Genomic DNA, 57,671 nt, shown 5'->3' with positions numbered 1-57,671 from the left:
CAATTATTGCGCTAGGTGGGACTAATCCTGATTCTGCGATGTGGTATATGCTTGCATATTATTTAGGCTTTGCAATCCCATTCTTTACGTTATCATTCTTCATCTCTCGTATGAACTGGATTCGTGAGCATAGTCAAAAAATCGTGAAAATTGGTGGCTATATTATGATTGCTGTCGGAATTTTATTATTCTTTGATGGACTTACATACATCATCACGATTTTTACTTCAATTTTAGGAGGCTTTACAGGGTTCTAATAGTTTCGTGTGCAATTTCTACGTGTTATACTAAGGAAAGTGGTGTGATTGCTAAATGCCAACAGTTTTAGTTGTCGATGATTCGCTGTTTATGCGTGTCACTATAGGAAATATGTTTAAAGAATGGGGCTTTGAGGTCATAGGTGAGGCTGCAAACGGAAAAGAAGCGGTCGCATTATATGACCAATTAAAACCAGATCTTGTCACGATGGATATCACGATGCCAGTTATGACAGGGATTGAAGCAGTGAAAATTATTGTTGAAAAGGATGTCGAGGCGAAGGTAATTATGGTCACGGCTCTTGGTCAGCAAAAAAAAGTGAAGGCTGCAATTGAAAGTGGCGCGAAGGATTTTATTACGAAACCTTTCCAAGAAGAGCAATTAAAAATGGTTGCATTTAACGTCCTCAACTTAACATATTCCAGTCAACATTAGAGGGGGAATAGGATGTTTGACAACATACCTGCTTACTATTTATTAATAGGTACGACGATAATGGCTGCAGCAATGGGAACATTCGCGTTATTTATTCGCATACGAGCACAAAAAAAGCCAGTAAACGCAAAAAAAATACTCATTCCACCTATTGCCATGTCAACGGGTGCATCGATGTTTTTATTCGAGGAATTTCGTGTTGCACCTCCACAAATTTTAGAAGCAGTAGCGGTAGGCTTAGTATTCTCTACGATATTAATTGCCACGTCAAAATTTGAAGTACGTGAAGGCGCAATTTATATGAAGCAATCAAAAGCGTTTCCTTTTATATTAATTGGATTATTAATTTTCCGTATTATTATGAAAATAATATTTGCTGATAATTTTGATGTAGGCGAATTGGGTGGAATGTTCTTCATATTAGCATTCGCGATGCTGTTACCTTGGCGAATTGGCATGCTCATAAAATACAAAAAGCTTGAGAAATCACAAATTGTTTCATAAAAAGGAGCTGTCCAAAAAGTAATTACTTTTTGGACAGTGCTTCGTTCTTGTATTATTTATCCGCTTTAGGGCGGAGAAAAGGTCTTGTCCAGAAATTACTTTCCGGACAAGACCTTTTTTATGCTTCAAATAAATGATTGTAAGGGGTTGTATCGATTTTCATTTCGTTTAATTTTTTGCGTAAAAACTTATGATCGCGTTTTGGTGAAGCGATAATATAGCCCCGAATGATTAAATCCATATTGATTTTCGTTGCATGTTCAGTTAATGCAATTTCGCCAATTTTGCCCGCAATTTTTTCCTTTGCTACCTGACGAAACAGCTCTGGTACAGGGCTCACTAACTCCCGAAGTAACTCTTTTTCCTCTTCACCCCATAGATGAATCGTTTTATCTAAATAAATATTTTGCCAGTCTAAATCGGATTTGCCATCTTGTTTTGGAAGCGATTTTAAAAACTTGCGGAACATGAAGAAGCCTCCGATGCCCATAAGTCCCACTAACGCAAATACCCAAAATACGATAAACCATAAAAACCAACCTTCTAAGCCCACAATTACTCACCTCTTTTTCTCACTAAAATCTATTATATAATTTTTCGGTGATAGAAAGTATAAATTTTTCAATAATACCCACAAATTCACATCATTAAAGCCACCAATTCGTACGATTTCATGCAAAATGTGCATCACGATCAGTTTGACATGCAATTTAATTCATAAACGCTTGTACAGGTATGTTTACATTGAGATAAAATGAAAAATGTGGTGATTCGAGCATATATTTTGAAAAGCGAGCATATCCACTTTTATTTCGCGCATAAATCCAAAAATCCGAGCATATCTCGTTTGATATCGCGCAAAAACCTCTAAAAGCGCGCGTATTTCACCCAAAGTGGACATGCGTTAGCTCACCTCCTAATGCCAATGTAGAAAATCCCCCCTGTTTCGGTGATGCGTCTACAAAACGAAAAAAAGTCAAAAAAACTTTCACCGACCTTTCCCTTTTTTCAAAATCTAATGACATATATAAGGTAAGGAGGTGATCAACATGAACGATTTCGGATTCTTAAGTTCGACAATCACGGTGTACTACGAAACAGGTCTAGACGCAAATGATGAGCCAATCATCAATGGCTCTACGTACCGCAACGTTTCCAATAATGTCACTGCCGCTCAAATTCAAGCAGTAGCACAGGCGTTAGTCGGTTTAACGGACTACACGTATATTGAAACGGTAAAAACAACAAAAGATCTAGTAGCACAATAAGCTTTGCGACTAGTGGGAGGAGGTGAAGGACATGGCACAAGTATTACAAATGACGCTTGCCAATTCGGCGGGGAAAACGATGACACTTAATGTCGCCAACCCAAAAGCAAGCCTGACGGAAGCTGAGGTAAATGCAGCGATGCAAACGATTGTCGACCAAGGCATTTTTTCACGTGAAGGGTTGTTGTTCAATGTGAAGAAATCAGCGAAAATCGTCGAGCGAAATGTGACAGATTTTGAACTAAATGCATAACCAACGAAGCCGGTAAAGTACAGACTTTGCCGGTTTTTTCATGATAACTTGCATCATCCAGTGTTTGAACCCTGAATGATGCAAGTTCATGGCCCCGGCGGATGTCACAGATTTTTTAGAGGGATTTTTCAAGCATACTTGAAAAAATCTGGACGCATTTACGCCAAGGCGAAAATGATAAGGGAGGGGAATTTCATGGAACAATGGATTGCGCTTGTTCAAGACGTAACGTTTCCAATCTTTATTTCATTTTATTTGTTATATCGAATTGAAACGAAGCTTGAGGCGATTCATACCGCGCTCGTTTCGTTGAATGCACCACGAAAAAACAGTGAATTGTGAAATCCATTTCACAAAATTGCAATGAAAATTTCGAGTATTTGCTATTGTACAACTTGGAAACTTACTTTAAGATGAAGGTAATGATTGGAAGAGTGGAGAGAGAGACATGACAAAACGATTTGCACTAATAGCAACAGTAAGTATGCTGGTGCTTATACTAAGTGCTTGTAGCAACTACCAATTTAAAGCAACAACCAATTTTGAACTAGATAATTTTAATGTACAAGATCATCGTGGTAATCCCGTTTCATTGGATGATTTAAAAGGTGAGCCATGGCTAGCAATGTTCATTTATACGAACTGCCCAGATATTTGCCCTCCGATGACGTACAACATGAAAATGATTCAAGATGAGCTAATTGAAAAAGGGATTGAAGACTATAAAATTGTCGCCTTTACAGTAGATCCGAATACAGACTCAGCGGATGTATTAACAAAATACATCGGAAATTATGGCGTCGCAGATGAATCCAAATGGTATTTATTAAACGGCTATGACCCAAAATTTATCGAGCAATATGCAAAAGGCTCGTTTAAAACAGCGGTTGTTGCACAGACTGAAAACCCTATTCATGCGAATACCTTTTTCCTAGTTGACCAAAACGGTGTCGCAGTGAAAAACTACAACGGCGTTCAATCAGGGAATACCGAGGTGCCATACGACACAATTGTGTCGGACCTTGAGGCATTGATAAAGCAAGGTAAATAAGCAACCATCAACTGTACTCCAATAGGGTACAGTTTTTTTATGCACAAATAGGCATTTTTACTAATCTTTTATAAGATATTTCCGATAATAAATGTAGATTATGAATTAAAACTATTGCATATATCTTTTGTTATCCCAGGTTTTTAGTAAATTCCTTATAATTAACCAAAATGTAGAAGATGTTATGTATACTGAAATGGAAAAGTTAGGAGAGATGTCTTATGAATTACAAGAAAATATTAGCAGCTACAGCCGTAACCTCAGCAGCATTTGTTGTACCGGTGATGGTCGGTGCAGAGGATATTCTACCTATTGAAAAGGATGATTTAATTGCAGCTGGTACATATTCAGTAGGAGATACGGTTAAAGCAGCACTCACAGAAATTAAAACGCCTGCTACAGCTGAAGACGGAACACCTACTGAAACAGTGGATAAAATTGTTTCCTATGAATGGTTTATTGGCGACGCAACAATAGCTAGTTCACAAGCAGCTGAATTCAAGTTGCCTATGCATGCAGAAGGAAAAAAGGTGAAGCTTGTTGTCACAACAGAGGGGCAGAAGAAATATTTTAAAGAAATTTCGGTAGAAGCACTTGGTACTTTAACAGCTGATGTTGGATATGAAGAAGGTATTAATTCACCTCGAGTTAATTCAACAATCACGATGAAAAGTTTAAATATTCCAGATGAAAATGAAGTGATTTCGGGTTATGAATGGTATTTAGTAGATGGAAGTCAATACAAATTATTAGTCGGAGAAAACGCTATTGACTTAGAAATTCCAATTGAATTTTCAGGAAAAGAAGTTCTATTTGTTGTAAAAACAGAATCAGGAAAAGCTTATAAGAAAACTGTAAAAATTGATGAGCTTAAATTTGGCTTAAATCCGGTTACCTATTCAGTAAAAGTAAATGGTAAGCAAACAGAACTCCCACTGACGACTGAACTTTTACCAGGCGATAAGATTCAGATAGACCATTCGGAAATTATTGGGGATGGTGGCGAGATCTTAAGTGCTGAAGATTATGAGGTGCAATATAAATGGGTAGCCTTTAATGGAAATGACAACCAGTTTACTTTGCCAAATGCAACAGGGAAGACCTTTACAATTCCGGTAGATAGCGAAAAGCAAGGGTATAAAAGATTTGAAGTAACGGTAACGATTTCAGTTCCAAACATCGCGACTGTAGATAGTACGACGATTGGAATTGGTACTAGTAACGAACCTATCAAAGATTTAATTGATAACATTAACAAATTAATTGAGTTTAAAAAATATACAGATTTACAAGCTAAAGTAAATGGATTATTAGATTCCTATAATCAGCTAAATGACAGTGCCAAAGCAGCGATTACGAATTATTCAAAGCTAGAGGAATACGCGCAAGCCTTTAAAGTAGTAGAACCTTTAACAAAGGACTTTAGCAAACTTAATTCTGATTATACAAACCTCGTAACGGGTATAGATACGACTATTAAGCAAGCGGAATTATTAAAATCGGTTAATTCATTGCGCCAATCTTTCAATAAATTAACAGCAAAACAAAAGGAAATTTATCATTTATTTGAAGTAGATAATGCTGCCCCATCAATCGCTCAATTGCATGAATGGATTGTAAAAATTGGTGATAATGATATTGATTATGTAACGAACAAAGCAGTCAAGGCATTTAATGATAAAGTTACAGCAGAAATTTTTGATGGCGAGTATAAAATTGTTTTCGATAACGATTCAAATGACTTTGTGGAACTAAAAGCTTTCGAGGAAAAAATTAAGCAATATTTAGACGAGGCAAAAACATTTGATAACGCGTACCAGGCACTACTCAAAACAGATATGTTAAAAATAGCACAAGCGGATGTGAAAAAAGCACGCGAGGTTATTGAAAAAATAAATAAAATTAGCACATTAACTGATAAGAAGAAGGCAAGTGCAATTATTGCCGCAGAAAAGGCCTACAATAAATTAAACTTAGCTCAAGCATCATTAATATCAGTAGATACAATGGAGAAGTTACTAAATCCATTTACGTACGATGAAGAACAGAATCAAGAAGATGCTAAAGAAGCAGTACAAAATCTTATTGATCGAATTAATGATATTTTACCAGTAGCTGGCACAGGTAAAGAGTACCCACTTGATATTGAAATGTTAGAGAGTGAGTTAGATGGAATTGCCATTGATTATAAGCTACTAACTTCTGAACAGAAAAAGCTATTGACAAACTATAAATCCGTAAGCCAAGTGAAAAAAGATGTATCTGCGGCGAAACGTGTAGCGATGTCCGTTGTAAAGGCTGAGGAAGCAGAAGCAGAGGCGACAAACTATGAAGGGGATGAAAACCGTTCAAAGTATATTAGTAAAATGAAATCAGCGCATAGTAAATACAATTCTGCCTATAAAGCCTATACAAAGCTAACAATCGAACAAAAAAGCTTAGTAGATGGTGATGCGTTAAAGAGTGCCATCGCCAGTATTACTGCGATTATTGATGATGAGGAATTTGCTGGTAAAGGTGAGTATGATAGCAGTAAAAGTAGTGAAGTAGTGTCACAGATTGAAAAAATCGCTGAGTTATTAAAGACGGCAGAAAGTACGGCGCTAGCGAATAGTGGTGGCATGAATACGGATGCGGATTTACAGCTGGCGATTAATACAGCAAAATCAATGTATAAATCTTTAAACTCATTCGAGAAAAAATTGGTGCATAATTATGCCCTTATTTCAACAGCATCTAGTCATTTATCGAAGGCGGATTCTGTAAAAAAACGCTTATTAGCTGTGAGCGACGAGAAAAAATTCGCCAGTGCTAAACAATCATTTGATAAGCTACAACCTGTGCAAAAAGGCTTGATTTTTGGAACATATACAGAAGTAAGCGATAAATATTCATCATCAGGTTCGTCAACTTTACAAGAACTTAATGATTTGTTGACAGACTTTTTCGAGGTTGGAAATTATAATATCGTAGAATTTAAAGAGCTTCAAAAGCAATTGCAATATTTATCAACTACACAGCTCAAAACATTAACATATTATAAACAATATCAAGCAATGGAAAAGGATGTAAAAACGGTTGATTCCTTTGTTGCCAAAATGGTGAAGCTTGGTGAGAATCCAACTTATTCACAAAAGGATTCGATTTATAAGAGCTATTTAAAATTAACGCAAGTACAGCAGCAATTATTAAGCACTTACCCTAATACAGATGGAAAAGGTATGTACTCTGAAATACTATTCAGTTGGATGGACGGAGCAACGGGGGCAGCATCTGATTTAAATACTCGAATTGGTGCAATCATTGTCAGTGGTATTTATAATGTTGTCTTAGCTGGTGACTCACCGCTAGCAAAAATAGCCAATTTTGAACAACAATTAAATCAGTTTACGAAAGAATACAAGGCACTGGATTCAAAAGAGCGCAAATTAGTGGTGAACTATTCGTATATTATGAGCGCTGAAAAGGATCTAAAGGCGGTGCGTACGGTAATTCAGTTAGAAAAAGAGCTTGAAAATGCTGAAGATCAAAGTAAACTAAAGCAAGCTATTGATAAGCTGACGGTTGAGCAGAAATCATTATATGACCTAGTAAAACAACCATAGTAATTTTCACCCTAAATGTATTCATGCATTTGGGGTTTTTTTATCTCGTCAAACCCCATCACACTTGTTATAATTCAAATAGTCAGAAAACTTAAAAAGGAAAGTGATGTGAATTATGACGAGTGTGACTTTGTTCATCATCGCCTGTGTGTTACTCATTATTTTACCAGGACCAGATACAGCAATTGTAACGAAAAATACGGTAATCGGAGGACGTAAGGGCGGTATGCAGACGATGATTGGCTCTTGCGTTGGGCTATCCATTCATACGATTGCGGCAGTCGCAGGTTTATCTGCTATAATCGTAAAATCCGCTGTTGCCTTTACAATTATTAAATATATTGGTGCCGCCTATTTATGTTATTTAGGGATAAGAACGCTTATCAGTATGCGTGCAAAGAAAAATCAAGTTGAAGAGGAAGTACTTGTCGAGGCAAAGGGCAATACGTTCTTTAAGCAAGGCTTTATCACGAATATTACTAATCCCAAGGTTGCTGTCTTTTTTTTAACGTTTTTACCACAATTTTTAGCACCTAGCGCGGATGCTTTTTGGTCATTTTTAGTGATGGGCATAATTTATACGGTACTGACATTTGCATGGTTTTTCTTCTATGTGGTGTTACTCGACAAAATCCGCACATTTATGAAGCGCCCATCTACACAGGCCGCAATCGAAATGGTTACGGGGATTGTACTCATTGGCTTTGGAATTAAGTTAGCGTTTGAAAAGGCGTAATTACCTAGCCCCCTAGCAGCGTTCAGCAAAGAGTTCTATAAACGGGGAGAAACACTAAATAACAACCTTATCGGGGACACATTCTCATTTGAATACGTGTCTCCTTTTGTTTACATAATAAGTCGCCCTTCTTAAAGGGAAATAAAAAATGGGGAAATTATCCAAATGTTGTGTTATATTTCTATAAACACTAAAAGGGGGGATTCCTATGAAGGACTGTTTTATTTGCAATAAACATACAGGGAATATCGAAACGTCTGGGGTTATGATTTATGAAGATGAACATGTGTATGTGGGACACATTGATAGAAATGGTCAACCCAACTATTTAGGTCATATTATGATTGACTTAAAAAGACACGTACCTACACTTGCAGAAATGACAGTAGAAGAAGCAACAGCATTCGGTGTCATTATGGCAAGAGTTAGTAAAGCACTAAAAGATTCAGAAAACGCTGAACATATCTATGCACTTGTTTCGGGGAATTCTGTTCCGCATCTGCATATGCACCTAGTTGCTCGTTATCCTAACACACCAAAAGAGCATTGGGGACCGATGGAAGTTTACGATTGGGAGAATGCTCCTATGGGTAGTAACAATGAAGTTATTGACCTTTGTAATCGTTTAAAAACATACTTAGAGAATAACCAATATGTATAATAACATCAAAGATTTTAGTTGGGTTGGAAGTCAAGAAAACTTTGTGGATAGAGAAAATACCCAGTATGTAAACCATATCATTGTGGGGCGATATGGCGGAAATTCAAATGCAGGGCAATATAAGAATGAAGATGGATGCCTTGTATGGTTGAACGAAAACGAGGATTGGGAGTTCGTTATTATTTTAGATGCACATAACACAGCCGAGAGTGCAGAAAAAATAGTAGAATTATTCGAAGAAGAAAAGTTTCAAATAAAGAAGATATTGTCCATGAAAATATCTCAAAATACATTTAAGACGCTAGAAGAAAAAATATTAAGCATGTTTCAATCTAGAGAATTCTTAAATACCTGCCGAAATGTCCAAGGCGAGACTGCTTGCTTAATTGTAGTTAGAAAAGATAAATATATGTGGTGGTTTTCTGTTGGCGACTGCGTTCTTTATTTATTCCATCCAGAATTATCTGCGTTAGGTCAATACCAAATAAATCAAAGACAATTCTATGAATGGATAGGACAAGTCAATACGTTTGAACAAGCAGTACCTTGTTACAGTGTGGGAATAAGAGAGTTAAGACAAGGAGAAAATCGCATTTTACTAACCACAGATGGTCTAATTGAATGTCCAAATGAACCCTATTCAAACCCTAAAAGCATCTATGATTCTTTCGTTATCTCTAAGGAAGAAGAAAGCATAAAAACACTATTTCAAACTATCCAAGAAAACAATGTCCGAGATAGTACTACCATTATTTCTTGGAAAGTAACTATTCTAAAGGAAGTTACTTTGCCGAGTAATCTGTAGTTTAATAAAAAAGATTTAAATGTTAGTTATAATTCTTGTATTTCTTATAATTGGGGAAACAGCAAAATATCGTTATAAATAATATAAGAAGATGAGGCTGTAGTTAAATCACTTCAAGAGCAATTTGCACCCTATGATTTGGTCAGATCAAGCATCAGGTATGAACAAATAGTAGTGTGGGCAGGATTGGAAGCAGAGGGATTAGGAGCGTCTTTACAACATTATAATCCACTAATTGATGATGAAGTAAAAAAAGAATGGTCTATAACTGAAAATTGGAAACTTATTGTCAAATGCCCTTTGGTAATCCAACGGTCACACCAGGTAAAAAAGAATTCCGACCACTTGAAGAGCGAATTAAATTTTTTAAGTAATGAATAGAAATATTTCTAACCAGTACCGTTGCGGAACTGGTTTTTTTATGTATGTAGATACCTTAGAGGGAGGGTTTTCATATGAGAGTCAATTGCTCAATATCGTAACGCAAAAATGTTGTTTTGAATACGAACTCTTTGATTTGGTTCCCATTTAGCTTTTAGTCCGTTTTATATCAATGGTATAAAAGTTTTTATTACGTTTCATATTACTATTGTGTTTCTCTCCTTTAAATGAGAAGAATTAATATTCGTAATAAACATGCAAAGAGCTGTAATACAGCAAGCGAAACATTTACAGTACTGGGCTGAATAGCTAATCAATAAAAAATTTATTATAGATAGGTGAGCAAAAGATGGATATCTTCCTAGCAATTTTACCAGCTCTGTTTTGGGGAAGTATTGTGCTATTTAATGTCAAGCTTGGTGGTGGCCCTTATAGTCAAGTGCTAGGAACCACAATTGGTGCACTTCTCTACTCCATAGGGGTTTATTTTGTAGTTAAACCTGAACTGACACCTTTAGTGTTGGGAGTCGGCATTGTATCAGGCCTTTTTTGGGCATTAGGACAATCTAATCAATTGAAAAGTATTGATTTAATGGGCGTTTCTAAAACAATGCCGATTTCAACAGGTTTACAGTTAGTAGCCACAACTTTATTTGGCGTAATTGTGTTTCATGAATGGTCAACGACAATGTCGGTTATATTAGGTATTCTAGCGCTTATTAGTATTATTGTTGGGATTGTTCTTACATCTCTTCCGAATCCAGAAGAGAAAAAAGAAAACAATCGTGGCAAATTGAAAAAGGGGATTTTAATTCTACTTGTTTCAACATTCGGATATTTAGTCTATGTGGTGATCATACGCTTGTTTAATGTAAGTGGATGGTCTGCTTTATTGCCACAAGCAATCGGGATGGTTATAGGTGGTGTTTTATTAACCTTTAAGCATAAACCATTTAACAAATATGCAATCCGTAATATTATCCCGGGTTTAATTTGGGCTGCGGGGAATATGTTTTTATTTATTTCTCAGCCACGTGTAGGAGTAGCCACAAGTTTTTCTCTTTCCCAAATGGGAATCGTGATTTCAACTTTAGGTGGAATATTTATCATTGGTGAGAAAAAAACAAAACGACAACTTATAGCCATTTTCATTGGGATTATTTTTATTGTCGCTGCTGGAATTATGCTAGGGTTGGCGAAAGGATAAGAAGGAGGATTTTGCATGTATTCAGATTTAGAAGGAAAAGTTATTGTTATTACAGGTGCATCAACGGGATTAGGAAAAGCAATGGCCTTACGCTTTGGCGAGGAGAAAGCAAAAGTTATCATTAATTTCCTCTTAAATGAAAATGAGGCAAATGCAGTTGTTGAAGGAGTGAAAAAAGCAGGTGGGGATGCTATAGCTGTAAAAGGAGATGTGACAGTTGAAGAGGATGTCATCAAACTGGTACAGACTGCTGTGAATAAGTTTGGAACCCTCGATGTGATGATTAATAATGCGGGTATTGAAAATCCAGTAGCTTCCCATGAAATGCCGTTAAGCGACTGGAATAGAGTGATCAATACCAATTTAACAGGTGCGTTTTTAGGAAGTCGAGAAGCAATTAAATACTTCGTGGAGAACGACATTAAAGGTTCTGTTATCAATATGTCCAGTGTCCATGAGAAAATTCCTTGGCCTTTATTTGTGCATTATGCCGCTAGTAAAGGGGGCATTAAATTAATGACTCAAACATTAGCTTTAGAATATGCTCCTAAGGGAATTCGTGTTAATAACATTGGACCTGGAGCGATTAATACGCCTATTAATGCGGAAAAATTTGCTGATCCAGCAAAACGTGCAGATGTAGAAAGCATGGTGCCGATGGGATATATCGGAAAACCTGAAGAAATTGCTGCTGTAGCAGCATGGCTTGCTTCATCCCAAGCTAGTTATGTAACAGGGATTACTTTATTTGCAGATGGTGGAATGACTTTATATCCTGAATTCCAAGCTGGTCGTGGGTAAGTAACAGTAACGAAAATATAATTATATCTCACATTAAGAGCAGTTAATTTTTATAATAATCATTGCTGCGTTCATTTGTTTGGTAAAAAATAGTAAAAGAATAGTGTAAATAAAAAATGCATTGGAAGGCACAACTTCCAATGCATTTTTTATTATCTGTGAAAAAGTAATTCCTGCTTTGCATGACACACATATCACCTAATAAGTGTTGTGACATATCATTCATCAATAGGTTCTCAGCATACTTTTTAGTGTGAATTGTTCTTAAGAAATAGTGGAATCAATTAAGGTTAATCGTATTCTTAAACATTATATATAGTTGCTGTAATAATGGTTGATCTAATTCCTGAACTTAAAGGTAAAAGAGGACTTCTACCATTAAGGACATTAACAGAGTAGATATAAAAACCAGCTCCTGGACTATCTACATATAAAATCGAAATCGGCGTACTAAAGTTTTGATTAGACAATGGATTAACTTTCACTACTTGCCTAATTAGTTGAAAAGGACTTCAATACATAGCTAACAAAATGCTTCAGTTATTGTTATATTGTAAATAAAATAAACTGTAATTAGGTGATAAAAATGTTTGCGAAAATGAAGGCTTGGGCAAGGAATTTAAAAAGACAGATATTTATTCTTTACTATGCTTGTAAAGATGTAAGAGTACCTTGGTATGTTAAAGCATTTACTGCTTGTGTTGTCGCTTATGCCTTCAGTCCGATTGACCTAATACCAGATTTCATACCCATTCTTGGCTATTTAGATGATGTAATTCTTCTACCATTAGGGATAATGCTTGCTTTGAAGATGATACCGAAAGATGTATTAGCTGATTGTGAAGTTAAGGCGGAAGAAATGATGAAAAACGGTAAGCCGAAAAATTGGATAGTCGGCTCAATAATAGTATTGATTTGGGGCGTAATTGCGGTATGGGCTGTTATGAAAATTTATCAGTTCCTAAACTAAAGGGGGGCTTTAGCAGAACAAGGCTGCCTTTAGGGTAGCTCTTTCTATACATATATGAAAAATAGCCCCTTTTTGAACAATCTTGTTCAAAAAAGGGCTATGATTTTCTATAACAATTATCATTTATTGCTATATTTTTAACAATCTTTATTCCAAGTCAACAACTTCTATTATTCGTTATTTAAAAAATACAATCGACATAAAGCCCATGTAAAAGCATAACGCGATCGCAAAGACAAGCGATGCTGCTACAATGGTTGGGAATTTTTTTAGATAACTCACTATGGTCAATACAATAAAGACTGCTGTTAACAGGAAGAACATTAAGCCGATTCCAGTCATTTGTAAATAGGCTCGCATTCCAGCTGCAACGCTATCTTGATAAAATAATTCGAAAAACGGTGAAATGGCTTCGACCGTAAAGTTTGGCGGCTGTTGCTCAGTAAAAATGGCCGTTACTACTAAGATAGCCGCAAGTAATGTCAACTCGATTTTCACCCAAGTGCGTGGCTCAAATAGCGGCTGATTGATTTTTAATTTTATCAGAACTCCATTGGCTAAAATAATGATGGCTAATGGTACGAGTAACACATGCTTAATAAATAAAAATTGTCCATATGTACTTGCCCAGCTTGTCACATATTTAGGGACGATTGCCTCCATCATTAAAACACCGCTTATCGCAATCGATGTAAAGGCAGCAAGTGCAGTAGGGGAGAACCATTGCAAAAAGGCGCTCCAATTTTTCGTGTCCGTTGAAAAATAGCCAACGATTACTAAAATACCAAGCCACACACTGACTGCTAATAAATGTATGAAGTCGAGAAATGAGCCAGCCATACCAGACATCGAACCAGCATGACTAGCATAGCCGATTGCTGCCATGATGGCCATTAGTACGAAAATGGAACATACATAAAGCCAAGTTGCTGCTTTTTTAGTTGCTGAGCGCACAATTACAATGAGCAATAATGCAAATACAAAAATTGCAAGCCAAGCATGCCCCACTTTATATTTCGAAACAATCATCCACAACGAATCTATTAGGCCAAATTGTGGACCTAAAATCGAAAGCAGTTGAAGATTAGGAAGAAAAGCTGCAATTGGAATAATAACGACGCTTAATATGAGCCATTTTGGTGCAATTTGAAAGCCTGGGCGGTATTTTTCCGGGATACAATGCATAATAGATGTACCCATTAATACACTTAAACTTGCATATAAAAGAAACTGACTTACTACAATAAGTGTCATCATTATGCTTTTTTACGCTTTGCTAATGCAACTATACTTATGATTATTATGATGACTAAAAGACCAACTACAAGCATTAACGGAGAATTCGATTTTTCGGCATCCTCATCGTTTACTTGCTCTGTCGTTTCTACAGGTGCAACCGTCTCCTGTTCATCGCTTTCATCTTCTACTTTTTCAGTTGGTTGTTCTACTATTGGAGCATCCACTGTAAAGCCAAATTCACCAGACAGAGGGTGACCGTCTTGACTAATGGTGTTCCATTTTACTGTATAAGTTTCATTCGGAAGTGCAGGATCAAAAGTACCCGTTAAAACACCATCTACAAGTGAAATCGATTGCGGTGTGTATTCTGTACCGTCTGCTGCTACCGCTTTAAACGTACTACCTTCCTCAATTTTCCCTTCAAAAGTAAGCACGATCTGCTGCACGTTTTCTGTTACAGTTGAGCCGTCCTGTGGGATTGTTTCACTGATATACGTGTGTGCCGCTGCGTTTGGCACGAATAATAACAATGCAGCTAAAATCGAAAATAAGAATGTTTTCATATTTAACGATTCTCCTTTCTAGTCAATAATTCCACAATTTACATTGTAGCGAATTATGCGTGAGTTTTCACTGTTTTCGTGTTGAAAACCTATTGCTTATGACAAAATTATGACATTCAAGCACTAACGATTTTCATTGCTAGAAAAAAAGATAAACCAGCAAACTAAGCCCAATACCGTTTACTGGTTCTATTTAATCAATAATTATCACGAAGTTAGTCTAAACTTACTCATTTACCGTTAATGATTTCGCAACCTCAATAAAGCGCTGTACATCAACATTTTGTCTAGATATGATTGGGTTGCGAACGGTGATGAGATAATTTTGTGAAGGTGCTTGCATAATAAAGCGTAACGTACGATCTTCTTCACTATAGTACATTTCAATCCCTAGTTCGTTATTTAAAGGCACATAATTTGATAAATTTTCTGTTGTTTCTACACGCGTATTAATCGTATCAATGCTTATTTCAAATGCTTGCCAATTAGGGAAATCCTTTGTTTCATAGTGGAGCGTTATGGCATCGATTTCATTGATAAGCTGGCCCTGTAAAATGCCATAGTGTTGGTTTTGTTGCTTTGCTTGTGCTTGCAGTTGTTCAATAATTTCCATCATTTGGTCAAGGTCATACTCAGGAAACTTATATAACAGTGTCCCATTTTTTAAATGATAGTTTTCTAAAAGTGTATCCTCTAAATGAATATGCTGAGTAATATCGTTTGGGATTTCATCAATTTTAGTAATTGTCGGGGGATTTGTCAGTTTAAATAAATCTATAATCCCAGTTTGTTCGTAAACCTCAATATCCTTGAAATATAGGAAATGCCCGTCTGGAATTGTTTTTTTCAAATCGGCTATGATCGCATCATTCTTACGGGAAATTTCATCCGCATTAATATGGGCTTTCATGTGCTCTTCTTTAATGTTTGTAATTTCGATCATTGTCCCCTCGTTGCTTTTAAAAAATGTCAGACCCGTATATTCCATTGCGCCAACCGTTGCGACTGCTAGTAGTAAGCACATGCATATGACAAAACTGATTGATAATTTTTTTGCTTTTCGCTTTGTAGGAGAGCAGATGTTTTGAATGAGGTGCTGTTTATTATCAGATTGAATGCGCTCATATTCGCTTTTGAATCGCTCTTCAAAATCGTTAAAATCTTTCATGTTTTTCATGTGATCCCTCCGTTTCTAGAACATTTTTCTGATTTTTTCTTTTAAACGTTCATAACGCTTGCGAATCGTTGGCGCGGGCTTGTCCATGATAGCGGCAATTTCCTCGAAACTATAATTTTCAATAATGCGTAACACCACTAATGCGCGTTCGTCCGGCTTTAGCTGATTTAATATGTTGTGAAGCTGTTCATCCTGCTCATTTTCCACGACATTTACTGTATTTTCAAACTCAATGAAGGGGACAAATGAGAGAATTTTTTTGCGCTTGAGCTTATTCATGCAGTGAAAATAAGCAACTTTATAAAGCCAAGCATTCGGATTATTAATCGATGAAAGATTATTACTTTTCATGGCTTTTAAGAATACCTCTTGCACCGCATCTTCCGCGTCTTCCACATTTCTTAAAATGCTATAGCAATATTTATATATTTTGTCATAGTGGCTCGAAATAATTGTTTCAATATTTTCTAGGATCGTGTTTGATTGGCTTAATGCCATTATTTTTTGCTGCATTTTTTGCACCCCCTTTAACTATATTAGACAATTGGGGAAGATGGAATGTGACATTTTTTTGAAATGAATGGCAAAGGGGATGTAAAGGGGCTTTCATTTGATTAGCATGTCATTTTAGTCAATAAGAAAACGAAAACGGATAGTGTTATTCACTTAACGGTATGATGTGTCCTTCTTATGGGAAAACTGCATATGTGTGTAATTGCAGTTCTTTCGTTCCTTCTATAGTAATAATCTTATTAATAATAAAGGAAGTTCAGTTAAGAAGAACGATGCTTAAAACGGGGAAAATTTATTTAAGAAAGGAAGAAATATGATCGAAATTAAAAGATTATTAGCTACTGGGATTGCATTAAGCGCCATTTTGTTAGGTGCATGTAATGGAGAGTCGAGATTTGAGAAGGTACAAGCAGAAGTGATTAATGAACAAGAGAAAACAAATCTCCCAGTTGCGGAATATACAAACTTTTTAGTTACAGAAGAACAGGCATTAGAAAAAATGATTGCAAATGAGTCAGGTCTTGAGAAAGAATCTATAAGTGTCAATTTAACCCCTATTTCACCGGGTGAAATCGTCAAAATAGTATGTGTAATTTTTTTACCGATTGAGCACAAGCTTGATATGACAATGGAACAACAAATAAAGAATAATATAATGACCGCTGTTTCTGACATTAAAAATGTGGAGCTTAGTGAGAAATATATAATTTTTACAAATTTAAAAAAGTGAATAACTTAATTAATATGTGGCTCATCACCGAAAACTTGGGGTTGAATTTTCCTAAACGGCTTTAGATGAGCTATTGCATGACTGACTTGTGTGAAATATGCTCGGGTTTTCGGGTCTTATGCTCGGTTTTTTTTGTTTTTGTGCTCGGAATTGCGGTGTTTATGCTCGCTTTTTGAGATTTATGCTCGAATCACTATATTTTACCTCTTACCTCAGTGTAAATGTACACGGTCAAGCAAATATGGCTTAAATTGATTTCACAGATAAATGAAATAGCCTTCAATTAATGAGAGCATTGAAAAAGTCCCATAGCCGCAAGGGAGGGTGTATTGGAATGAAATTTCGTTCCGATGTGCTCTCTTTTATTGTATTTTTAAAATAATAGAAGAAATAAATTTCGTGCAGATACTATATTACGATAAGTTTATTTCGTGCTAATATATAGGAAACATACAATAAAGGGGGCTTAACAACATGATTGAAACGATTATACTTCTCGCCATTTGTGCGGCGGTTGTTATTTGGAAAAAGCGTCCGGTAGAAGGGATTCATACGATTTCGACAGATGAGCTACAAACGATGCTACGTGACGACGATAAAATTTTTATTGATGTGCGCAGTGCGCGTGATTTCAATAAAATGCATGTCGCACCGTTTATCAATGATCCAAACGGGCTGGGCATTGAGGCATTACCAATGGATAAAGAAATTGTCGTGATGTGCCGTTCAGGTATGCGCTCACTAGAAACGTGCAAAAAGCTGAAAAAGCTAGGTGTTAAAAAAGTAACAAATGTACGCGGTGGCATTAGTGCGTACAATGAGCGCGGGCTGGACGATAAATAAGGAGTTTTTACATGCAACAGGTTGAAGATATTTATGAACATAACGGTGAGCAGGCCGTGTTATTACTGCATAGTTTTACGAGTAACGCGAAAGAAATGAAACATTTAGCGCATATTCTTTTTGAAGCGGGCTACACGGTCTACGCACCAAATTTAGCAGGTCATGGTGCCGCGCCAGAGCGATTATTCGCTTCGTCAATGGATCAAATCTGGCAGGGGGCTAAGCAAGCATTTGAACATCTAGTAGATGATGGATACAAACAGATTGCCGTCATTGGGCAATCGCTTGGTGGCGTGCTAGGAATGCGCCTTGCGAACCGATACATGACGTGTAATGCATTGGCACTCCTATCATCACCTGTTTTGGAGCGTCCGATTGCCGGTCTAGAAAAGCGTGTAGAATTCTACTCACAGCGTTACCTCCAAAATAATGGGGCAACGGAAGAGGAACTTGAAAATTTTCTAAATGAGCATTTCCCTCGCCCAGCAGAAAAAATGATTGCCCTGCAGCAGTTTATCGTCGGCTCACAGCGCGAAATGAGTGAACTTAAGCAGCCATTGTTTTTAGCAAAAGGGATGCTGGATGAAGTCGTATTTCATGAAAGCATTGACCTGATTGCCAGTGCCGCGCAAAGTGACCGAATCGTAAAGATAAGCTACGAAAAAAGTGGTCATTTAATAACACTTGGTAAGGAACGCGAAAAGATTGCGCAGGATTTAATTGATTTTTTAGCGAATAGGAAAAGATAAATATTTTCAAGGAAATCTACATATGAAAAGACATCATTTCGCGCTATATGGCGCGAAATGTGTTTTTTTATTAAGCGAAGCAGTTGGGGGAGTTAAACATATAGAAAAAGCAATCTTCTTTATCGTTTTCACTAAAATACCAAAATAAAGGCTCATCACCGAAACAGGGGCTTGATTTTCTATGTCGGCTTGGATTCATTCTTTGGCGGACGATCATATAATCGGAGTGCGTGGATACGTGCGATTTTTCAGGATTTATGTGCGAATTCACGCAAGATAAGTGCGAATTTTAGAGGTTTATGTGCGAATTCAGGGCATTTGCGTGCGATTTCCCAAAAATAAGGAGCACTGCACTTACTTTTCGGTAGCAAATTTACTCATTGTTAGTGTCAAAACAAAATAAGTGTAACCTTTTTAATGCTTCATACGAATAATAAGTGAATACAGAATAAGGGGGGACAGCGTGATTGATTTAAAGAACTTAGAGTCGAGTATTGTTGCTATTTACAATGAGCATTATTTAGACGTGTATCGGTTTCTCGTTTGTTTTTCAGGAAATCAAAACGATGCAGAGGACATGACCCAAGAAGTGTTTATTCGAGTATTAAAAAGCTTACACAATTTTCATAACGGAAATAATATAAAAACATGGATTTTCTCTATCGCAAAACATGTAGCAGTGGATCATTATCGAAAAAAGAAGTTTGCTTCCGTTTTTAAAGACGGATTTTTTAAATTATTGGAATCGAATGACAACACGCCTGATGAAGAGTTTGAAATTTCGGAAACTAAACAGATTGTACATGGAGCGATTTCTAAGTTAAAGCCGAATTATCGAGCAGTCGTAATTCTTCGTGGAATAAATGAATTTTCCGTAAAAGAGACTTCCGAAATTCTACAATGTACGGAATCAAAAGTAAAAGTTGATTATCATCGCGCATTAAAAGAACTCAAAAGAAAACTCAATCTTGATGCCGAGGAGGTTTTGATCAATGCAAAATGAAAAGGATTTGTTTGAAACGATTAAAGATACCTACCCTCAAAATCCGAGTAAAGATTTCATCGTATCAACTGAAATGAAACTAAGACAAAAGGCGCGAAGCATGAACCGAAAAGGAATGATTAAAAGGATAACGGCCATTTCAAGTGGCGCTTTACTTTTTGTCGCTACATTATCATGGTTGTTCTTTTTCAGTGGACAAGAGGTAATGACAGAAGTTCAAAGTAACATAGGAAATCAACCATTCGCTTCGGCTGTTGAAGAACAGGATCCAGAAGTGTTCATTTATCATTCGCATAATACTGAGTCGTTTATTCCAGAGCTTAACGAAACCGATCCTAGAAAAGCATTTAGCGATTCAAAAAATGTAACATTAGTAGGGAAGGAATTCAGTGAAAAGTTAAAAGAGCATCATATTAACACGATCTTAGATGATAGCGATATATCAAAAATCTTAGAGGAACGGGGATTATCATTTAAAGATTCCTATGTCGTATCAAGAGAGAAATTACAAGAAGCATTAACTGAGTATGAAAGTATAAAAATGGTATTCGACATACACAGAGATTCACAAAAAAGATCGGATACAACGATCAATATTGATGGAAAAGATTATGCAAAAATTGCATTTGTTGTATCAACAACATCCAATAATTATGACCAAAATAGGGAATTCGCGACTCGCCTTCATGATAAATTAGAAGAATTATATCCTGGACTATCTAGAGGGGTATTTAAAAAAGGTGAAAATCCACAAAACACATATAATCAGCATCTTCAAAACAATTCTGTGTTATTAGAAATTGGCGGCGTTGAAAATACGTTGGAAGAAACGTTTAGAACTACGGATGTTTTTGCTAAAATCGTTAAAGAAGTTATTGAGAAGGAAAAATAAACTAAACAGGTTAGTATAGTCATGCTGAAATGTTTCGCGCAGCTTACATTGGAAGAAGGGTTAGGAATGAAATTTAAATAAGCGCGGTTTTGTATTTTGTACAAAACCGCGCTTTTCATCAAGTTAAAATGTAGAAAGCCCTGTCGTTTCTTGAATGAAATACGGGATTTTTTTCCATAGTGCAGGATCTTCATACACTTCAAAATCAACTGTATATTGTCCGTTTTCATTTAGCCATAAACGCTCAAAATAAGTATCTACCGATGTCGCCAGTTCGCTTGATGCGGGCATTTTCATATACAAGTTGGATTCTAGGTTATAGTCAGCAATATTTCGTCGTGTGAAGTTGGCTGAACCACCTAGCAGCTCGGCTTGTTCACCCGATTTTACATAAAGAAATTTACTATGGTATTGCTCACCTTGTGTGTTATAAAAACGAATCTCGACGCCACTTTTTTCAAGCTCTGAAGCGACTTGACGATTTGGAATCCCATTTTTTTCTAAGCCAAATGCGTCCTTGTTAGGGTCTACAATTACCTGGACAGTAGCACCTTCTTTTGCTGCTTTTTTAATCGCCTTTACGACATCACGGTCTGCTAAATAAAACACACCAATTTTAACGTCACTGTTTGCATCTGCATCATTTAGCATCGCAAGCATCGTTTTCTTAATTTTACCCTCTGTTACAATTTTCGTCTGAACATCAGATACCTCGCTTTGATAGTTCCAATCAACTTCTTTAAGTGTAATGTTTGATAGCTTTGCAACTGCTTGCTCAGAGGCGTACAAATCTTCTAAAATCGCACCTGTTACAACAAATCCAATATTCGAGTGATAGCTACTACCATCATGGGTTAAGTTTGCAGAAGTCACAAGTGCCTGCTGCTCATTTAACACAATTTTTCGGTGATTCGCTTTAAAGTTAAGCATGTCGAAATAGGATCCAAAGGAAGCCTTTGCGCCGTCTGGGTTAAAGGCATTTGGTAAAAAGCCGTTTTGTGACGTCGGCCACCATTGTAAATACGAGCGCCAAATACTTGAGTACAATGGGTTTGAATCTGGAAGTGGCTCCATATCGGTGAAAATCACTTCTGCGCCAGCCTCTTGTAATTTAGAAAAGTTTTCAGGTAATGTCGAGCCGTACACTGTATTAATAGCGTCGGTGATGATTGTGACATTTAATGTAGGATTTTCATCGATGGCAGCTAGAACCGCGTTCGTAATATCATGGGCGCGTGTTGGATAGTTACCTTTAGAACGGTCGTAATCATCGTTGTATAAAAACATATCGATGACAAGTGTTTGCTCCGCTTCATCAATAATTCGCAGCATTTCATCATATAAATGCTGTTCCATAACGCGACCGTTGTTGTCATACGTTAAATCATATACAAAACGCACATCGCTATCCGCATGTAGCTCGCCATCGACCGAAACGCCATTTGGCATTGGTTTTTGCGCATAAATAATACCAACAATAAGTGGGATGATAAGAAGAAGTATAATGATTGCAAATAATTTTTTTAGTAATCTTTTCAAAAAGATCCCTCATTTCAAAATAAGTAATAGCTATTAATAATTGGAATTAACACCTACTACTAAAATACGCTTGAAGACGGAAAAAGTTTCATAGTTTGCTAAAATTATTATTTTCAAATAAAAAGGGGACCGAAGAATAAATTCTGGGACGCCTATTAAAGCCATCAAGTTAGGAGGTAAAGCACGTTTGTTGCTTAAAAAAGTTTTACAAATAAAATGTACTTCACATGTATGGTTCAAAACCAAATTTTACGAGGGGGATCTTTAGGCTTGTGATACGTTGAATTCACGTTGCTCTAAAACTCTATATATGAATTGATAGTAATTTGTTATAAAATATAATTAGTTATTATTGGGTTTACGCCATTTTAGGGGGAATATAATTGTTAAAGATTTCATTAGTACCACATAATAATATCTATGCAAAATCAATGTCATCATTATCGACAGCACCCCAGGTAAAAGATGCATTGGGACTTACCAATGACCAAGCTTCACTTGAAGGGACTATTGATTTTATCGGGTTTATTCTGGAACAAGAAAGACTAGGAAAGCAATATTCAAGGGTCATCCTTGATGAAACTGAAAATTTAATTGGGGTAATAACACTAAAAGACATTGATGACGTCAATAAAACTTGTCATATTGGTACTTGGATAGGGCATCAATATTGGGGGAAAGGTTATAACGAATTAGCTAAATCGGAAATTCTACATATTGCCTTTACAAAATTGAATTTAGAATACGTATTTGCAGGAGCAAAATTAATAAATATTCGTTCTCAAAAGGCTCAGGAAAAACTACCTTACATTAGGATTGGTGTAGAGTCAAAGTTTCCTGAGAAACATAGTAAATTAGAGTCACAAGTAGATTCACCGTGCGTTTTGAATGTAATAGAGAGAGAAATGTTTTTGAAGTGGTATTCAGACAACAAATAATTATTCTTACACAATCGGGCGCAATTCCAGAATACAAATTGCGATCTTTCTTGAATTAAGGGACCATAGTGTGAAAAATAAAGAGCTGGGGGAGGTTGTTTTTTATGAATATCGATCAAGATAGATATTTTTTAGAGTTGGCTCTTGATGAAGCAGAAAAGGCACTGAATGAAAATACCTATCCAGTCGGGGCTATTATAGTTGATGAAAATGGAAACATAATTGCAAAGGGACGCAATAAGGTACATCCCCAACAAGACGCAACTGCCCACGCTGAAATTGATGCTATCCGTAATGCTGGAGAATCAATATTTAATGCTAAAATTAATGGTGAAAAGTTTACAATATATACTTCTTTGGAACCCTGTCCAATGTGTACTGGTGGAATTCTTTTTGCCAAAATAAAGAAGGTTGTTTGGTTACTAAATGACGATCTAGGTTTTGGTGGTTATAAAAAAATCAAAGATGCAAAAGTCTTTGATAGGAAGTTTCGTGAAATTGAAGCTATTGAAGAACCTTATGACGATTTAAAGAAGAGACAAATGGAATTAATGAGTAAATGGTCAGCAAATCCTAATAATGTTACTAACTTACGGAAGACTGTTAATTAAGAATCTGGCGCGATTGTGGAGGAGCACAGTTAGAAAATGATCAAACTTATTTTTAAACCGATAATTAAATCTGCTGTATAAGAATCCATTTTGAACTATCTTTTTTCAAAATGGATTCCTTTTTATTTCTGATCACCGCTTAAACATATACTTATTGGAACATCTGTCAAATGTATGTTTACACGCGGAATTGTTGAATTTGTATTTGTAATTGCTGTGAGCTTTCAGTTACTGAAATTGCAACATGATTTACTTGCTCCATGCTTGCCGATTGCTCTTCCATTGCTGCGGCAATCATTTCGACGCTTTCAGATGCTTTGTTTGCACCAATCGCAATTTCATTAACCGATGCGGTAACTTCCTCAGCACTTGCTGATAATTGCTCGGAAGTTGCCGAAACATCCTGAATCGAATTTTTCATATCCTCTACGTCTAATTCAATTTGGTTGAATGATTTGCCAGCTTTCTCGATAATCAAGACGCCTTCTTTAACAGAGGCTAATGAGTTTCGAACGGCTTCTTCTACTTCTGCTGTGTCACGCTTAATTTCTTGAGTTAGCGCAACGATGGATGTTGCTGAATTTTTCGACTCCTCAGCAAGCTTACGAACTTCATCTGCTACGACTGCGAAGCCTTTACCGTGTTCACCTGCACGCGCCGCCTCGATTGCAGCGTTTAAAGCTAGTAGGTTTGTTTGATCGGTAATCGCAGTAATTACTTGTGAAATACTGCTGATTTCTTCTGTTTGTTTAGCGAGTTTCGTCACTAACTCATTGACAGTGACAGTCGAACCATCAATTGTTGTCATTTGATCTTTGGCTTCGGTAATAATTTTACGACCACTAGCTGCCGCTTCACTTGCCGTTAACGCTTTACTGTGTAATGTTTGTGTTGTTTCGGCAATACGTTGTACGCCAATCGCTGTTTCTTCCATCGCTATTGCACTATCTGCGGCAATTTGGCTAGAATTTTGTGCGGCTTCTGCTGTTTCTAATACGCGATGTGTTACATCATTAGTTGTTGCTGTTATTTCCTGTGTACTTGCAGATAATTCTTCTGAAGCGGCACTTAAATGCTCAGTATTTTGCTGTACATTAAAGACTAAATTACGTAAGTTTGAGCGCATTGTATTGAAGGTATTTGCTAAGTTGCCGATTTCATCCTTGGAGAATACTTGGATGTCCTTACCAGTTAAATCTCCGTCTGAAATTTTTGTCGCCTCATCTGAAACTTGAACAAGTGGTTTTATAATGCGTTTGCGAATGTATAAAACAGCGGCTGCGCTAATGATCAAACTTATGATTAATACAACAACCGATGTAATTTTTGAAAGACGGATGTCGTTAGCAGTTTCCACTTTAATGTCTTCTAAACGTTGCTTTTCAATTTTCTCCATTTCTAAAGCTGTTGATAAAATATCGACATTCGCTGATTGTAGATTATTCTTTACGATATTTTTAGCCTCAGTAATATTCGTTTTATAGTTTGCAATTACTTGACCAGCTTGCACATTAAAGTCGTCATTGAATTTGCTCACTTGCTGCACAAGTTGCAACATTTCATCTGTGTCTGCGTGTTCTTGCAAATAAGCAATATTGTCATCTAATTTTTTTGCATATGTACGTAAATTTTCTTCGTTTTTTTGACTAGGGTCAATAATGATAGCACGTGCGTATAAGCCCTGCATCGCTATATTATAGCGAATATCATCAATCATAGCCACCTGTGTCATACGATTATCCATCGCTTCTTTTGTGCTTTCTTGAATGTTGTTATAACTGTTAAAACTAATAACTGTTGAAAGTGCAATGATTGCAATTAAAATGAAAAGAATTGTATTTAATTTTTTTCCAATACTCATAAATTCACCCTATCTTTTTAAAATATCACTTAGAATTATGACAGATTTGTGTAGTTTTTTGTCGGAAAATATAGAAAAATAGGGAATGCAGCGATTAAATAAGGGATTTGTTATTTAAAGCAGAAATTTACTGGAATGGGTAGTGTTTTTTGTGTCAAATAGCAAATGTTACGGTTTTGGTAACTCGAGGGAAATATAACAATAATTAGTGTATTATTAGAATGTATTAAGTTGAAAATGGGGGAGAAAAGGTGTTTGTTGAAAAGTTATGGCATTATAAATGGCTCATTACAGCTTTTATCATTTTACTAGGTAATATTACCGCATACCAACTGTCATTTATTGATACCTTATCAGTAGAGCAAGCACGCGGTATGGTAGTTGGCTCATTGGTAGATTGTGCAATTGTGGCTCCAACACTTGTATTATTTCATACGAGAAACTGGTCAATAAAAAGGGCGATTATTTTTGCAGCTGGAGGAATTGTTCTCGCGCGCATCATTATTCCAGCAAGCTTTATTGAGCCATTTCGCTATTTAACATGGTCAGCTTTTGCGGTAGAAGCGTGTTTAATCGCGTTTGAGCTCATGCTACTTATTATTTTTGTGAAATATGTTCCAACAATCATTAATACGGTCAAAGGGCAGCACGAGCAATTACTTTTTGCATTTCCAAGATTAGTAGCTGAAAAAGCAAAAGGCAATCCCATTATTCAAGTGTTGGCCTCGGAAATGCTTGTATTTTACTATGCATGCTTAAGTTGGCGCAAAAAGCCTAATACGGAAGGGCATACCGTTTATAAAAATACGATGTATATGCCTGTACTTATCATGATTTTTCATGCGGCGACGTTTGAAGCAGTCGCGTTCCATTGGTTGTTCCATGACCGCATGCCAATACTTGCATGGGGACATACGATTTTGTCGATTTACGGGATCTTATTTTTAATTGCTGATGCACGAGCGCTTATATTAAATCCAACAAAAGTGGATGGACAAAAGCTATATCTTTCAAACGGCTTGATGAAGCGGACCAGTTTTTACGTGGGGCATATAGAAGCGATTCATAATGAGCTTGACTTGAATGAAGTCTATCATATGAAGGTACTTGGTAATACCGATGAAAAGCCCGCATTTGTATTGGAATTTAAAGCACCGCAAACAATTCATTTTGTCGGTGGCTTTGAGAAAAAAGTAAAGTATTTAGGTGTGTATGTGGATGATGCGCACGGGTTAAGGAAGCAAATTGAAAGCTATATGTAAATAAAAAATCCAGCAAGCACACAAATTTGTGTTTGCTGGATTTTTAAATTTAGATTAGTTTACCTGACTGTATTTTATAATTACGCTTTAACATAGCATTTCCTTTAAACATACCGAAGTTTTCATAATACGGTACTAAATCTTCGTCGCAGCACAAATCGATCATATATATGTTTTGAAGCTGTACTAGCATTTGCTCAACTAATTGTTTGCCAATACCTTGATTTTTGTATGCTGGTAATACTTCAAGCAGCGGAATATAAGCACTCAGCACGCCATCACTAATTGCTGTAATAAAGCCAACAACTTGATTTTTGGCTTCATCAATTGCCAATACAATATGAGCACTGTTTTGTAATAACGTTAAATGAGTTTCTGCACTTGGCGGACTTGGCCAATCGACAAAAAAGCCGTTTAACATCGTTTCTGTAATATTTTCAGTGTTTGTTTGAAATTTCATTTGCTTTCAGCTCCTTTTTGAATGTGAGATTGAAAGCATTTCTCAATTATAAAGTAACATCGTTCGTTACCTCCTGTTAGAATTATTACAATTTTACCATATTTTATAATATATTTCATTATATAATTAGAATAAAAATTTTAAAGGGGAGATACGGTGGAAAATATATCGCTTCAACAAGTAGATTCACTTGAGGATTTGCAGCTAAATGCATTGCTAATAGAGCCATTACAAGCAGTACAATGGCGAATTGATGCACGACGATTTATGGAGATGTTTATTGTAACAGAACAAAATCAAGTGGAAGGCATCGGATTCAGCTGGACGAATCCAAATCATCCAACAGCGAAATATATTCAAATCATCGCAACAAGCTATATGCCAAAATTAATGGAACAGTTACTTCAAAGCATTTCACCATACAATAAAGCCATATTATCGTGCTGGGAATATGAAACAGAAAAATTGGCCTATATGAAAAACTTTGACTTTCATTTATTTCGAAAAACGTATATGGAAAGCTATGCAATCAATGATTTACTCCAAAAGCTGCAACATGTTGAGGAAATAACGAATAGCTATTCATTACAGCAAATCACCTCGAATTCTAGGCTAGAAAAGGAACTGTTTTCATTCGTTAAAACAAGTTACGAGCAGACACATTTACATAATGAAGCAAAGAATAAAAGCTGGGAACTTTGGCGTGATGCTGTCCTAGAGGATACACCAGATATGGAAACACCTTGCATTATTATCGATGAGGATAAAATTAGTGCGTATATGTTTGTGCATCCGGTTGGAGAAAATCATGTAGAGATTGGTTGGATGGGGAAAATCAATCATGTGGAAATGCAATGCTTATTAAAAACGGTGTTGCTCTATTTAGTAGAAGCGTCTTTTGAAACAGTAGAATTTGAAATTGATACGACGGACTATTTTGCTTATGAATTAGCAGACTTACTAGAGCTTGAAAATAAAGCAAGCTGGCATTCTTATATGTATCACCAAAAATAGGGGGCAATAGTATGCTGAAGAAACGTTATTTACATCGAAATGATTGGAGCAGAATAACCTGTCGTCACTATATGCAGCAGTGGGTAGAGGAACCCGATTTTACAGGCTATATTGCGCTCATCGAAATGCATGAAGTAAAGGAGCCACTTGTGACAACGCAAGCAGGGCAAGAGCTACGTATTGTAGACATAGATTACTCATGGCTACAGCAGCTTCCAATGAACGAGCACTATGCGGTAACGACAATGTTCAATGCCAAAGGGGAAGTTGTTCAGTGGTATATCGATATAACAAATGAGAATGGTGTCGATCAAGGCGAGCCCTATATGGAAGATTTGTTTTTGGATATTATCGTACTTCCAACAGGGGAAGTGATTAAAAAGGATGAGGATGAAATAGTGCAAGCGCTCAAGAACGAATGGATTTCAGATGCACAATATGAGCTTGCTTATGCGACGTTTTATAAGCTGTTAAAGCAGATAAAGCAAGGGGAGTTCAATCTTTTGGCAAGTAGTAAGAAGCATCGGGAGTATTTGTTACAAAATCATCCTATTCCAAAACAGGTTTAGCGAGAAATAAATGAAAGCAATAAGGGTGTTCTTAATGAGCTAACTGACTGGAAATTTTAATCAATCGTATTTAATTGCTAAACGAAACCTACCCTCACATGGAAGGGAATCGGATTATTGGATTATACGATTAGAAGATGAAAAAATCTATGGTCCTATATCTGAACTACAATATTCGAATTTGATAAAAGAATTAAATGTAGATTTAGAATTACAAGCAGTAACAAGTTTTTTTTAATAAAAGTGATGATCTTTAGATCGTTTAAAAAACAACATGAATTATTTTAATAACAAAAAGAGGTTCTCTAATGAAAGAGAACCTCTTTTGGTCGTTACTTCAATAAAAATTAAAGTTTAACGATGTTAGCAGCTTGTGGTCCGCGTTGACCGTCTTCTACTGAAAACTCAACTTTTTGACCTTCTTCAAGTGATTTGAAACCTTCACCTTGGATAGCTGAGAAGTGTGCGAATACGTCTGTACCGCCTTCAACTTCGATGAAACCGAAACCTTTTTCTGCGTTAAACCATTTAACTGTACCTTGTGCCATAATAAATGACCTCCATAATCGTATATTTATTTAATAAGATCATTTACTACTAAAAAGAAGAAAATTCACATATTGCAAAAAGTACCAACTAAAACGCGAATACTCTTTGTAATAGGTGAATTAATTATTTTTTTGTAAGTTGACTTATTGATTTCAGTATACAATGAAAAATTACAAATGTCTACTATAAATTTAAAACATTATTTTAATATGGGCTACTTTATACAATTTCTTTATTTTTCACCACGATAAATAACTGTGGAACAATCAAATTCTGTATACTCCAACAAGGTAACGCTTTAATCGCCTAGCGATCTTAGAACATACCAACGCTTTTTTTTATGATGGTTTATTTAGCGCACATCAACAGCCATATAAAGGCATAGTGAAACGCTATTTTTTACACGGCAATGGGGAAGCCGGAATAACGTGTCCACTGCGCCACTGTCCAAAAGATGACTTTTTTGGACAGACCCTTTTATTTTCATGAAAACACGCTTCCGAATTATTTTGTGGGGATTTTTTAAAGTGAATGTGTTCAATCATTTTCAAAAATATAGCTGAAATCTTGCTCGTAATTTCTTTTCTGAAATATCTTCCTTTAATCATAAAATGATTCAATCCTTCCATTTAAACACACTTAAAACAAGCGTCAATCCCGCTACCACACCAAAAATATTTTCGGATGTTAAGCGTACCAATTGATGTGGGACTAAGAATTGAAAATTTTCAAGGAATGTTTGGGCGATTACAAGTACTGGATAATACAATGTCAAAACAAGGCATGGAATCGTCACACAAACGAATAGGCTCGTGTTGAACTGTAGCTTTAATTGCTTTAAGAAAAGAAGTGCGATATAGGAACCGATGATAATCGATGTAATGGCAGATGCACATAAGTACGGAGTGAGATTATATGTAGCGCTAGAGAAAGCTTTAGCTTGATTGTTGATAATGATACTTCCGTAAACGACAAGTAAAAAAGCAATCATCCAGCTTATTTTGCCGATTACGCTTGAACCTAATTTGTTTTTCATGAAAAATCTCTCCTATTCTAATCAATTTTCGGTTCAAAATGGAAAAGGCTTCATATTAAACATGCTTGTTTTTTGCTGGAATCACGACAATTAGTAGGAAATTAAAATTTTTCTATAACACGGTACACCCCTAATGTGAAAATTTGATGAAAATTATGCTATTGAAATAACATTGTAATATTCTCTTGAAAGCATTGCGACGACTTGGAAATTTTGCTCCTTTTTGTTACATCGTTTCGTAAACTATGGTCAAAGGAGGGAGCGCAATGAAAAGTGTAGTTGCAGCAATTATAGGTATATTTATTTCCATAGGGTTAGGTGTAGGAGTGTACAACACATTTATTAGCGTTGATCCGGCACCAACTACTGAGCTTGTAGAACAAAAAAATGCAATGGCATTGGCACAAGAGAGAGAACCCAAATTCCCTGAAATTAATATGGCAGACATTCCAAAAGATCATGAAAAATTAGATGAAATTATTTACGGTTATAATTTAGTGAATGAGACTCATGTTTATGCGGAAGACAAGGTTGGCGCGAATTTATCTTGTACGAGCTGTCATGCGGGTGCAGGGTTGGATACAGTTGCATCATTAGTTGGGGTACAGGCTGATTATCCAAAATATATCGCACGCGCAGGGGATATTGTGACAATTGAAAAACGAATTAATGGTTGTATGGTGCGTAGTATGAACGGAAAGCCATTTGAAGCGGATTCTAAGGAACTAGAAGCAATGGTCGCTTACTTTGATTATATATCTGAAGATGTAGAGCCAGGGCAAAAACGACCATGGGCAAAATCAGTCGATTTAAAGCAAGTACCAACACCGAATGTTCAAGACGGTGAGCAATTATTCAATAAATCATGTATTTCATGTCACGCAGCAGATGGTTCAGGTATAGGTGCCAATACAGGTCCGGCACTTTGGGGCGAAACATCCTTTAACGATGGAGCAGGCTTAGCGCGTATGTCGAAAATGGCAGGCTTTATTCAGGCTTATATGCCAGTTGGTCAGGAGATGACATTAACAGATCAAGAATCATCAGACTTAGCGGCCTACATTTTAACGCAAGACCGTCCAGAGTGGGGCAAGCATGATACAGACTGGCCTAAAGGGGATAAACCGTCAGATATTATGACGAAAGAACGCCGTGAGCAAGCACAAAATGGCACGATTGATTGGGCAGAAGTTTTAGTAGATTATCAATAAAGAAAATGAAGGCTGTGCAAATCGAATTCGTTTGCACAGCCTTTTTTTATTGTTAAGGATACTTTAAATTATCGCATTGTGGATAACTTTTACAAAAATTCATCTTACGTCTAGGCTAAAGCGCCAGCCCCTCGGCCATTTCGATCCCTCCTGCAAAAGTGGTGGAACGTTTACTTTTGCGTCGGGTCCTCCAATGTCTGAGGCTCACACGATGTGAGTCATTGGGGGCATGCCACATGGATGTGGTGTTATGCCCACTCGGGGCTGAACAGGCGCTTTAGCGCTTTTGTTCTTCATCTGGTATGTATTTATAGCCCTCGCCACGTACGGTTACAATGCGTTTTGGCTGTTTGCGGTCTACTTCAATTTTGGCACGCAATTTTTTTATATGTGCATCGATTGAACGATCGAAAATTTCCTTTTCAATATTCGGATATAATTGTTCTATTAACGCCTCTCGTGAAATAATCTGATTAGGATGGTCCATCAAATAATATAGAAGCATAAATTCATGCTTTGTTAACTGAATCGGTGCGCCATTTAAATACACCTCACCTTTGCGCGGTTTGATGCACAGCCCATTGTGAATAATTTTTTGACAAAATAAACCAGTACGCCGTAGTACAGCATGCATATGTGCCAGCAATTCCTCTAAATACACGGGCTTCGTTAAATAATCATCTGCACCTATTGTTAAGCCATTAATTTTATCTTCCACATGATTTTTTTCGGTTACCATAATAATCGAAACATCGGCCGTTTGATTGGCACGAATCCACTTACAAAACATCTCGCCTGAACCGTTTGGCAACTTTAACTCCATAATAACCATGCAAGGATAAGATTGATGAAATATTTCCATCGCCTGTTCGGCAGAGGAAGTAACGGTGACAATAAAACTATTTTCACTTAAAAAAGCCGCTAACTTCTCCGTCCATTGTGTATTTGGATCGACAAGTAAAATCTGTTGTTGCATTAAAATCCCTCATTCATTTCAGACACTATTTATAGTCTAACTCATAACGAGCATTTTTCAATACAGAATTTGGAACCAATTGCATTTATTTAATAAAATCCGTTCTGCTACGCTACGGGGGGCCAACACGATGTTGGTCATGAATGCGTTGCCACACGATGTGGCGCTCTTAGCTTTCGATCCACTTTTTCCTGGGGGCGTGGCTTCAAAGTGTTGACAAACGTTTAGCGACTAAGAACCGCAGGAGCAACGTTGTTTTTTTTCGCACACACGCAGGTCTCAGGAGTCGCCGTAAGAAATGTGCTCCTGTCGCTACGTTTTCGTCGCAAAGCAAGGCTCAAACCATACGGCATTTGAGCCTTACTTCACTTCGCGGTACTCAACTATCAAACTAAAGTTGGTTTTTATAACAAAGATTTTGAATAAAGTTTGGTGAATCAAGCGCTGTTATTGAAATAAAGTAAAAGTTAGTCTAAGTATGATTTTATTTTGATTCAATAAAAGTAGCTAATTTTATTGCCGTAGCTAACTTTTAATCAAAGATACAATATTGTATACAGCGTAAAATTTTATTCATCACCGCTGCCTCGCGATAGCGCAAGCAGCAGCATTTTGCGCTCTTAACTATATGGGGAAAAGTAACATTTTAGTTTGGCGGGCCTTGCATGCGGCATTAGTGACAGTGGTAGAGACATGTACGACATGGCTCTAACGCGGTCATGCCGTAGCCCGCCGAAAATAAGTAGATGGCACTTGATCTATTTATTTAAAATAAATTTGCTCAATGCTAGGTCTAACATAATAATTATTAAATTTCTAAATTGCGCTGTGTAGGCAAATGCAAACGATAAGTAAACTATTAATTTTAAATATTCTAAAAATAGTTGATATTCTGTTTTTGTTATGCTAATTTATTGTTAATTAATTATTTTCTTCACTGGAATAAATTAATATTAGGTATTTATATTTCTACTTTATGTAGAGATATTTATATAAAATTACTAAGGGGTGTAGGAGAAATGAAGTATGTAAAAAATTTAGCATGGCTACTTGTTGTAATGTTATTTTTAGTTGCATGTTCTTCTGATGACAGCAATAGTGCATCTAATGATAGCGCTACTGATTCAAGCACAAAAAGTGAAACAACTTATTCTAAAGATACAACTACAGGTGAGAATTCCGATGAAATTGTTATCGCAGTAAATGAGAATTTCATTTCAATGGATCCACATAACACAGGGGATACGAACTCTAACTCAGTTCAAAGTGCAATGTTAGAGGGCTTACTTGGTTATGATGGCGAAGGAAATATTATTAACGTGTTAGCGACTGAATATAATGTAAGCGATGATGCATTAGAGTATTCATTCAAATTACGTGAGGGCGTTCAATTCCATGACGGTGAAGCATTCAATGCAGAAGCAGTAAAAGTGAACGTGGAACGAATTATGAATGATGAAAAATTACGTTTGTATTCACGTGGATTTAATATTGTAAAGTCAGTGGATGTTGTAAGCGATTACGAAGTGAAAGTAACGCTAACAGAACCATACGGACCGATGATTACGCGCTTTGCTGCAGCGAAGATGATTAGTCCGAAAATGATTAAGGAACAGGCTGCTGAAATTCCAAAGTCAGTTGTTGGAACAGGTCCATACAAATTTGTTGAATGGATTCAAGGGGATCACTTAACAGTTGAGCGCAATGAAGATTATTGGGATGGCGCAGATCGTGTATCGAAAATTACGTATAAACCCGTACCTGAAAATGGTTCACGCGTAGCCATGTTAAAAACAGGTGAAGCAGATGTTATTTATCCTGTACCACCTCAAAATATTAATGAATTAAATAGCAACAAAGATGTTGAAATTAATCAGGTGCCTTCAACAATTGCACGCTATGTATCTTTAAATACATTTAAAGAGCCATTAAATAATGAAAAAGTGCGTCTTGCTTTAAACCACGCTGTGGATAAAGATGCATTTATAAAAGTAGTAAATTCAGGCTTAGGTTTACCTTTAGATTCAATTATTCCATCAAAAACGATTTTCTATAAAAAGCAAGAAATGTATAACTTTGATGTTGAAAAAGCGAAATCTTTATTAGCAGAAGCTGGCTATCCAGATGGTTTTGAAATTGAAATCTGGGGCAATACCAACTCGGATACGATGAAAGGTATGCAATTCATTCAACAACAATTAAGTAAAATTAACGTAAAAGTTGAGATTAAATCAATGGAGGAAGCAACATTATCAGACGAAATTTATGGTGCACAAACACCAGAAGAAGCAAAACTGATGATGTGGTATGTAAGTTGGTCTGCTTATCCATCTGATGTGACAAATGCAACAAAACCATTATTCCATAGTAGCTCGTTCCCTCCTAACAGTGCAAACACTGCATATTACAACAATCCAACAGCAGATAAGCTAATGGATGAAGCAAACTCAATTTCAGATCAATCGAAGCAAGAAGACTTGTATGGACAACTGCAAGAAGAAGTTTATGCTAGTGCGCCATGGATTTTCTTAGGGGTTGATGAAATTGTCTATGGAGTACGTTCGGATGTAAGTGGCGTAATTGTGAATCCTGGCGGTGGCTTAGACGTTCGAGATGCAAAAGTTAAATAATTATTAATGTTAGGGGGCGGTAGCAATAGCTTCCGTCTCTTACATATTTCGGTGGTGAAAAGGGGGGATTATCGGTGCTTAAGTTTATTTCTCGAAGATTGGTAGAGGTTATTCCAATTTTAATTGTTGTGTCCATTGTGACATTTTTATTTATTCATTTAATTCCTGGGGATCCGGCACGTTTAGTAGCTGGAAAGGATGCCACGCTTGAAGAAGTAGAAAATGTACGACAAGAATTAGGCTTGAACAAACCAGTTATTACACAATATTTCGACTATATGAAAAACATGGTTACGGGCAATCTTGGCACATCATTAACGACGGGCTTACCTGTAATTGACATGTTTAAAACAAGATTTATGCCGTCTGTTTATTTAACATTTTTCGCAATGATTTGGGCAACGATATTTGGGTTGTTAATTGGTGTATTAACGGCTGTATTTAAAAATAGATGGCCTGATTATTTGGGGATGATTGTAGCTGTATCCGGTATTTCTCTTCCAGGGTTCTGGTTAGGGTTACTATTAATTCAATTTTTCTCAGTGCAGTTAGGTTGGCTTCCAACTGGTGGAATCGACAGCTTACAGAGCTATATTTTACCCTCGATTACATTGGGCGCAGGTATTATGTCTATGATTGCTCGTTTTACAAGATCTTCATTATTAGAAACATTACAAGCGGATTATATTCGAACGAGCCGGGCAAAAGGCTTATCAGAAAAAACAGTGATTTTTGGTCATGCATTACGAAACTCTTTAATTTCCGTAGTAACGATTGCTGGGCTACAATTCGGCTTTTTATTAGGTGGTTCCGTTGTCGTTGAAACCGTATTTAGTTTCCCAGGAATGGGGCGTTTATTAATCGATTCCATCGCATTCCGTGATTATCCTGTTATCCAGTCTGCGTTATTATTATTTGCATTGGAATTTATTTTAGTGAACTTAATTGTAGATGTACTCTACAAAATTTTAAATCCGAAAATTCAGTTGAATTCATAAGGAGGCTTACTTGTGTCAACTACTATTATAGAAAATCAAGAACGCCAACAAAAGGTGATAAAATACTCACCTGTGAAAGAATTTTGGAAAAATTTCCGACAAAAAAAAGTAGCATTAATCGCAAGCAGCTTCATTTTATTATTGATAGCCATTGCTTTTATTGGACCATATGTAGCGCCATATGACCCGTACGAACCAAATTACGATGCAATATTAGAAGGTCCGAGCATGGCTCATTTTGCAGGGACTGATGAATATGGACGTGATATTTTCAGTCGCCTCATTGTCGGGTCAAAAATTTCACTTCTTGTCAGCTTTAGTGCGGTATTTTTAGGCTTAATTTTAGGGACAGTTATTGGATTAATTAGTGGTTTTTTCGGTGGATGGGTAGACAAAATTATTATGCGTTTTTGTGATGTATTGTTCTCATTCCCGGATTTATTATTAGCCATTGCCATCGTAGCCATTTTAGGACCAGGCATTAACAACGTAATTATTGCCGTAATGATTTTTAGTATTCCGTCCTTTGCGAGATTAGTGCGTGGGGCTACATTAAATGCAAAAGAAAATGTCTATGTAGAAGCGGCACGTTCGATGGGTGCTTCACGAACACGGATCATTTTTAAGCACATTTTTCCGGAAACAATAAGTGAGCTAATTATCTTTGTAACAATGCGTGTAGGTACAGCTATTTTAGCAGCATCAAGTTTAAGCTTCTTAGGTTTAGGTGCAAGCCCTGAAACACCTGAATGGGGTGTGATGCTAAGTAGTGGGCGAGATTATTTAGGAACGAATACCCATCTTGTTTTAATGCCTGGAATTGCCATCTTTTTAACCGTTTTGGCATTTAACTTAATAGGTGATGGCCTACGTGATGTACTAGATCCTAAAACAAAGAATAATTAAAGGAGGATGCAAATGGCACAATCTTTATTAGAAGTTCAACAATTAGAGACATCCTTTCAACGTGATAAACAACAAATAAAAATCTTACGTGGTGTCAATTTTTCGATTCGAAAAGGGGAAGTGCTGGGCTTAGTAGGCGAATCGGGTAGCGGAAAAAGCATTACATCCTTATCAATCATGCGCCTGTTTCATGGTACAACCGGAAAGATAAACAATGGCTCGATAAAATTTGACGGTCAAGAACTTACTACCTTATCAGAAAAGGAAATGCGAAAACTTCGTGGGAAAAATTTATCAATGATTTTTCAGGAGCCGATGACATCATTAAACCCTGTTATGAAAATTGGTAGACAACTAACAGAAGTCATTCAATTGCATTTAGGACTAAGCAAAAAGGAAAGTGAGCTCCATGCTATTGATATGCTCAAAAAGGTTGGTATTGGGCGTGCAGAGGAAATAATGAATGAGCACCCTCACCAATTATCAGGGGGGATGAGGCAGCGTGTAATGATAGCCATTGCAATGGCTTGTCATCCAAGCTTGCTAATTGCCGATGAACCAACAACGGCTCTTGACGTAACGATACAGGCACAGATTCTGCAGTTAATGCGAAATTTAAAGGATGAAAATGAAACTGCGATATTATTAATCACGCATGATTTAGGTATTGTTGCTGAAATGTGTGACCGTGTAGTTGTCATGTATGCAGGTGAAGTTGTAGAAGAAGCGAGTGTATTTGAGCTTTTTGCTAGTCCAAAGCATCCGTACACACAAGGGCTCATTGCATCTGTGCCAAAGCTAGGAGAGAAGAAGGAAGAATTAGATTCTATTAAAGGCCAGGTTCCATCACCGATGAATATGCCAATGGGCTGTAAATTTGCACCGCGCTGTGACAAGTCAATTGAAAAATGCTTAAAACAAGAGCCCCCCGTGTATAGCGTAGGCAGCGATGCGAAGTGTGCATGCTGGCTTTATGAAACAAAGGATGTGAATGGTTAATATGACGAATATTATTTCAGTTCAAAGTTTGAAAAAGCAGTTTCAAGTGGCAGGGGGATTATTTGAAAAGAAGGAATTCGTCAATGCTGTATTAGATGTATCCTTTGATATTAAGGAAGGGGAAACGTTTAGTTTAGTAGGCGAGAGTGGATGCGGTAAATCCACGACTGGTCGACTGATCACAAGATTGATTGACCCAACAGAAGGCAAAATTTTCGTCAATGGCAATGATATCGCCAAAGCAAAATACAGTGAGCTAACACAATTACGTGAAACAGTGCAAATGATTTTCCAAGACCCGTATGCGTCATTAAATCCACGAATGAAGGTAAAGGATTTAATTGCAGAGCCATTAGTAATTCATACGAAGCTGAATAAGCAAGAACGAGAAAAGCTGGTCTATGAAATGTTGGAGATCGTAGGACTGAATGTGGAACAGGCAAATCGCTATGCCCATGAATTTAGTGGTGGTCAGCGTCAGCGTATCGGCATTGCACGGGCACTAATTACAAAGCCGAAATTAATTATTGCAGATGAACCCGTTTCAGCGCTAGATGTGTCGATTCAATCACAAATTTTAAATTTACTAAAGCGTTTGCAGCAGGAATATAATGTTTCCTTTTTATTTATCTCTCATGATTTAAGTGTTGTCGAACATATTAGCCATCGTGTAGGAGTAATGTATTTAGGAACAATTGTGGAACAAGGGGATAAGGAAGCGATATTTAATAATCCACTTCATCCCTACACAAAAGCATTATTATCATCTGTTCCAATCGCAGACCCAACATTGCGCCGAGAAAAAATTATTTTAACTGGGGATATTCCGAATCCTAAAAATCCACCATCAGGCTGCACATTCCACACGCGTTGCCCATATGCGATGGATATTTGCAAAAGTAAAATTCCGGACATTCAGCAAGTGAATTCACAGCAGGCGGTTGCCTGTCATTTAGTTAACTCGATTCAGTAGAAGTTCGCTACTTTTATAATCGAGGATGAATGTCAGATAGGGTTGTTATTCAGTAGCGGCTTAAATCACGACTGAATCAAGTTACGCCCCAGCGGATGTCACAGATTTTTTAGTGGAGTTTTTCGAGTGTTCTCGAAAAAATCTGGACGCGATTACGTCGAGACGTAATTGAATGAACAGGAAGCATAAACTACAAACTGAGGAGAGAGAATTATGAAAATTGGATTAAGTACTTATAGCATGATTAAAAAAATGCGTTCAGGTGAAATGAACGTAATCGATGTTTTACATTGGGTAAAGGAAAATGGCGGAGAGCACGTTGAACTAGTGCCATACGAATTTACTGTAGTTGATAACTATGAATTAGCGGGTCAAATTAGAGACACAGCTGCAGAGCTAGGTTTAGAACTATCAGGCTATTCATTACCAGCGAACTTTGTGCATGATACAGAGGAAGCATTACTAGAAGAAGTAGAACGTTTAAAGAAACATATCGATGTCATTCATTTCATGGGCATTAAAGTACTACGCCATGATGTAACATTGTTTACAATTCCAAAAGAAGATACATCCATTCATTTTTACAATAAGCATTTTGATAAAATGGTACGCGGTAGCCAAATGCTGGCAGATTATGCAAATCAATTTGGTATTACAACGACAATTGAAAACCATGGCTTTAATGTGCAAACAAGTGACCGTGTGCAATCATTAATTCACGCAGTCAATCGCGATAATTTCAAAACAACGCTTGATGTAGGAAATTTCCTATGCATTGATGAAGAACCGTTAGTAGGGGTGCAAAAAAACATACCGTATGCTGCACGCGTTCATTTTAAAGATTTTTACATCCGCCCATATTATGAAAACCCAGGTGGTGGCGAATGGTTCCGCACAGTACAAGATAATTACATCCGCGGCGCAATTATCGGTCATGGGGATATCAAAATGCGTGAAGTAATTAAAATTGTAAAAGGTTCTGGCTACGATGGGTATTTAACAGTTGAATTTGAAGGAATGGAAGATTGCGCGCTAGGTTCAAAACTTGGCATGGAAAACTTAAAGCGTTTATGGAATGAATGTGTAATTGCGGAGGAAGTGAAAGCATGAGTAAATTAAAAGTTGCTGTAATTGGTACGGGGTCGATTTCAGACTTACATTTAGGGTCTTACGAAAAAAACGCAAACGCTGAACTATTCGGTGTTTACGATGTTTCCCTTGAACGAGCAAAGGATAAGGCACAGCAATTCGGTGCAACAAAAGTTTATGAGAGCTTAGATGAATTGTTTTCAGATGAAGCACTTCAAGCAGTTAGCATTTGTACATGGAATAATACGCATGCACCATTGGCCATTCGCGCGTTAGAAAGCGGCCTCCATGTGTTAGTCGAAAAGCCACTCGCGATGACATATGCCGAAAGCTTAGAAATTCAAGCGGCTGCGCAAAAGGCACAAAAAGTATTCCAAGTTGGCTATGTACGTCGATTTGCAACAAATACAAAAGTGTTGAAGCAATTTGTAGATGCAGGAAGACTTGGCGAAATCTATTATGCAAAAGCAACTTGTAATCGACGTTTAGGGAATCCAGGTGGCTGGTTTGCTGATGTCGAAAAATCGGGTGGTGGACCGTTAATCGATTTAGGTGTCCATATTATTGATATTTGTTGGTACTTAATGGGGAAACCAAAAGTAGCAAAAGTATCTGGCAACACGTATAAAAATTTAGGTAACCGAAGCAATGTCAAAAATCTTTCGTTTTATAAGACAGCGGATTATGATGCCTCAAAAAATTCTGTCGAAGATTTGGCAAATGCCATCATTACGTTTGAAAATGGTGCATCGTTAATGGTCGATGTTTCCTATACATTGCATGCAACCCAAAATGAACTTAGTGTAAAGTTATTCGGTACAAAAGGTGGAGCTGAGCTAGAGCCAGAGTTAAAAATTGTTGCGGAAGAATTCGATACAATATTAAATGTTCATCCACAAATCGATTATTTAACGTTTGACTTTAACGCGGCGTTCCAAAGTGAGATTGATAGCTTTGTTAACGCAATATTAGAGAACAAACCTTCTGAAGCACCGGTGGAAGATGGTGTAGAAATTATGAAAATTCTTGAAGGCATCTACACTTCAGCACAAACAGGGAGGGAAGTATATTATGAGTTTGAAACTTCAAAATAAAATTGGTGTCATTGTTGATAGCTTACAACTCCCTCTAAAAGAAGGCTTACATGCTGCAAAAGAAATGGGTGCGGATGGTGTTCAAATTTATGCAGTTAGTGGCGACTTAGATCCAGATGTAATGAACGAAGCAGCTCGACTTGAATTAAAAGCCTATATCGATTCACTAGGATTAGAAATCTCTGCACTATGTGGAGATTTAGGTGGCCATGGTTTTCAAGATGCAGAAGCAAATCCAGAAAAAATTCGTAAATCGAAAAGAATATTAGATCTAGCAATAGATTTGGGAACAACAATTGTCACAACGCATATCGGGATCATTCCAGAAGATGAAAATGACCCAATTTATGCAACAATGTTAGCAGCCTGTGAAGAATTAGGAACATACGCATCTGAAAAAGGGGCTTATTTTGCAATTGAAACAGGTCCAGAAAAAGCGCAAACATTAAAAAAGTTTTTAGATAAGCTATCGACAAAGGGCGTTTCGGTAAACTTTGACCCTGCCAATATGGTAATGGTGACAAAGGATGACCCAGTTGCAGGCGTGAAATTATTAAAGGATTATATTGTGCATACCCATGTCAAAGATGGCATTCAACTAAAGCCAACGAACCCAAAGGATGTATACGGTTATTTGCATAACGATGTCGAAACATCGCATGAAAATATAGCAGAAATGGTAGCAAACGGTGATTTTTTTAGAGAGCTACCATTAGGGCAAGGTGATGTGGATTTTCAACAGTATTTTGCGATGCTAGAGGAAATCGGATATTCAGGGTATTTAACAATCGAACGAGAAGTGAAAAATAACCCTATACAGGACATTTCGGAGGCAGTAAAATTTATACAGATGTATAAATAAAGAGGTGACGCAACAATGTTAAAGCATGATCAAGTACAAATGAAAAAACAAAATCGAAAAATTGTACTTGATAGAATTCGAAATCATGAACCCATTTCTCGAATTCAACTAGCCAAAATAACGAAAATGAGTCCTACAACAATTACGCGCATTGTCCAAGAGCTAATTGAGGAAGATTATATTATCGAAGCAATGAGTGAAGAAACGGCAATTGGTAGAAGACCAACGTTAATCAATGTTAACCCAGAAGCTCGTTACTCAATCGGTGTAGAAATAGACCGTTCAAAGTTACGAATTGGCTTATTAAACTTCAGTTGTGAACTGGTAGATTTTGTTGAAACTCCATTAATGCGTAGTGAGAGCTATGAATGGATTATTGATAATTTAGTTCTAGAAATTCAAAAACTCATTTTGACAAATCAAATTTCTCAAGAGCGTTTACTCGGAATTGGTATTGGTATACCAGGGCGAATCGATCAGGAGCGCGGAATTGTTATCATTTCAGAACAATTTAAATGGAAGAATAAGCATGTTAGGGACGATTTGGCACAGCATTTTCAATGTACAATTGCAATCGACAACGAATTAAAAATGCAAATATTTGCAGAATCCGGTAAGTTTTTTAAACCAATTCAAAGAAACAGTATATTAATTGGGGTCGGAAGTGGTATTGGTGCAGCGATTATTTTAAATGGAGAAATTTACCGAGGTTTAAAAAATAACGCCGGTGAAATTAGCCATTTAACAATTAATCCGTTTGGCGAGCAATGTAGCTGTGGTAATCGTGGTTGTTTATCGAATTATACGCGCGAAGATACCTTGCAACAATTTATTCCAGAAGCACAAAGGTCTGAATATAACACACTTGAAAAAATTGTGGAGGGTATTCATGCAAACGAAGAGTGGTCGATTCCACTCATCGATCATATTGCAACGTATTTAGCGATTACGATCAACAACTTAATTTGTATCTATGAACCAGACGAGGTCATTGTAACCGGAGAAGCATTAGAAAAAAATATTAAAATACAAAACGTCGTGCTTGCTAAATGCGAAAAGCACATATGGCGTGATATAGGTACAGGAATTCAAATTAAATTTTCCGAATTAAATGAAACTGGTGTCGTAAAAGGTGCAGCCATGTTTGTGCAAAAGGTTGAAATGGAAATTTAATTTAACAATTTAACATTTTAGCCATTTATCTATTATTGGATATATGGCTTTTTTTTATTGCCCATAACTATAGTTGAAAGCATTTGAATACTGTTCAGTTGCCTAAATTACTCTTACCAGATTAGGTGTACATACTACGGTAATATGTCTTGGTATATTCGCTCACCTTTGTTTACAGATTTCCATTGATACATTTTCTACTAAACAAACCACAAATTTTTATTTTTTATAAAAACATGAGTAATAAGACTAGAGTATGTAACAACTTACTGCATACTATGAAAATATAATCTGCAGATTATGAACCTTTACTTTTGAGGAGGTGAATTTAACATGCCTTTAACTACTGGTCCAATTGAAAATCAAGGAAATCAACCAGCTAATGCGACTAACGTTCGTATCAAAGTTCTCAATCTCTCTGGAGGGTTGCTTACTGGAGTAGTCCGAGTTTTTAAACTTAACGGAACAAGACAACTAGTATCTACTACACCATTTGCTGCAAATGCAAATGCTTCTACTTTTGTAACTCCGGGTCTAGGAGGCGCGTTTCAATATGAAGTTGAAATTGTTCCGAACCAAACTGGCGGATTATATAGCGTTTACGGTCGAACAGCTTCAGGAGTTATCATTGATGCCCAACGGTTTGTGCACTCAGAATTAACACCGATTCTTTAATTTTTTATAGATTTTAACAGTTAAAATCTTGAAAGCCTTATACTCAAGTATAAGGCTTTTAGTTTATAACGAATCCCCTACCGTGCAATTTACATACCGGCAATTTCTTCGGCTGTAGTATTTCTTAAACGTGTAACAACGCGAATTACATCACAAAACGCCTGATAAAGTAGAATGATTGCTAATAAAAAAAACCCCTTCTCTAATTTTTAGAAGGGGATTTGCTATAGAAGTTAAACAAAAAAGTATTAACTTACTGTTTATTCACAAGTGCTCTCATATTTTTCTAGTTTTGATCTAAATGTATGCGATTTTCTGTTTCTTTATCAAAGAAATGGGCTTTGTCCATATTTATTGCCACCGTAAGAACATCGCCTGGTTTAACATCTATGGAAGCATCGACACGCGAGATAAATGGTTGTCCCTCGATGTCGGAGTAAAGAATTGTTTCTGCACCGAGTAATTCCGCTACATCGATTTTTACATCAATTTTAGAATCTGGAGAACCTTCAGTGAATGAAAGATCAGTATTGAAATCCTCCGGGCGAACCCCCATCGTAATTTCTTTGTTTACATAACCTTTCTCACGTAAATAGTTCATTTTTTCTTTTGGGATGGAAAGTGAAACATTACCAATAGTGATTTTCCCGTCTAAAAGGGTACCCGTAAAGAAGTTCATTGCAGGCGATCCAATAAAACCACCAACAAAAACATTATTCGGTCGTTCGTACACATCTTTTGGTGTCCCAACTTGTTGAATAATACCGTCCTTCATAACAACAAGTCTAGTTGCCATTGTCATTGCTTCTGTTTGGTCATGCGTTACATAAATGGTAGTTGTTTGTAATCGCTGATGAAGCTTAGTGATTTCGGCACGCATATGTACACGAAGCTTTGCATCTAAATTTGATAATGGCTCATCCATTAAGAAAACTCTTGCATCACGAACGATTGCACGTCCTAAAGCAACACGCTGACGCTGACCACCCGATAACGCTTTTGGTTTACGGTCTAAGTATTGCTCAAGATCTAAAATTTTGGCAGCTTCCTTTACACGACGATCAATTTCATCTTTTGGTAGCTTTCGTAATTTTAGACCAAATGCCATATTATCGTAGACACTCATGTGCGGATAGAGGGCATAGTTTTGGAATACCATCGCGATATCGCGGTCTTTAGGCGCGACATCATTCATCCGCTTTCCGTCTATTATTAATTCACCTTTTGAAATTTCCTCTAAACCAGCCACCATACGCAGTGTCGTCGATTTACCACAACCCGATGGACCAACGAAAACAATAAACTCTTTATCTTTAATTTCAAGGTTAAAATCTTTTACCGCTGTTACATCTTTTTCATAAATTTTATAAATATTTTCTAACTTGAGTTCAGCCATTATCAATATCCCCCTTAAAAATGAAAGCGTTTTACATAGTGTAGTGGAAATGAGTGGCAAATGTAAATATTCAAACTGCACAAAAATTTCTGATAATTTGTAGGGCAATGTGTACAAAATTGGCTCCTCAGTCATTTCAGTAGCTAGCAACGCGTTTAACAATTTGACTAATATGGAGGTTCTACTAGTTTATTGCTGAGAAATTAATCGATTCTCCTGGTCAATAATGGAATAACAAGCGCTAGAAATGCTGCATTTGAGAACTCTCGACAGTCAATACCTGTTTTATTGATTAATTTATCAAAACGGTATTGCAAGCTATTTCGATGAATATGCAACCTTTTAGCGGCTAGAGAAGCATTCAAATTATATTGTAAAAACACTTTTAACGTATGTAGCATTTCTCCGTCCTGTAGACTTTCTATTAAATGGTTGGAGAGTATTTTTTGATCGATTGAATGTGCTGATGTAACTAAAAGCATAGGGAAAGCTTCATAAAATAGGACTGTTTTTTCTTGTTCAACATAAGGAAGAAGTTCTTGAAAGCATTGTTTTTCTAGACTGAATTTTTCTTTTAAAAATAAATCTGCTTTATGTAATTGTCCGATAAAACTATAAATAACAACAAGAAAGTCACTTGTTAATGTGTCGCTTAACTGGATAAATTCCTCTTTATCAAAAATACTTTGCGGTTTTTCTTCAATGATAATTCCATACATATTGTTAATCCATAGAACGATCGGTTGCTGGAAAGCCCCTTTAATCGCTTCTTCAAAGTTAATCGGGTCAATGATTGGTTGTTTCAAACGAAAATAAAAAAAACGAATGGATTCAACATCTTCCGAAAAAGGTAAGTCGTTTGAGTGACCGAATAAGAATTGTTGCCAATGTAATTGAACAATTGCGGTGTTTGAATTCGCTTCTGTATCCTCAATTTGTAAAAATAATGATTGTAAGAGGCCGAGTTCGACATCAGAAAGCGCGGATTTTAAAAGGCCAAAAATTTGCCCGTCTTCTGTTTGGAACCAATAGTTGTTTGTGTCTTTAAGTGTGAATTCGGTAGTAAAAGCCACTTGAAAATGGTTCGCTAGTTTTTCAATCATATGCGCTGCTCCTTCTACTAGAAAATAATTCTCATTACTTGTTATTAATTTGCTTGAAAAGGATAACTTTGTCAATGGATAGGGGTTGTTAGCGTTTATTCTGTAAAAAATTTTCTAAAATTAAAAATATTCGGAAAATTATTTACATATCCTAAAGTGTAGTTTATGATTACTTGTAAGCGTTAACAAGTAAAAACTAGGAGGTAGGGAAATTAGTAGAAATGTATAAAAATAATGGGGGGAGAAAGTTATGAGTGGACTAAAAAAAGTACTATTAGTAGCAATGATGTTTATTTTTGTTTTAGGTATTTTAGCTGCGTGTAATGAGGAAGAATCCGGAAAAGAAGTTGATGCTCCGGAAGAATCCGGTAAGAAAGTTGAAGCTCCGAAAGACAAGGTGGAAAACACGTCTGTCGAGTTTTGGACGATTTCTCTTCAACCAACATTTAATGATTACTTTAATGAATTAATAGCGAATTATGAGAAAGAGAATCCAGGTGTAAAAATTGATTGGAAAGACTTCCCGTATGACGCAATCCAAAATAAATTATTAACAAGCATTGCGAGTAAGCAAGCACCAGATGTTGTCAATTTAAATACTGAATTGGCAAGTCAAATGGCTTCAAAAGGTGCATTAACAGACTTTAATAAACAATTAACAGAAGAACAGCGAAGTATCTATTTTGACGGAATCTACAATTCTACAGTAGTTGATAATGGTGCATATGCATTGCCTTGGTATACAGGAATTCCTGTGCTTTATATCAACACAGACTTAGTAGAAAAAGCTGGACTAGATATTAATAATCCTCCACAAACAAAAGCAGATTTGGCTAACTGGGGTGAACAAATTCAAGAAAAAACGGGTTCTTTCGGTTATGTTTTCACGATGGAAACGCGCTCTATTCTTGAAGAAGGGTTCAAAGTGGCTGAAGGAGGAAAAGCGGCATTTAATAATGATGAAGTAAAAGCGTATATCCAAAGCAATATAGAGCTAATTAAAGCAGGGGTTATTCCTAAGGATATTCCTGCATTCGCCCAACAAGTTCAACTATTTGGTAGTGAGCAAGTAGCGATGATTATCTCGAGTTCATCATTTATTAATCAATTAAAAACGGCTTCACCAGATGTATACAAGAAAACGATTGCCGTGCCAGCACCACTTGGAAAAGCAGGGATTCGTTTTACGAACTCTATGAATCTAGTTGTACCAAATGCTTCTGATAATGTTGAAGCAGCAACTGCATTTGCACACTATGTAACAAACGATGCAAATCAATTGGCATTCTCTAAAGTAGCAAGTACACTGCCTTCAACGAAAGCAGCTGCAAAGGATGAATTCTTCTATAAAAACGATGGAACATTAGAGGGGCAAGCATTAACAGCATCTGTTGAAAGTTTAGATAAAGCGTCGGACTTTTACCTAGGTATTGAAAATGCGAATGATGTAAATAAAGCCTTTAATAAGCGCCTGCAAAATATCTATATTAATGAACAAGATCTTAATACTGAATTGGATGCAGCTGAAAAAGAAATTAACGATATTTTAAGTCGCTAAAGACAAAAAACGAATGGGCAGATGCATTTCTGCCCATTTTCGATAGGAGGGAAGTCCTTTGAAACAGAAAAGAGTTGCAAAATTAAGTAGATTTTCAGAAGTCCAAACAGCATGGTTATTTATGGCTCCAGGACTCATATTGCTCGCTATTTTTACCTTTTGGCCGATTATTTATAGTGTCCCTCTAGCCTTTACAAATTATTCGGTGATCGGCGAAACAAAATTTGTAGGGTTTGAAAACTTTAAACGGGCATTTTCTGATGTCAATTTTATTGCGTCTGTTAAAAATTCGCTGTTTTATATGATTATTGTTCCTTTTATTCAAATTATATCGATATTTATGGCGATATTAGTCAATCGAAAGATAGCGGGGATTAAATTTTTCCGAGCTGCCTTTTATATTCCTGTCGTTACATCGATGGTTGCGGTTTCGATTATTTGGGGTTGGTTAATGAGTTCAAATGGGGTTTTGAACTACATACTACTGTCTATTGGCATTATAAATGAAAAAATCAGTTGGTTATCTGATAAGGATACGGCACTTTGGGCAGTAATGTTTATTACCCTGTGGAAAGGGTTGGGCTATTATATGATGATTTATCTTGCAGGCTTACAGGCAGTTCCGACAGACTGCATTGAGGCAGCGAAGATAGATGGGGCAAGCAACTTCCAAGTCATTAGAAAAATCACCATTCCTTTATTAAAACCATATGTGTTTTTCTGCACATTGATTTCCCTCATGTCAGCGATACGTGTGTTTGATGAAGTATTTGTCCTGACATCTGGAGGTCCTGGGAATGCAACGTTAACGAGTAGCCTCTATATTTACGAACAAGGATTCGAAGTATTTGAATTTGGATATTCATCAGCATTAGGGTTAATTATTAGTTTTATTATTATGTTCTTTAGTATTTTCATCTTCCTATTTAATAAGAAGGGTGGTGTAAATCCATATTAATGGATAAAGCGATGAAAAATAGAAAACTACTAAAAACCATTCAAAATAAAGTCCTTATTTATATACCGTTAATGCTATTTGCTCTTTTAATGATGGGGCCATTCCTTTGGTTACTAAGTGTTTCGCTAATGCCTGGGAAAAATGTATTTGCTTTTCCACCTGCTATATTTCCGACATTTATTGATTTTAAAAATTATGTAGATGTTTGGCAGTATATGGATTTCCTTAAATACATATGGAATACAGTCATTATCACATTTTTTGGTGTGGTATTCAGTATTTTATTATGTAGTTTAACCGCATATCCATTAGCTATATTCAAGTTTAAAGGGAAGAATATTATTTTTGTGGCGTTGATTGCTACGATGATTATCCCTGCTGCTGCGGGTCTAGTTGTCAATTATTTAACAATAAATAAGCTTGGTTTAATCAATACATTTACTGGCGTGGTACTTCCAGGCTTAGTAACCGTTTTTAATGTATTTCTATTTAGGCAGGCATTTATGGGGATTCCTAGCGACATTAGGGATTCTGGAAAGATGGATGGTGCCTCTGAATTACGTATTTGGTGGCAACTGATGATGCCGATGATAAAACCAGCGATTGCTGTTGTTGCCTTATTCGAATTTATGGCAAGTTGGAACAGCTTTTTATGGCCAATTATCGTATTGAATACAGACAAGTACCCATTAGCTTCTGCTTTAAGTTTCCTAAATGGACAGTTTTCTTATAACTTTGGATGGATAGCAGCTGGAACGGTTATCTCTGTTCTTCCTATTATTATCGTATTTTTATTAACTCAAAAATACTTTATGGAAGGCATTTCAGGAGCTATAAAAGGATAGATGGTCTGCAAATTTTTTAACATGATTCAGCAGAAGTCCCCTACTTCTATAAGTGGGGGATGAATGCCGAAAAAGTAATTCTATTCAGTGGGGATTCAAACCCCGGCTGAATCAAGTTAAGCTCCGGCGGATGTCACAGATTTTTTAGGGGAGGTTTTCGAGCGAGCTCGAAAAAATCTGGACGCAATTACGCTGGGGCGTAATTGATAAACATCGATTACGAGGGGGTGTATACATGCAAAAAATTGTTTATGTTCCATTAGATGAGCGACCATGTAATTATTCTTTTCCAAACCTTTTAACCGACCAAACGGAAGTAAATCTCGTACGCCCTAGTTTAAATTTAATGGGGGAAAAAAAGAAACCAGGGGACATAGAACAACTATGGGATTGGTTATATAAGGAGTCCATGGATGCAGATGGTCTTATTCTTTCAATAGATACATTATTATTTGGCGGAATTATCCCTTCAAGACTGCATCAATTGTCGTTAGAGGATTGCGAAAAAATACTAAACAAACTTTCAAGAATTAAAGCGGGTAACTCAAACGTAAAAATATATGCTTTTAATCTCATTATGAGATGTCCTCAGTATTCTAGTAATGATGAAGAGCCCGATTACTATGAGTACTGGGGAAAGGAAATTTTCCGGTATGGCGAACTTTCACATTTAATAGCTGCTAACCTCGCATCATTGGAGGAGAAAAAGGAATGTGAAGCATTAAAGTGTCAATTGCCTAAAGAGCATGTTGAGGATTATTTAGCTAGAAGAAAGGTTAATGTCGGTGTCAATCAACTTGTACTCGAATATGTGAGCAAGGGAATCATTGATTTTCTTATTATTCCGCAAGATGATTCGGCTCCCTATGGTTGGACCGCTATGGATCAACAGGCAGTAAGAGGAGCTATTGCAGCCCATCATTTAGAACTAGATGTCTATATGTATCCAGGCGCGGATGAAGTTGGTTGCACTTTACTTGCCAGAATGTTGAACGCTTTTAAAGACAAGAGACCGTTGATTTATCCGGTATTTTCGAGTAGTCAAGGACCTGCAGTTACGCCACTATACGAAGACAGGCCATTATTGGAGACACTTAAATATCAAATATTAGCTGCGGGGGGACTGATGACGACAAATATGCAAGAAGCGGATCTTGTTTTATTTGTAAATGCACCTGTAGAACCAATGTTAGAGGCTTCCTGTCAAGGGGACCTGAGTACAACTTATCAAGTGAATCGAAATCTTATTGATTTTGTTGAGCAGCTTGAATTCACGGTGAAGAAACGAACTATTCCTTGTATCGTAGCGGATGTAGCTTTCGCGAATGGTTCAGACTTAGAGCTATTAAAATTAATGAAATATAAAAACATTCTTTTCTCATTGGCTGGCTATGCAGGTTGGAATACAAGTTCAAATTCATTAGGTACATGCATAGCGCAGGGGATGTTTTACAATATTTTTGGGGAATCACAAGCCCATCGCAATTTTTTAGCATTACGCTATGTAGAAGATGCGGGATATTGTAGCTATGTAAGGAATGATGTAACGAATAACAGATTACCTGAGCTAGGTTACAATTACTTCCGTGTGGATGGCAAAAAAGGGGTCGTTGCTAACATTGTGCAATCACAACTAACCTCATTTATACAAGAGCATCTAATCGATGATGAAAATAGCATACACATCAAGGAATGTACGATGCCATGGAGCCGGATGTTTGAAGTTGGCTTGACTGTTGAACATATCAAATAGGCAAGGAATGAGAAAGCTAGTGACTAAAGGGGGGCTTCTATATGATGAAACAAGAAAATTCGGATGTTATTGTAATAGGTGGAGGCCTAGGAGGTTGTATGGCAGCATTAGCGGTTGCCAAAATGGGCTATCAGGTTATTATGACGGAGGAAACAGATTGGTTAGGTGGACAACTTACAAGTCAAGGAGTACCGCCAGATGAACATCGATGGATTGAGCACTTTGGCTGCACGAGCACGTACCGAGAATTTAGGAATCGAGTGCGTCAATATTATCGTGACAACTATCCACTTACTAAAGAAGCAAAAGAAAATGATTTATTGAATCCTGGCAATGGCTGGGTGAGTAGGCTGGCACATGAGCCTAAAGTTGCGCTAAATGTAATTTCCGATATGCTGGCACCCTTTGTAAATAGTGGGAAAATAAAAATTTTATATAACTATAAACCGATAGAGGCAACAAAGGACGGAGATACGGTACAGTCCATCACAGTTGTACATGTCAATGAGTTGGCAAAAATTGAATTGAGTGGGCACTATTTTTTGGATGCAACTGAATGTGGTGATGTCTTACCAATTGCAGGGGTTGAATATGTAACAGGTGCTGAATCTAGATTAATTACTGGGGAACCTCATGCATTAGAAGAATCAAATCCGAAAGATATGCAGTCCTTTACTTATGTTTTTGCTGTTGATTATATAGAGGGTGGAAATTTTGTTATTGAAAAGCCAGAGCAATATGATTTTTGGCGTAACTATATGCCAAAGTTCTCGCACCTTCCTTTATTTAGCTGGTATGCAGTAGATGCTGATGATACGACAAAATTAAAGGAATTCACATTATTCCCCAATGAACAACAGATACCCTCTTTGTTTACATATCGGAGAATACTGGATACTAATAATATTGATGGAGCGCTATATGAGGGTGATATATCACTAATAAATTGGGCGCAAAATGATTATTTTCTAGGGCCAATTATTGGAGTTTCTAATGAGGAAATTGAGAAGAACTTAAAAAATGCTAAACAACAAAGCTTATCCCTCTTATACTGGCTTCAAACAGAGGCGCCAAGATTAGATGGGGGAAAAGGTTTTCCTAGTTTAAGGCTTCGAAAGGATGTTATGGGTACAGAGGATGGGCTAGCAAAGTATCCATATATTCGAGAATCGAGAAGAATTAAAGCCATGCATACAATAACAGAGCAAGAAGTTAGTAAGGAAATAAGGGGTGAAAAAGGCATTTGCACCTATTTCGATAGTGTCGGTGTTGGTAGCTATCATTTAGATCTACATCATACGACGGTAACGAACCGAAGCTTTTATATACCAAACTATCCTTATGAAATCCCATTAGGCGCCTTACTGCCTATCCGCGTAAAAAATGTAATTCCAGCTTGTAAAAATATTGGCACAACACAAATTACAAATGGCTGCTATAGGCTTCATCCAACAGAGTGGAATATTGGTGAATCAGCAGGATATTTAGTGGCATTTTCGATGTTGAATCAGGTTACGCCTCATCAGGTAAGACAAGAGGAAAAGTATTTGAAAGAGTACCAATCGTTACTTCTTGCTAATGGCGTTCAGCTTCATTGGCCAGAGGATATTGACTTATAAGGAAAGGAAGAACTAAATGGAACAATCGAATATTTTATGGGTAGATTTTTTAGCAAATGCTACTAGATTGCTAGATGCTAATAAAATGAAAGAGTTAATCGAACATGCCCAAAATTGTAAAATAACGCATTTAGTAGTTGATGCGAAAATTCCATATGGATTTACAACATATCCAAGTCAATTTGCCTTCCATGTAAGCGAAATGAAAGATGAACAATATAAGAGATGGGAAGGCCGAGATTTTCTTCAGGAGATGATTGAACATGCCAAAGGGACTGGTTTGAAGGTTATTGCAAATGTTGATGTGTTTTCAGAAGGCAGTGGCATCAATAAAGAAGGAATGGTATATAGCAAACCAGAGTGGAGAGTTACGCTCTATGATGAGTCATTTTCTAATATGCCGACAGCTATGGAAAATCATAATGATCCGACCATTTTCGTCAATCCAATTCACCCAGAAGTGGAAGCATACGAATTATCTATTATTCAAGAAATTATTAATCATTACGAAATCGATGGTGTCGTATTAGATCGATGCCGTTATCCGAATATTTATGGCGATTTTAGTCGTTTAAGCAAAGAGAAATTTGAAGCTTACATTGAACAAAAAATAGAAAATTGGCCGACAGATATTATGACAGTGGAGCATAAAAAACCTGTTTTTGGTAAGCTGTTCCCTAAATGGGCAGAGTTCCGAGCAAATAATATTAAGAATTTTGTTAAAAAAGCAAGGAATGTAGTGAAAACAAAAAACACAGATTTAATTTTTACTGTATATGTTGGTTCGTGGTACCCACTTTATTACAATGAAGGTGTCAACTGGGGCAGCAAAACGTATCAGCCATCTTTCGAATGGGTTTCTGATACATACTGCACAGCAGCGTATGCAGAGGAATTTGATTTTATCATGACAGGCTGCTATTACCCAGAAGTCACGATAGAAGAGGCTAAAAACAATCAAAGACCAGCCAATTGGTACAGCGTTGAAGGTGCAATTGAAATGAGCAAAGAAGTGATTAATGGACAAATACCTGTTATCGCTAGTTTGTATTTGAAAGATTATCAAGATAATGTCGAGCAATTTTTGAAGGCTGTAAAGTTATGTAAAGAACAAACAAATGGGGTTATGTTATTTGACACGATCTATTTAGAGGATTATCAATGGTGGGGCGAATTTGAAAGGTTCATAAAATAAAGCACGCAGATAATGAATACGTATATTGCCACGCTGCTAGAAGGAGCTAAATGTAATGAATAAAAGTCATAGTGTGTTCAATAGTTTGCATTTAAATAAAGCGATAAATTATACAGTTCTCACGATGTGTAATGATATAAAAAATGCGTATATAGTATATGTTCAGGACGGATTTGACTATTTGGAATTGGGCAATTTAGAACAAGCTATGCTTCATTTAGTACGTGACAATCCTGAACTAGCACAGCACCTTGTATTTGTGTGCATTCATCCTGGAGATTCGTTTGAAAGATGGGCATCATTTAGTAGCAAGGGTGCGCTATTTTCGCACTATATTCGCTTTATGAACGACGAATTTATCCCCACTTTCGAGAAAAGTTTACAGGTTGAAGTGATTTTAAAAAGAGGGCTATTAGGAGATTCGTTGGCAGGTAATATTAGTTTAAATATTGCATTGGACAACCCGGATCGATGGACGCATTTAATGCTACAATCTCCTGCGGTGTCAATAGAGGATATAGGGCGAATAGGGAACCTGAATCTTTCGGGGTGGCATGTATATCAAACTGTTGGTATTTACGAAGACGAATTTATTACCCCCATGTCAAACGAAAAATTATATATTTTGACGAGAAACCGTCAATTGTATAAATGCTTTCTTTTACACAGTGCAAATGTGAACTATAAAGAAACGCAAGATGAACATCTCTGGCGTGTTTGGGAAAATGATTTATTAAATACATTAAGATTTTTTGTAAAGTAGGCTTCTATTTGGAGCTGTTTTTACCGGAAATTGTGTTCCTCAGCACTGATTTCGGAATTTCAATTTTCCAATTGTTAAAAATGTGTATTTAAATTATGCAAAATACAGTAGTTGTTTGTTTAGCCATAATAATTACGAGGAACATTAGATGGAGGTCAATTTGGCAATCGGCAACCTCAACAAATTAAGACAGCTCTATATATTGAATAAAATAACAGTCTTTTATTTTCATCGAAAATACGTAAGGCCGGGAGTAAAGCACCTGCTTTACTCCCGGCCTCTTTAAGAGACGCGGACGATGTAATATTTTTTACGTGGAGATGTATGTAAATGAATAATAAACAAAGAATTTTTAGTCGTATTCATGGACAATTAATCGTTTCATGTCAGGCGCTTCCAGAAGAACCCCTTCATAGCCCTTTTATTATGAGTAAAATGGCTTACGCTGCAATGCTTGGAGGAGCAAAGGGGATTCGAGCTAATAGTGTGGAAGATATTAAAGAAATGAAAAAGGTTGTTGAACTGCCGATTATTGGCATTATTAAGCAGGTGTATGAAGGGTCGGATGTATTTATAACACCGACAAATAAAGAAATTGAACTTCTTTACGTGGAAGGTGTAGATATTATTGCACTCGATGCAACGAAAAGGATTCGACCTGACGGAAAGACAATCAGTGAAGTATTCCCTGAAATTAGGGAAACGTATAAAGAGCAAATTTTTATGGCGGATTGTTCGACCTATGAAGAAGCGAAAGAGGCTTATGAATTAGGGTTTGATTGCTTAGGTACAACATTAAGCGGTTATACGGAATATACAATGGGGCAGCAATTACCCAATCTAGCGTTAATGGAAAAATTAGTACAGGATTTCCCGATCCCTGTCATTGCTGAAGGGGGAATTTGGACGCCGGAGCAACTGAAGCGCGTTTTCGAAGTAGGCGTTCATACAGCTGTCGTTGGCACAGCGATTACGAGACCTATGGAAATTACCAAAAGATTTATTTCTGCCATAAAAGATGAATAAAGAAGTTATTATTCTGCTAGAAAAGATAGATGTAGAGGATGACGAAAATGAAAATATTGGCAGCCGATATTGGCGGAACATCTATAAAAGTTGGCATCTCAAATAAAGAGGGTAAGATTGAATTATTGAAAGCGTTCGGCACGGAAAGTGAAAAAGGTGGAAAATATTTAGTTGAAAAACTAATTAAGATAATAAGTGAATACGAGGACTTTGATGCGATTGGCATTAGCACTGCTGGGCAGGTTAATAGTATAGAAGGTTCGATCATTTATGCGAACGACAATATTCCGTACTATACCGGCACAAAATTAAAGAAAATTTTAGAAAATCACTTTAAAGTTCCCGTTAAAGTTGAAAATGATGTATATGCAGCCGCTTTAGGAGAACTGCACTTTGGTGTTGCCAAGGAGTTTAATGATTTTTTATGTTTAACATATGGTACAGGTATTGGTGGTGCCATTGTAATGAATTCAAAACTATATAAAGGGAATAACGGTTTGGCGGCAATGTTTGGGCATATCATTACCCACCCTTTTGGAAATAAGTGTAACTGTAGCAAGGCAGGTTGCTATGAAACATATGCCTCGACAACCGCTTTAATTAAAAAAGCACAGGAAATACATCCTGACGTAATAAATGGTCGCCTATTTTTTGATCGATTAGCTGAGGGAGATAAAAGCCTCGCAAAAGTTCTTCATGATTGGGTTGAAGAAGTAGCATTAGGCCTCACATCCCTTATTCACATTTTTAACCCACCAGCAATTATTATCGGTGGCGGCGTAATGGAGCAGGAAAGTGTTGTCAATATGGTATCAAGTAAAGTTCGAGAGTTGACTATGGAGTGCTTTTCAGATGTGAAAATTATGAAAGCCTCCCTTGGCAATAAGGCCGGACTTCTTGGTGCAGTGTCACTTCATCAAAATTGAAAATAAAGGAGTTCAACATGGGAAACCAAGATATTTTTTCACTCATTCATTCAAGGTATAATTCATTCACGAACACAGAGAAAAAAGTGGCTGACTATATTCTTGAAAATATGAAAGACGTTATTTACATGTCCATAACGGATTTAGCAGACGCATGCAATGTAGGGGAATCCAGTGTTTTTAGATTTTGCAAAACGATGGATTTGAAAGGATACCAAGAATTTAAAATTGTTTTAGCACATAGCATTTCCCTTGATGACGAAACCCCACAACTATCCAGCGTTATTACTTTGCAAGACACGATTGGAGAGTTAGCTTCTAAAGCATTATCCTCAAATGTAAATGCACTAACAGAGACGTATAATTTAATGTCAGAAATTGATATTTCCGATGCCGTTGAAAGTATGGTACAAGCGGAAAGGATTCACTTTTTTGGGGTAGGTTCCTCCTTAATGACCGC

The 57,671-nt window shown here is 36.8% G+C and carries 58 protein-coding genes and 1 pseudogene (2 of these 59 running past the window's edge); 46 read left to right on the top strand and 13 right to left on the bottom strand.

Translation table 11 applies throughout. The features are described from left to right. The 3 genes in view from LZ480_RS16335 to LZ480_RS16325 are tightly spaced (at most 55 nt apart) and all read left to right on the top strand, a layout consistent with a single transcriptional unit that may run on beyond the window. Positions 1–257, top strand: the 3' end of a protein-coding gene (locus tag LZ480_RS16335; protein WP_241370613.1) for a cytochrome c biogenesis CcdA family protein. 454 nt of this gene lie to the left of the window's left edge; the window shows 257 of its 711 coding nt (coding positions 455–711); its start codon lies off the left edge, out of view; the stop codon is at positions 255–257. A 55-nt stretch (positions 258–312) separates the two neighbouring features. After that, positions 313–693: a response regulator gene (locus LZ480_RS16330; protein WP_241370612.1), complete on the top strand. Its 381-nt coding sequence runs from the start codon at positions 313–315 to the stop codon at positions 691–693. Positions 694–705: 12 nt separating this feature from the next. Then, entirely contained in the window at positions 706–1,197 is a 492-nt protein-coding gene (locus tag LZ480_RS16325; protein ID WP_241370611.1) for a CcdC family protein, read from the top strand. Positions 1,198–1,315: 118 nt separating this feature from the next. On the opposite strand, the gene LZ480_RS16320 is transcribed toward LZ480_RS16325, so the two are convergent. Next, on the bottom strand, positions 1,316–1,750 hold the full coding sequence (locus LZ480_RS16320; RefSeq protein ID WP_332844047.1) for a DUF2621 family protein: 435 nt from the start codon (positions 1,748–1,750) through the stop codon (positions 1,316–1,318). 496 nt (positions 1,751–2,246) lie between these two features. On the opposite strand from LZ480_RS16320, the gene LZ480_RS16315 reads away from it, so the two are divergent. The 12 genes and pseudogenes from LZ480_RS16315 to LZ480_RS16260 all read left to right on the top strand — a co-directional run bounded on the left by LZ480_RS16315 (position 2,247) and on the right by LZ480_RS16260 (position 12,935). Continuing rightward, positions 2,247–2,465: a DUF1659 domain-containing protein gene (locus tag LZ480_RS16315; protein ID WP_241370610.1), complete on the top strand. Its 219-nt coding sequence runs from the start codon at positions 2,247–2,249 to the stop codon at positions 2,463–2,465. A 31-nt stretch (positions 2,466–2,496) separates the two neighbouring features. Next, positions 2,497–2,718: a DUF2922 domain-containing protein gene (locus LZ480_RS16310; RefSeq protein WP_241370609.1), complete on the top strand. Its 222-nt coding sequence runs from the start codon at positions 2,497–2,499 to the stop codon at positions 2,716–2,718. Between the two features lie 195 nt (positions 2,719–2,913). Next, positions 2,914–3,060 carry a YvrJ family protein gene (locus LZ480_RS16305; RefSeq protein WP_241370608.1) on the top strand — a complete coding sequence of 49 codons (147 nt, stop codon included), beginning with the start codon at positions 2,914–2,916 and terminating at the stop codon, positions 3,058–3,060. Positions 3,061–3,166: 106 nt separating this feature from the next. Further along, positions 3,167–3,769, top strand: coding sequence for an SCO family protein (locus tag LZ480_RS16300; protein ID WP_241370607.1), 603 nt, complete (start codon positions 3,167–3,169; stop codon positions 3,767–3,769). A gap of 221 nt (positions 3,770–3,990) precedes the next feature. Further along, positions 3,991–7,374: a hypothetical protein gene (locus LZ480_RS16295; RefSeq protein ID WP_241370606.1), complete on the top strand. Its 3,384-nt coding sequence runs from the start codon at positions 3,991–3,993 to the stop codon at positions 7,372–7,374. Positions 7,375–7,489: 115 nt separating this feature from the next. Next, the gene (locus LZ480_RS16290) at positions 7,490–8,110 is read left to right on the top strand and encodes a LysE family translocator (protein WP_241370605.1); all 621 of its coding nucleotides are present in this window, start codon (positions 7,490–7,492) and stop codon (positions 8,108–8,110) included. A gap of 208 nt (positions 8,111–8,318) precedes the next feature. Next, positions 8,319–8,771, top strand: a complete 453-nt coding sequence (locus LZ480_RS16285; protein ID WP_241370604.1) for an HIT family protein — start codon at positions 8,319–8,321, stop codon at positions 8,769–8,771. Beyond that, positions 8,764–9,576: a protein phosphatase 2C domain-containing protein gene (locus LZ480_RS16280; protein WP_241370603.1), complete on the top strand. Its 813-nt coding sequence runs from the start codon at positions 8,764–8,766 to the stop codon at positions 9,574–9,576. Before LZ480_RS16285 ends, LZ480_RS16280 begins: the two co-directional genes overlap by 8 nt. An 87-nt stretch (positions 9,577–9,663) precedes the next feature. Further along, a pseudogene (locus LZ480_RS16275) lies at positions 9,664–9,950 on the top strand (nitroreductase family protein); the annotation flags it as partial. 356 nt (positions 9,951–10,306) lie between these two features. Further along, on the top strand, positions 10,307–11,164 hold the full coding sequence (locus LZ480_RS16270; protein ID WP_241370602.1) for a RhaT/GlcU family sugar-proton symporter: 858 nt from the start codon (positions 10,307–10,309) through the stop codon (positions 11,162–11,164). A 15-nt stretch (positions 11,165–11,179) separates the two neighbouring features. Then, positions 11,180–11,965 (top strand): glucose 1-dehydrogenase, encoded by a 786-nt coding sequence (gdh, locus tag LZ480_RS16265; protein ID WP_241370601.1) that lies wholly within the window; start codon positions 11,180–11,182, stop codon positions 11,963–11,965. 586 nt (positions 11,966–12,551) lie between these two features. Continuing rightward, positions 12,552–12,935, top strand: a complete 384-nt coding sequence (locus LZ480_RS16260) for a YkvA family protein (RefSeq protein WP_241370600.1) — start codon at positions 12,552–12,554, stop codon at positions 12,933–12,935. 177 nt (positions 12,936–13,112) lie between these two features. Here the strand turns inward: LZ480_RS16260 and LZ480_RS16255 are convergent, their stop codons facing one another. The 4 genes from LZ480_RS16255 to LZ480_RS16240 all read right to left on the bottom strand — a co-directional run bounded on the left by LZ480_RS16255 (position 13,113) and on the right by LZ480_RS16240 (position 16,427). Beyond that, positions 13,113–14,189 (bottom strand): copper resistance D family protein, encoded by a 1,077-nt coding sequence (locus tag LZ480_RS16255; protein ID WP_241370599.1) that lies wholly within the window; start codon positions 14,187–14,189, stop codon positions 13,113–13,115. A 2-nt stretch (positions 14,190–14,191) separates the two neighbouring features. Beyond that, positions 14,192–14,737: a copper resistance CopC family protein gene (locus LZ480_RS16250; RefSeq protein WP_241370598.1), complete on the bottom strand. Its 546-nt coding sequence runs from the start codon at positions 14,735–14,737 to the stop codon at positions 14,192–14,194. Between the two features lie 226 nt (positions 14,738–14,963). Next, positions 14,964–15,914 (bottom strand): hypothetical protein, encoded by a 951-nt coding sequence (locus LZ480_RS16245; protein ID WP_241370597.1) that lies wholly within the window; start codon positions 15,912–15,914, stop codon positions 14,964–14,966. Positions 15,915–15,929: 15 nt separating this feature from the next. Then, the gene (locus tag LZ480_RS16240) at positions 15,930–16,427 is read right to left on the bottom strand and encodes an RNA polymerase sigma factor (protein WP_241370596.1); all 498 of its coding nucleotides are present in this window, start codon (positions 16,425–16,427) and stop codon (positions 15,930–15,932) included. A 313-nt stretch (positions 16,428–16,740) separates the two neighbouring features. On the opposite strand from LZ480_RS16240, the gene LZ480_RS16235 reads away from it, so the two are divergent. The 5 genes from LZ480_RS16235 to spoIIP all read left to right on the top strand — a co-directional run bounded on the left by LZ480_RS16235 (position 16,741) and on the right by spoIIP (position 20,644). Continuing rightward, positions 16,741–17,157, top strand: coding sequence for a hypothetical protein (locus tag LZ480_RS16235; protein WP_241370595.1), 417 nt, complete (start codon positions 16,741–16,743; stop codon positions 17,155–17,157). Between the two features lie 474 nt (positions 17,158–17,631). Continuing rightward, positions 17,632–18,000, top strand: a complete 369-nt coding sequence (locus LZ480_RS16230; RefSeq protein WP_241370594.1) for a rhodanese-like domain-containing protein — start codon at positions 17,632–17,634, stop codon at positions 17,998–18,000. An 11-nt stretch (positions 18,001–18,011) separates the two neighbouring features. Beyond that, positions 18,012–18,749 (top strand): alpha/beta hydrolase, encoded by a 738-nt coding sequence (locus LZ480_RS16225; RefSeq protein WP_241370593.1) that lies wholly within the window; start codon positions 18,012–18,014, stop codon positions 18,747–18,749. 463 nt (positions 18,750–19,212) lie between these two features. Further along, positions 19,213–19,752: an RNA polymerase sigma factor gene (locus LZ480_RS16220; RefSeq protein ID WP_241370592.1), complete on the top strand. Its 540-nt coding sequence runs from the start codon at positions 19,213–19,215 to the stop codon at positions 19,750–19,752. Beyond that, positions 19,742–20,644 (top strand): stage II sporulation protein P, encoded by a 903-nt coding sequence (gene spoIIP, locus LZ480_RS16215; protein ID WP_241370591.1) that lies wholly within the window; start codon positions 19,742–19,744, stop codon positions 20,642–20,644. Before LZ480_RS16220 ends, spoIIP begins: the two co-directional genes overlap by 11 nt. 123 nt (positions 20,645–20,767) lie before the next feature. Here spoIIP and LZ480_RS16210 read toward each other — a convergent pair whose 3' ends face one another. Beyond that, complete coding sequence (locus LZ480_RS16210; RefSeq protein ID WP_241370590.1) at positions 20,768–22,183, bottom strand: phospholipase D-like domain-containing protein; 1,416 nt, start codon at positions 22,181–22,183, stop codon at positions 20,768–20,770. A 431-nt stretch (positions 22,184–22,614) separates the two neighbouring features. Here LZ480_RS16210 and LZ480_RS16205 point away from each other — a divergent pair, with 431 nt between their 5' ends. Together LZ480_RS16205 and LZ480_RS16200 are read left to right on the top strand one after the other, a co-directional pair. Further along, the gene (locus LZ480_RS16205; RefSeq protein ID WP_408641632.1) at positions 22,615–23,121 is read left to right on the top strand and encodes a GNAT family N-acetyltransferase; all 507 of its coding nucleotides are present in this window, start codon (positions 22,615–22,617) and stop codon (positions 23,119–23,121) included. Positions 23,122–23,225: 104 nt separating this feature from the next. Next, on the top strand, positions 23,226–23,732 hold the full coding sequence (locus tag LZ480_RS16200) for a nucleoside deaminase (RefSeq protein ID WP_241370588.1): 507 nt from the start codon (positions 23,226–23,228) through the stop codon (positions 23,730–23,732). Between the two features lie 178 nt (positions 23,733–23,910). Here the strand turns inward: LZ480_RS16200 and LZ480_RS16195 are convergent, their stop codons facing one another. Then, positions 23,911–25,593, bottom strand: coding sequence for a methyl-accepting chemotaxis protein (locus tag LZ480_RS16195; RefSeq protein ID WP_241370587.1), 1,683 nt, complete (start codon positions 25,591–25,593; stop codon positions 23,911–23,913). Positions 25,594–25,844: 251 nt separating this feature from the next. Here LZ480_RS16195 and LZ480_RS16190 point away from each other — a divergent pair, with 251 nt between their 5' ends. Further along, the gene (locus tag LZ480_RS16190; RefSeq protein ID WP_241370586.1) at positions 25,845–26,855 is read left to right on the top strand and encodes a hypothetical protein; all 1,011 of its coding nucleotides are present in this window, start codon (positions 25,845–25,847) and stop codon (positions 26,853–26,855) included. Between the two features lie 49 nt (positions 26,856–26,904). Here the strand turns inward: LZ480_RS16190 and LZ480_RS16185 are convergent, their stop codons facing one another. Then, positions 26,905–27,315 carry a GNAT family N-acetyltransferase gene (locus LZ480_RS16185; RefSeq protein ID WP_241370585.1) on the bottom strand — a complete coding sequence of 137 codons (411 nt, stop codon included), beginning with the start codon at positions 27,313–27,315 and terminating at the stop codon, positions 26,905–26,907. A gap of 156 nt (positions 27,316–27,471) precedes the next feature. On the opposite strand from LZ480_RS16185, the gene LZ480_RS16180 reads away from it, so the two are divergent. Beyond that, entirely contained in the window at positions 27,472–28,329 is an 858-nt protein-coding gene (locus LZ480_RS16180; protein WP_241370584.1) for a hypothetical protein, read from the top strand. A gap of 11 nt (positions 28,330–28,340) precedes the next feature. After that, positions 28,341–28,898 (top strand): DUF402 domain-containing protein, encoded by a 558-nt coding sequence (locus LZ480_RS16175; protein WP_241370583.1) that lies wholly within the window; start codon positions 28,341–28,343, stop codon positions 28,896–28,898. Between the two features lie 347 nt (positions 28,899–29,245). Here LZ480_RS16175 and LZ480_RS16170 read toward each other — a convergent pair whose 3' ends face one another. Together LZ480_RS16170 and LZ480_RS16165 are read right to left on the bottom strand one after the other, a co-directional pair. After that, positions 29,246–29,446, bottom strand: coding sequence for a cold-shock protein (locus LZ480_RS16170; protein WP_241370582.1), 201 nt, complete (start codon positions 29,444–29,446; stop codon positions 29,246–29,248). Positions 29,447–30,063: 617 nt separating this feature from the next. Further along, positions 30,064–30,483: a hypothetical protein gene (locus LZ480_RS16165; RefSeq protein ID WP_241370581.1), complete on the bottom strand. Its 420-nt coding sequence runs from the start codon at positions 30,481–30,483 to the stop codon at positions 30,064–30,066. Between the two features lie 266 nt (positions 30,484–30,749). Between LZ480_RS16165 and LZ480_RS16160 the strand changes: the two genes are divergently transcribed. After that, positions 30,750–31,694: a c-type cytochrome gene (locus tag LZ480_RS16160; RefSeq protein ID WP_241370580.1), complete on the top strand. Its 945-nt coding sequence runs from the start codon at positions 30,750–30,752 to the stop codon at positions 31,692–31,694. Positions 31,695–31,971: 277 nt separating this feature from the next. Here LZ480_RS16160 and LZ480_RS16155 read toward each other — a convergent pair whose 3' ends face one another. After that, complete coding sequence (locus LZ480_RS16155) at positions 31,972–32,670, bottom strand: response regulator transcription factor (protein ID WP_241370579.1); 699 nt, start codon at positions 32,668–32,670, stop codon at positions 31,972–31,974. A 1,019-nt stretch (positions 32,671–33,689) separates the two neighbouring features. On the opposite strand from LZ480_RS16155, the gene LZ480_RS16150 reads away from it, so the two are divergent. The 10 genes from LZ480_RS16150 (at position 33,690) to LZ480_RS16105 (ending at position 44,069) form a co-directional block, all read left to right on the top strand. Continuing rightward, positions 33,690–35,300 carry a glutathione ABC transporter substrate-binding protein gene (locus LZ480_RS16150; RefSeq protein WP_241370578.1) on the top strand — a complete coding sequence of 537 codons (1,611 nt, stop codon included), beginning with the start codon at positions 33,690–33,692 and terminating at the stop codon, positions 35,298–35,300. A 74-nt stretch (positions 35,301–35,374) separates the two neighbouring features. Then, positions 35,375–36,298, top strand: a complete 924-nt coding sequence (nikB, locus tag LZ480_RS16145; RefSeq protein ID WP_241370577.1) for a nickel ABC transporter permease — start codon at positions 35,375–35,377, stop codon at positions 36,296–36,298. A 12-nt stretch (positions 36,299–36,310) separates the two neighbouring features. After that, positions 36,311–37,204 carry an ABC transporter permease gene (locus LZ480_RS16140; protein WP_408641629.1) on the top strand — a complete coding sequence of 298 codons (894 nt, stop codon included), beginning with the start codon at positions 36,311–36,313 and terminating at the stop codon, positions 37,202–37,204. A gap of 12 nt (positions 37,205–37,216) precedes the next feature. After that, positions 37,217–38,203: an ABC transporter ATP-binding protein gene (locus LZ480_RS16135; protein ID WP_241370576.1), complete on the top strand. Its 987-nt coding sequence runs from the start codon at positions 37,217–37,219 to the stop codon at positions 38,201–38,203. Beyond that, a complete protein-coding gene (locus tag LZ480_RS16130) occupies positions 38,196–39,176 on the top strand; it encodes an ABC transporter ATP-binding protein (RefSeq protein WP_408641628.1) in 981 nt (326 codons plus the stop codon). Before LZ480_RS16135 ends, LZ480_RS16130 begins: the two co-directional genes overlap by 8 nt. A 213-nt stretch (positions 39,177–39,389) precedes the next feature. After that, positions 39,390–40,286, top strand: a complete 897-nt coding sequence (locus tag LZ480_RS16125) for a sugar phosphate isomerase/epimerase family protein (RefSeq protein WP_241370574.1) — start codon at positions 39,390–39,392, stop codon at positions 40,284–40,286. Beyond that, a complete protein-coding gene (locus LZ480_RS16120; RefSeq protein WP_241370573.1) occupies positions 40,283–41,359 on the top strand; it encodes a Gfo/Idh/MocA family protein in 1,077 nt (358 codons plus the stop codon). Before LZ480_RS16125 ends, LZ480_RS16120 begins: the two co-directional genes overlap by 4 nt. Next, positions 41,337–42,221 carry a sugar phosphate isomerase/epimerase family protein gene (locus LZ480_RS16115; RefSeq protein ID WP_241370572.1) on the top strand — a complete coding sequence of 295 codons (885 nt, stop codon included), beginning with the start codon at positions 41,337–41,339 and terminating at the stop codon, positions 42,219–42,221. The genes LZ480_RS16120 and LZ480_RS16115 overlap by 23 nt, the downstream gene beginning before the upstream one ends. Positions 42,222–42,236: 15 nt before the next feature. Beyond that, the gene (locus LZ480_RS16110) at positions 42,237–43,394 is read left to right on the top strand and encodes an ROK family transcriptional regulator (RefSeq protein ID WP_241370571.1); all 1,158 of its coding nucleotides are present in this window, start codon (positions 42,237–42,239) and stop codon (positions 43,392–43,394) included. A gap of 333 nt (positions 43,395–43,727) precedes the next feature. Then, positions 43,728–44,069 carry an ATPase gene (locus LZ480_RS16105; RefSeq protein ID WP_241370570.1) on the top strand — a complete coding sequence of 114 codons (342 nt, stop codon included), beginning with the start codon at positions 43,728–43,730 and terminating at the stop codon, positions 44,067–44,069. A gap of 286 nt (positions 44,070–44,355) precedes the next feature. On the opposite strand, the gene LZ480_RS16100 is transcribed toward LZ480_RS16105, so the two are convergent. Both LZ480_RS16100 and LZ480_RS16095 read right to left on the bottom strand, forming a co-directional pair. Beyond that, the gene (locus tag LZ480_RS16100; protein ID WP_241370569.1) at positions 44,356–45,465 is read right to left on the bottom strand and encodes an ABC transporter ATP-binding protein; all 1,110 of its coding nucleotides are present in this window, start codon (positions 45,463–45,465) and stop codon (positions 44,356–44,358) included. Between the two features lie 203 nt (positions 45,466–45,668). Further along, complete coding sequence (locus LZ480_RS16095) at positions 45,669–46,568, bottom strand: helix-turn-helix domain-containing protein (RefSeq protein ID WP_241370568.1); 900 nt, start codon at positions 46,566–46,568, stop codon at positions 45,669–45,671. 250 nt (positions 46,569–46,818) lie between these two features. On the opposite strand from LZ480_RS16095, the gene LZ480_RS16090 reads away from it, so the two are divergent. From LZ480_RS16090 to LZ480_RS16045, 10 genes are all read left to right on the top strand, one after another. Continuing rightward, positions 46,819–48,126: an ABC transporter substrate-binding protein gene (locus LZ480_RS16090; RefSeq protein ID WP_241370567.1), complete on the top strand. Its 1,308-nt coding sequence runs from the start codon at positions 46,819–46,821 to the stop codon at positions 48,124–48,126. 58 nt (positions 48,127–48,184) lie between these two features. Continuing rightward, positions 48,185–49,084: a carbohydrate ABC transporter permease gene (locus tag LZ480_RS16085; protein WP_241370566.1), complete on the top strand. Its 900-nt coding sequence runs from the start codon at positions 48,185–48,187 to the stop codon at positions 49,082–49,084. Positions 49,085–49,095: 11 nt separating this feature from the next. Then, a complete protein-coding gene (locus LZ480_RS16080) occupies positions 49,096–49,929 on the top strand; it encodes a carbohydrate ABC transporter permease (protein WP_408641631.1) in 834 nt (277 codons plus the stop codon). Between the two features lie 235 nt (positions 49,930–50,164). After that, positions 50,165–51,682: a DUF4127 family protein gene (locus tag LZ480_RS16075; RefSeq protein WP_241370564.1), complete on the top strand. Its 1,518-nt coding sequence runs from the start codon at positions 50,165–50,167 to the stop codon at positions 51,680–51,682. A gap of 41 nt (positions 51,683–51,723) precedes the next feature. Then, entirely contained in the window at positions 51,724–53,301 is a 1,578-nt protein-coding gene (locus LZ480_RS16070) for an FAD-dependent oxidoreductase (protein WP_241370563.1), read from the top strand. Positions 53,302–53,317: 16 nt separating this feature from the next. Further along, positions 53,318–54,496, top strand: a complete 1,179-nt coding sequence (locus tag LZ480_RS16065) for an alpha amylase family protein (RefSeq protein WP_241370562.1) — start codon at positions 53,318–53,320, stop codon at positions 54,494–54,496. Between the two features lie 55 nt (positions 54,497–54,551). Next, the gene (locus tag LZ480_RS16060) at positions 54,552–55,259 is read left to right on the top strand and encodes an alpha/beta hydrolase-fold protein (protein ID WP_241370561.1); all 708 of its coding nucleotides are present in this window, start codon (positions 54,552–54,554) and stop codon (positions 55,257–55,259) included. A 330-nt stretch (positions 55,260–55,589) separates the two neighbouring features. Continuing rightward, on the top strand, positions 55,590–56,285 hold the full coding sequence (locus LZ480_RS16055) for an N-acetylmannosamine-6-phosphate 2-epimerase (RefSeq protein ID WP_241370560.1): 696 nt from the start codon (positions 55,590–55,592) through the stop codon (positions 56,283–56,285). A gap of 47 nt (positions 56,286–56,332) precedes the next feature. Then, positions 56,333–57,211 carry an ROK family protein gene (locus LZ480_RS16050; protein ID WP_241370559.1) on the top strand — a complete coding sequence of 293 codons (879 nt, stop codon included), beginning with the start codon at positions 56,333–56,335 and terminating at the stop codon, positions 57,209–57,211. A 17-nt stretch (positions 57,212–57,228) separates the two neighbouring features. Further along, positions 57,229–57,671, top strand: the 5' portion of a protein-coding gene (locus tag LZ480_RS16045; protein WP_241370558.1) for a MurR/RpiR family transcriptional regulator. It continues 412 nt past the right edge of the window; 443 of the gene's 855 nt are visible here — the first part of the coding sequence; it begins with the start codon at positions 57,229–57,231; the stop codon falls past the right edge of the window.

Source organism: Solibacillus palustris (assembly GCF_022549215.1).
In the GTDB taxonomy this organism is placed as follows: domain Bacteria; phylum Bacillota; class Bacilli; order Bacillales_A; family Planococcaceae; genus Solibacillus; species Solibacillus daqui.
Note: the sequence above shows the minus strand (reverse complement) of the source record. Positions and strands in the feature narration are given on the sequence as shown.

What these genes read in the sequence shown, in the direction of transcription:
- LZ480_RS16330 (WP_241370612.1), top strand. Translation starts at nt 313, where the DNA reads ATGCCAACAGTTTTAGTTGTCGATGATTCGCTGTTTATGCGTGTCACT.
- LZ480_RS16325 (WP_241370611.1), top strand. Translation starts at nt 706, where the DNA reads ATGTTTGACAACATACCTGCTTACTATTTATTAATAGGTACGACGATA.
- LZ480_RS16315 (WP_241370610.1), top strand. Translation starts at nt 2,247, where the DNA reads ATGAACGATTTCGGATTCTTAAGTTCGACAATCACGGTGTACTACGAA.
- LZ480_RS16310 (WP_241370609.1), top strand. Translation starts at nt 2,497, where the DNA reads ATGGCACAAGTATTACAAATGACGCTTGCCAATTCGGCGGGGAAAACG.
- LZ480_RS16305 (WP_241370608.1), top strand. Translation starts at nt 2,914, where the DNA reads ATGGAACAATGGATTGCGCTTGTTCAAGACGTAACGTTTCCAATCTTT.
- LZ480_RS16300 (WP_241370607.1), top strand. Translation starts at nt 3,167, where the DNA reads ATGACAAAACGATTTGCACTAATAGCAACAGTAAGTATGCTGGTGCTT.
- LZ480_RS16295 (WP_241370606.1), top strand. Translation starts at nt 3,991, where the DNA reads ATGAATTACAAGAAAATATTAGCAGCTACAGCCGTAACCTCAGCAGCA.
- LZ480_RS16290 (WP_241370605.1), top strand. Translation starts at nt 7,490, where the DNA reads ATGACGAGTGTGACTTTGTTCATCATCGCCTGTGTGTTACTCATTATT.
- LZ480_RS16285 (WP_241370604.1), top strand. Translation starts at nt 8,319, where the DNA reads ATGAAGGACTGTTTTATTTGCAATAAACATACAGGGAATATCGAAACG.
- LZ480_RS16280 (WP_241370603.1), top strand. Translation starts at nt 8,764, where the DNA reads ATGTATAATAACATCAAAGATTTTAGTTGGGTTGGAAGTCAAGAAAAC.
- LZ480_RS16270 (WP_241370602.1), top strand. Translation starts at nt 10,307, where the DNA reads ATGGATATCTTCCTAGCAATTTTACCAGCTCTGTTTTGGGGAAGTATT.
- gdh (WP_241370601.1), top strand. Translation starts at nt 11,180, where the DNA reads ATGTATTCAGATTTAGAAGGAAAAGTTATTGTTATTACAGGTGCATCA.
- LZ480_RS16260 (WP_241370600.1), top strand. Translation starts at nt 12,552, where the DNA reads ATGTTTGCGAAAATGAAGGCTTGGGCAAGGAATTTAAAAAGACAGATA.
- LZ480_RS16255 (WP_241370599.1), bottom strand. Translation starts at nt 14,189, where the DNA reads ATGACACTTATTGTAGTAAGTCAGTTTCTTTTATATGCAAGTTTAAGT.
- LZ480_RS16250 (WP_241370598.1), bottom strand. Translation starts at nt 14,737, where the DNA reads ATGAAAACATTCTTATTTTCGATTTTAGCTGCATTGTTATTATTCGTG.
- LZ480_RS16245 (WP_241370597.1), bottom strand. Translation starts at nt 15,914, where the DNA reads ATGAAAAACATGAAAGATTTTAACGATTTTGAAGAGCGATTCAAAAGC.
- LZ480_RS16240 (WP_241370596.1), bottom strand. Translation starts at nt 16,427, where the DNA reads ATGCAGCAAAAAATAATGGCATTAAGCCAATCAAACACGATCCTAGAA.
- LZ480_RS16235 (WP_241370595.1), top strand. Translation starts at nt 16,741, where the DNA reads ATGATCGAAATTAAAAGATTATTAGCTACTGGGATTGCATTAAGCGCC.
- LZ480_RS16230 (WP_241370594.1), top strand. Translation starts at nt 17,632, where the DNA reads ATGATTGAAACGATTATACTTCTCGCCATTTGTGCGGCGGTTGTTATT.
- LZ480_RS16225 (WP_241370593.1), top strand. Translation starts at nt 18,012, where the DNA reads ATGCAACAGGTTGAAGATATTTATGAACATAACGGTGAGCAGGCCGTG.
- spoIIP (WP_241370591.1), top strand. Translation starts at nt 19,742, where the DNA reads ATGCAAAATGAAAAGGATTTGTTTGAAACGATTAAAGATACCTACCCT.
- LZ480_RS16205 (WP_408641632.1), top strand. Translation starts at nt 22,615, where the DNA reads ATGTCATCATTATCGACAGCACCCCAGGTAAAAGATGCATTGGGACTT.
- LZ480_RS16200 (WP_241370588.1), top strand. Translation starts at nt 23,226, where the DNA reads ATGAATATCGATCAAGATAGATATTTTTTAGAGTTGGCTCTTGATGAA.
- LZ480_RS16195 (WP_241370587.1), bottom strand. Translation starts at nt 25,593, where the DNA reads ATGAGTATTGGAAAAAAATTAAATACAATTCTTTTCATTTTAATTGCA.
- LZ480_RS16185 (WP_241370585.1), bottom strand. Translation starts at nt 27,315, where the DNA reads ATGAAATTTCAAACAAACACTGAAAATATTACAGAAACGATGTTAAAC.
- LZ480_RS16175 (WP_241370583.1), top strand. Translation starts at nt 28,341, where the DNA reads ATGCTGAAGAAACGTTATTTACATCGAAATGATTGGAGCAGAATAACC.
- LZ480_RS16170 (WP_241370582.1), bottom strand. Translation starts at nt 29,446, where the DNA reads ATGGCACAAGGTACAGTTAAATGGTTTAACGCAGAAAAAGGTTTCGGT.
- LZ480_RS16165 (WP_241370581.1), bottom strand. Translation starts at nt 30,483, where the DNA reads ATGAAAAACAAATTAGGTTCAAGCGTAATCGGCAAAATAAGCTGGATG.
- LZ480_RS16160 (WP_241370580.1), top strand. Translation starts at nt 30,750, where the DNA reads ATGAAAAGTGTAGTTGCAGCAATTATAGGTATATTTATTTCCATAGGG.
- LZ480_RS16155 (WP_241370579.1), bottom strand. Translation starts at nt 32,670, where the DNA reads ATGCAACAACAGATTTTACTTGTCGATCCAAATACACAATGGACGGAG.
- LZ480_RS16150 (WP_241370578.1), top strand. Translation starts at nt 33,690, where the DNA reads ATGAAGTATGTAAAAAATTTAGCATGGCTACTTGTTGTAATGTTATTT.
- LZ480_RS16135 (WP_241370576.1), top strand. Translation starts at nt 37,217, where the DNA reads ATGGCACAATCTTTATTAGAAGTTCAACAATTAGAGACATCCTTTCAA.
- LZ480_RS16130 (WP_408641628.1), top strand. Translation starts at nt 38,196, where the DNA reads ATGGTTAATATGACGAATATTATTTCAGTTCAAAGTTTGAAAAAGCAG.
- LZ480_RS16125 (WP_241370574.1), top strand. Translation starts at nt 39,390, where the DNA reads ATGAAAATTGGATTAAGTACTTATAGCATGATTAAAAAAATGCGTTCA.
- LZ480_RS16120 (WP_241370573.1), top strand. Translation starts at nt 40,283, where the DNA reads ATGAGTAAATTAAAAGTTGCTGTAATTGGTACGGGGTCGATTTCAGAC.
- LZ480_RS16115 (WP_241370572.1), top strand. Translation starts at nt 41,337, where the DNA reads ATGAGTTTGAAACTTCAAAATAAAATTGGTGTCATTGTTGATAGCTTA.
- LZ480_RS16110 (WP_241370571.1), top strand. Translation starts at nt 42,237, where the DNA reads ATGTTAAAGCATGATCAAGTACAAATGAAAAAACAAAATCGAAAAATT.
- LZ480_RS16105 (WP_241370570.1), top strand. Translation starts at nt 43,728, where the DNA reads ATGCCTTTAACTACTGGTCCAATTGAAAATCAAGGAAATCAACCAGCT.
- LZ480_RS16100 (WP_241370569.1), bottom strand. Translation starts at nt 45,465, where the DNA reads ATGGCTGAACTCAAGTTAGAAAATATTTATAAAATTTATGAAAAAGAT.
- LZ480_RS16095 (WP_241370568.1), bottom strand. Translation starts at nt 46,568, where the DNA reads ATGATTGAAAAACTAGCGAACCATTTTCAAGTGGCTTTTACTACCGAA.
- LZ480_RS16090 (WP_241370567.1), top strand. Translation starts at nt 46,819, where the DNA reads ATGAGTGGACTAAAAAAAGTACTATTAGTAGCAATGATGTTTATTTTT.
- LZ480_RS16080 (WP_408641631.1), top strand. Translation starts at nt 49,096, where the DNA reads ATGAAAAATAGAAAACTACTAAAAACCATTCAAAATAAAGTCCTTATT.
- LZ480_RS16075 (WP_241370564.1), top strand. Translation starts at nt 50,165, where the DNA reads ATGCAAAAAATTGTTTATGTTCCATTAGATGAGCGACCATGTAATTAT.
- LZ480_RS16070 (WP_241370563.1), top strand. Translation starts at nt 51,724, where the DNA reads ATGATGAAACAAGAAAATTCGGATGTTATTGTAATAGGTGGAGGCCTA.
- LZ480_RS16065 (WP_241370562.1), top strand. Translation starts at nt 53,318, where the DNA reads ATGGAACAATCGAATATTTTATGGGTAGATTTTTTAGCAAATGCTACT.
- LZ480_RS16060 (WP_241370561.1), top strand. Translation starts at nt 54,552, where the DNA reads ATGAATAAAAGTCATAGTGTGTTCAATAGTTTGCATTTAAATAAAGCG.
- LZ480_RS16055 (WP_241370560.1), top strand. Translation starts at nt 55,590, where the DNA reads ATGAATAATAAACAAAGAATTTTTAGTCGTATTCATGGACAATTAATC.
- LZ480_RS16050 (WP_241370559.1), top strand. Translation starts at nt 56,333, where the DNA reads ATGAAAATATTGGCAGCCGATATTGGCGGAACATCTATAAAAGTTGGC.